Genomic DNA, 56,753 nt, shown 5'->3' with positions numbered 1-56,753 from the left:
ACCTCCACATCCAGCGCGGCGGCCGCCTCCTCGCGGTACAGGCAGAAGGCCGGACCAGCGATCGTCACGCCCTGCCCCGCGACGACCTCCGGCAGCGCCCGGAACGACCGATCGAAGAAGTCCCGCATCTCCTCCGGTGCGACGCGACGGCGAATGGCAGCCGTCGCGCTCTCCGGGACGTCGAGCAACTCGGGAGCGGAGGTTCGGACAGTTCGGTCGTCGGTCATGATTCTCCTCGAACAGGTGTGGGGACACTCCACCACCAACGACGCCATGGCTTGCCGAAACTCATCGGCGCAGCCCGTATTCACCGCGGCACACCGTCACCGTCATCGCACCCGACCGCTGCGGCGTCCGGCCTGCCGACAGCGCAGTGTCAGCAGTGGTGGCACCCCATGCCGCGTCGTCGATGGTGGCAGGATGCGCACACCCGCCCGCGAGTTCGAGTAGTCCACTACTCGTGTCCGACCCGACCTCCAGTACCTACTTTCCCCTCACCGGTGATCGGACGGCAGTGGCCTGACGGTTGGTTCATGAAACTGAACCGGCGAGGAAAGATATTATTCCGGTGCGCTACACTGCGGAAGTGGCAGCAGCGACATCGGCGGCCGGACAGACGGCTTCGCGCGGGCGGATCGACAAGCGGCAGGCGATCCTGGACGCGGCGTTCGCCGTCTTCGCGCGCCGGGGTTACGCGCAGGCGTGCGTGCAGGAGATCGCCGAGGAGGCCGGCGTCGCCAAACCGACGATCTACAACCACCTCAACGACAAGGAGACCTTGTTCCGGCACGCGCTGACGGCCGTCAGCGACGCGGTGCTGGCGGAGAATCTCTCGGTGGTGGACCGGTTGCGCAATCCGGGCCCGGACCTGCGCGCCACCCTGGAAGACACGGCGTACCGGCTGCTCCGGGTCTGCTGCGCCGAACGATCCCGATCGCTGCGATGGCTGGCCTACGGCCAGGTCGCGCAGTTCCCCGACCTGATCGACATCGTCGTCAGCCGCACATCCGACCAACTGGCCGAGGCACTCGCCGATCGACTGGCGCGGCTGTCGCTGTCCGGCCGCCTGCGCGCGTGCGACCCAGCGACCGCAGCGGAACAGTTCCTCGTGCTGATCACCGGCCCGGTGGAGGGCCGCTCGCGGCTCGGCACGCGCAAGGTCTCCACCGCCGAGCTGCGCGCGGTGGCCAAGGCGGCGGTCGACACCTTCCTGCGCGCCTACGAAGCACCGGAAAGCCCCTGAGCACCTATCTTTTCGCCTCGACGAGGTCGCTCTCCACGTCGGCGGACCGCGGGCCGAATTCGTGCACTACTGTCGCCGTTGGCGACCTTCCCGATGCGGACCGGACGCACTTCTCGACGTAAGGTACCGACTCGAAACCCTCTCCCACGGGCGTGGGATCAGCCCCCGGTGTCACATCTACCGACACCGGCTGAATCGCTTACCGCGCAGGTCGAGATGCTGGGCAAATCGGCCGCGCCGCAACCTTTTCCGCTCCCCGGGGCGTCGCCCGGAGTTGTCCGGAGCGCAGACCGGCCGACCGGCAGGGTAACTCTGGGTGAACGGCTCGTGCGACCCGAACGTCCCCCGTATCCTGAATCCGTAGGGAAAGAGGGGTGATGACCGTACGACACAGCTCATCGCCGCCTACCCCAGATCTTTCACCTTCCGCGCCACGGCTCCGATGACCTGGCGAAACACTCTCCCCCGCAACGGTTTCCACGGACCCCGCGACGCAGGCACCCTTCGGAGGTGCCGTTCCGCCGCGTGCAGGCGATCAGCCGGGACCGTCTCTTGCGGGTATTTTGGCAACCCTTCAGCAATCCAGCAGACGATAGGCGTACGGTTGCCAAATAGCCTGTGACTATTGAGCTTTCGATATGAATTGCTACAATCGGACCGTGCACCGTTAGCATCGCTAATCAGCAGCAATATTTTGTCCGGGCGGGCCGAAGACCGCGGCCCACCCCGGAGTCTCTCCGCCGCTGAAGCGGGCGCACGATCCTTGTCGGCAGTTCCAGGGAGTTCGCTATGGACAATCCACACGTTCTGGTCATCGGCGGCGGCCCAGCCGGGTCGACCACCGCCGCCCTGCTCGCCAAATCGGGGGTCCGGGTGACCCTTCTGGAACGAGATAAGTTCCCGCGCTACCACATCGGTGAAAGCCTCTTGGCGTCGGTCCTGTCGACCCTGCGCCTCTCCGGCGCCTACGACGCGGTGGCCGCGCACGGCTTCCAGATCAAGCGGGGCGGCCACTTCCAGTGGCAGAACGACGACTGGCTGCTGGACTGGTCCAAGCTGGTGGACGCGGAAGCCTGGTCGTGGCAGGTGCAACGCGACGTCTTCGACGAATTGCTGCTGCGCAACGCCGCCGAGCAGGGCGCGCAAGTGATCGAGCAGGCCACGGTCACCAACGTCCTGTTCGAGGGCGACCGGCCCACGGCCGTCGAATGGACCGTGGAGGGTGACGACCGGACCCACACCACCGAGTTCGATTTCCTCGTCGACGCCTCGGGCCGGGCGGGCGTGCTGGCCAAACACCAGGTCATCGATCGCCAGCAGCACCCGGCCTTCCGCAACGTGGCCGTCTGGTCGTATTGGGAAGGCGCACAGCTACATCCGGACAGTCCGGAAGGCGCGATCAACGTGGTGTCCACCCCCGAGGGCGGCTGGTTCTGGAACATTCCGCTCTCGAACGGCCGCCACAGTGTCGGCTACGTCGTCTCCGCGCGCAAAGCCGCTCCGAAGCTCCGGGAACAAGGCCGGGAGGCGTACTACCTCGACACCATCGGTGACAGTGCGGCGATGAGCAAGCTGCTCGTCGGCGCCCAGCGGGTCGCGGAGGTCAAGGCGGAGCAGGACTACTCCTACTCCTCCGACCGGTTCTGCGGTCCCGGCTGGGTCGTCGTCGGCGACGCGGCGTGTTTCCTCGATCCGCTGCTGTCCAGCGGCGTGCATCTGGCGACGTACTCGGGTCTGGTCGCCGCGGCGGCGATCGCGACCGTCCTGCGCGGCGAGCTGAGCGAGTCCGACGCCCTGAGCTTCTACGAGCACGCCTACCGCCGGGCCTACACCCGATTCCTGGTCCTGGTTTCGCGGATGTACGAGCAGTACGTCGGCTCGGAGGAATACTTCGCGCACGCGGGCACCCTGACGACCGGGCACAGCGGCGACACCAAGCAGGCGCAGTTCACCGAGATCATGGCGGGTCTCACCGACATGGACGAGTCCTCGGGAATGCAAGAGCGCGCCGCGACCGAGACCATCATCTCCGCGGCCGAACACCTTCATGCGGAGTCGGCGAATCTCGAATACATGGGTCACCTGGACATGTCCGTCGTCTGGGACCACTGGCGGGATCCGTTGGCCGACACCACTACCGGACAGCTGCGGATCACGACCGAACCGGTCCTCGGGCTGACCGGCCGGCCCCGGACGGACGAGGAAGTCGCCGCCGTGGCTCGCCCCGTCCTTCCCCCGACCGCTGCCGGCGCCACCACCTCCTAGCACCGGATCCCCACCGGGCTTTCCCGTGACAGCCACCGCGCGGAGCCGGTCGTGACGATCACGCACACCGGCCCCGAGCCACCGGGCGATTGCCCGCCCGGTGGTTCGGGTTTCCCGAACCACGACGAACTCGGCCGATTCGGCCATCCCCTGACCAGGGCGCTGCTGGCGAGTGACGGATTCACCACGCCCGCACTCGCGGCGGTTCTCGGCACCGACCTGAAGGTCCGGGTGCTGCGCCAGGACGACATCGCGGCCGGTCGGCTGCCCGCCACCGTCACCGACGTCTTGCGCGTGTCCGGCGCCGATCGCCTCATCGTCCGCCGCTCGTGTCTGGTCAACGCCGACTTGGTCACCGCATCCGTCAACTATGTCGTCGCCGTGCGCGCGGGCGCGACCGCTTCCGGGGTGGACGATGTCCGGGTCCCGATCGGATCGGGCCTGATCTCCCGCGGAATGGCCCAGCGGCGGCGCCTGCTGCGGACCGGCGTGCTCAGATGGCCGGACGGTCGCCTGTGCGCGGCGCGGTCCTACGTCATGCTGCTCGGCGATCGACCGGTCTGCTATATCCGGGAATCGTTCAATCCCGACGTCATCCCGCCCGAGTACGCCGCCACGGCCGGTGACGATCCGCCGTGGGCCGACGAACCGGAACCCGCGCACCCGGGATCACTCGACGATCCGGAAGACGACTTCGCGGTGCGCGCGCCCTACAGCGACGAGCGGACGCTCGAAGAATCCGCCCCACCGCTCGACCGCGCGCAGCGATCGCGGCTCTTGCCCGGACCGATCCATCCGGCCGAATGCGTCGCGCTGACAGCGGGTGTGGCGAAGGCAGCGCGCGGAGAGGGTTTCGTACTGCACCTCGGTAGCCGCGACGACACCTTCTCCGGCGGTGAAACCCGGACAGTCGCCGTCCGCCGGGCGCTGATGTATGCCGTCGCCGCGGTCATGGCGCATGCACTGGGCGAAGCGACCGTCACCATCGAAAGAGCGCCCGGACCCTCGCGCACGCCCGCCACGCTGGATGGGTGGCCGGGGAATCACCTGCCGATAACGCTGTGCGCGACCATACTCCGCCGGGCCGCGGACGGGTGCCGTGACCCGGTGCGCCGCGATCTGCTCCGCGCGGTCGGCGGACTGCTGCCCATCGCCGCGATCACCCCGCCGGGGGCGCATGAACTGCACGCTTCGATAGCGCCGCCGCGTATCTCACGCGAGCCGTCCTTGCCGTACGAGGCAGCGCCGACCCGTCAGGAACCGCACGGGGAATGGTGGGACCGGTCGGCGCACATGCTGTGGATCGGCGATCACACCGGCAACTGCGCGCGCGACCGGATGCGGTCGGCCGCGCGGGTCGGCAACCCGGTCGCGGTGGCGCTGGGCCCGACGACCACACCGTATGACGTGGAGATGCTGTGCCGAGCACTGAATCCGCGCAAGCAGCCGGGCAGGCTCACTCTGGTTCCGAGGCTCGGTGTCGCAGGAACCCTCGACACGCTTCCCGCGCTGTTCGCCGCGGCCGCCGCGTGCGAGACCCCGGTCTGCTGGGTATGCGATCCGATGCCAACGACCCCGCGAACACGATTCGGCCAGGCGGCCTTTCGGTTCGACGACGTCCTCGACGGGATCCACGCGTTCTTCCGGACGTGCCGGGCCACCGGAACCGTTCCGGGTGGTCTGCATCTCGAATGCGGGACCGACGTGGTCGAGAGGTGGGCGGACGATCCGGAGGGCAAGCACTTCACGGGCTGTCGGAGTCGCCGCTCCCCGGGTCTGGATCCCGTCCAGACCCTGCACTGTGTTGTCGCCGCGCTCGAGCAGCGGGTCGTCTGATCCCGCTCCGCCGCGCCGGAGTCGTCGGCCCTCGGCCCGGTCAATCCTGCGCCGCGCCCTGGGCTGCCCGGCGCTCCCAGGCGTCCGCTTCCGCGGCTTCGCCGCGCAGGCGTAGGGAGCCGGCGAGCAGCCGCATGGCCTCGAGGTGGCCTGCGGCCGCGGCCCGCCGGTACCAGCCTTCGGCTTCCGCGGTCTCCCCGCGCCGCTCCACGACGATGCCGAGCACGAACATGCAATCGGGATCGTGCGCGGCGGCTGCGCGCCACACCTGCTCGGCGCCGTCCACCTCGCCCCGATCGTGCAGCAGGTATCCGAGCCGATGCGCCGCCTTGGGATGCTCGGCGGCCGCGGCACGCCGGTACCACTTCTCGGCTTCGGCCGTCCTGTTCCGTCGCTGGAGCGCGACCGCGAGCGCGAACATGGCCTCGGGGTCGCCTGCTGTCGCGGATCGGTGGTACCAGACTTCCGCTTCCCGTGATTCGCCGCGGTTTTCGAGCACTGCGGCGAGTGCGAGCATGGCGTCCGGATGCCCGGTTGCGGCGGCGCGGCGAAACCAGGATTCGGCCTCCGCGATCTGGTCGCGGCTCATCAGGAGCACCGCGAGGTTGTGCATCGCGTTCGCGTGCCCGGCCGCGACGGCGCGCCGGTACCAGGATTCGGCTTCCGTGATCTCCCCGCGGACGTGCAGCGAGGCCGCGAGATTGTGGATCGCGAGCAGATGGTCATGGGCAGCGGCCCGGCGCCACTCGGTTTCGGCTTCCCTCGTTTCGCCGCGCCGGTGCAGCAGAACGCCGAGGTCGTAGGCCGCACCGGTATGCCCGGTCGCCGCGGCGCGGCGATACCAGGCCTCGGCTTCGGCCGCCCGGCCGCTCCGGTCTTCGAGCATCGCAAGGTGGTGCATCGCCTCCGTTTGCTGCCGAGCCGCGGCACGGCGCCACCACTCCTCGGCTTCGACGGTCTCTCCTCGGTCGTCGAGCAACGCCCCGAGCACCGACATCGCGTCCGGGTGCCCGGCGACAGCCGCACGGCGGAACCAGACTTCGCCTTCGGCCGTCCGGCCCCGTCGGAACAACACGGCGGCGAGGACGGTCATCGCTTGTGGATAGGAGACCGCAGCACTGCGGTACCACGTCTCGGCTTCATCGGTCGCCCCACGTTTGTCCAGCAGAACCCCGACACGATAGGTGGACGGTGCGTGACCGGCCACGCCCGCGCGACGCCACCAGTGCTCGGCGTCGGCGTGCGCGCCGCGTTCGTGCAGCAGGACTCCGAGGTTGTAGGCGGCTTCGAGATGTCCGGCACAGGCGGCCCGGTACAAGAGGTGCTCGCTGTCGAGTCGCCGGTCACGCACGTAGGCGGTGAAGCCGACGCTGGCCAGCACCGCTGGATCGGCGTCACGATCGGCGTTGCGCCAGAACACATCCGGCAGCGGTCGCGCGTTGCGGAAGTGCTGCCCGTCGTCGGCCGCCACGAGATAGTCGAAGGGCCGGTACGCGCGCGACCGGTCGGGCAGACGGCTGGTGTGCAGCGCCGCGACGTGCCCTTCCCCTGCGAGCGGGGCGCGCGCGGCCGCGATCGCCGCGTGCACGGCGGCGGCGTCGAGGTCCAGTTCGGGACGCTGATCGGCCAATGCCGCCGATGCCAGTTCGGCCAGGACTGTTTCGGGGATCGGGTCGGGACGGCCGACGCGGACCCAGTCGACGGCCACTTGCAGGACGGTGTGCAGCGCGGGATCGCCGTACCGGGCGTCGTCGTATCGCGCCAGGAGCTCCGGTGCGCCCGCGAGGATTTCGGCGAGACCGTAGCGCCCCAGGCGCAGCGACGGATAGGCCGCCGCCGCTGCGGCGTGCTCGTGTGGATCATCGCTGGTCGGTGCGAGCTGTATCGTGGTGGCCTGCTGGAGGACGGCGCCGATTTCCCGGCTGAATTCGCCGGTGCCCTGCCGGAGCCGGTTGCGCGCTTCCGAGCGCAGGGTGGCCGCGACCACGGTCCTGGCCGGACGCGCGGTGAGCCGGGCGAGCAACGCCGGGGTGAGCGGGCGGTCGGCGGTGAGGAACCGATCGAGGTTCTCCAGCCACACCACCACCGTCTCCGCTCCGTCGGTGAACTGCGCGCATCCGGGGATGTCCGCGAGCGCCGCCGGAGCGGGGATCAGCAGCCTGGCCTCGCCCAGGACCCGGCGCGCGGCCTCGAACAGACTGCGGGTCTTACCGGTTTTGGACGGACCCACCACCAGAACCAGTGCGTCTTCCCGGAGTGCGGCGTCCAGTCGAATGTCCACGTCGCCGTGTGTGCGCGGCACGTACGGGTCTTCGCCCGCCGCGCCGAATCGCGTGGCCGTTGCGCCCGCCGCGTACGGGTTCAGGTCAGCGACCATGGGCAGCTCACCCTCGGCGCCGAGCCGTTCCACCAATTGCGACAGCCGCACCGGCGGAGCGTCCACGCTCCCGGCGAAGTACTGGATGGTGATGTCCCGGCCGGCTACCGGATTCGACACGGCAATGGCAGGGAATCCGTGCGCGGCAGCGGGGCTGACTACTGCCGCGCCGCCCGAGGGTGGGGCGGCTCCTGCACACCGGCGCGGACCGCCGTGATCGTGATGGTTCCGTCCGCGTCGACGTCCTCGGCGATCACCGCGCTGCCCGCGGCGATCACGTCACTGATCTCGATCCCGCCGGCGCGAACCCGGCGCAACCGCACCCCCACCGACTCGGCTGCCCCTGGCGCCGCATGCTCCATCTCCGACAGCAGTCGCCGGGCGGCAGCCAGGAGTTCCGCGTCGTCGCCTGCCGCGGCGCCCGCGAGTTCCGACGCGAGCGCCGCACGGGCCGCCCGCGACCGCGGCTCCGCTTCCACCGCGGTCACGTCCACCGCCGCGTAGCCGGACACGAGCAAACCTCGCAGCACCCGATAGGCTTCGCGCACAGACCCTTTCGCGGTCTCGGCGCTTTCCGCGGAGGCTCCCGCCGCCAATGCGGCCGCCACCATCGTCACCGGATCCATCCCCGCCGAACCTCCCTCTCGGTGCGCCCCGTGATTCGATCTCGATTGTGACCGGGCTCCGCGACCGCGGCCATAGATCCGGGGGTCTCGGCACGAAGAGCGGGGAAGCGGAGCGCGGCAAGCCCCTCGCGGGTGAGGCGCCGGCACCGGGCCCCGGAAGCCGCCGGGGTGGAATGTCGCCAACAGCGGGAACTCGATTTCGAAACCGGCGCTATACCATCACCCGGATCCCGCTCGCACAGGTAAGTCCTACCTCCCGCGTCGGCATCCAGGCGGCCCGCGCTTCTCGGGGTCGGCTCATCACGCAGACAGGCCGACGACTGGCGGCATCGAGCTCGTTGTCGGAATTCGACCAGAACAGGCGGTAAGTTAGCAATAGTGGATCGCTCTGATTCAGGACCTCGTGGGTTGTGCGCCTCGCCTATACCAGCGCTGGGGCTTGCCGATACTCCTGGAATTATTGGTCATGCGACGTTCTGGCCGTACGTCAGGATGTGCTGCGAAACTCAGTAATAATTGCGGTTCACTTGTTGCGAGTCGCCAATCCGTGTGATTCGCGATCGAACCGCTACACTTTCGTTATTCTTCGGACGGGTACAGGTGAGGTGCCGCCCGGGTCGGGCGGGGCCGTGTCAGAGGTAGGCATTTTCTAGCCGTGAGCAAGTGGTCTGAGCTACGCGAATCCGCTGTGGGAGTAGTTCGCTCGAGCCGGCGTGACGTCCGTGGCCGAGTGAGTGTCCGGGTGCGGTTGCTGGCGATCGTGTTGATATCGAGCGTCACGCTGCTCACGATCGGTGTGGGCGCGGCGGGTTACCTGGTGCGATCCGCGCGGGCGGCGAAGGAATGGGCGGAGTTGGCCAGCAGCACGACGGTGCCCGCCATCCTCATGGTCCAATCGTTCGAGGAGGAGCGTCGCCTGTCGCTGCTGTACATGGCCGGCGACACCGACGTCGCCCGCGGGCTCGCCGCCGCGCGTCAACGCTCCGACGCGGCGCTCGCGGCGGTGATCGCCAAGGGCGACGCCGCTCGCAAGCTGAACCCCGGCGGGTCCGCCTCCGAGATCGAGGGCTACAACAAGCTGTTCGCGCTGGTGCCGACGCTGCGCGGCGGGGTGGACTCGCGCCAGGCGGCGCCCAACGAGGTGTTCGGCGCCTTCAGCCAGATCATCGGCACGATCATCGCCGCCTCGACGCTCGCCGCCCGGGTGGCGCCGGAAGCCGACATCGCCATGGAACTGAGCTACGGCGTGGAGCCCCTGCGCGCGGCGGAAGCACTGTCGATGGCGGACACGTTGGGCGCGGTGGCGCTGACCGTCGAGGAGCATTCGCCCGCGCAGCTGACCGAATTCAGCCGTTTGACCGGCGAATTCCGCAGCCAGGTCGCCTACTCCGCCCAAGTGTTGAAGGGCGCTCGCCTCGCCCAGCTCCAGGAGATCACCAACGGACCCGCCTACCAGAAGGTGATCGCGATGCAGGACGCGGTGCTGCTGCGGGGGCCGGTGGAGGCGGGCAGCGACTCCGACGAGTCCAGCCGGTCCAGCGACGGCACGGGCAGGACCCAGAGCGGCCGCTCGACCTCGCGAGCCACGCCGTTGCCCATGAACGTCGCTGCTTGGCAGGAGGCTTCCGGCCAGGTCGGTTCGGCCCTGCTGAAGCTGTGGGACGACCAGAGCCACGACGCGCACGCCATCGCCCGCGAGCGCGGCGACCGGACCGCGCGGCAATCCATGCTCGGTGGCGCGGCGGTGCTGCTGGTCGCGACCCTCGCGTTCGTCGCGGCGCTGGTGCTGGCCAATCGCTTCATCGCACGCATGCGGCGATTGCGGCGCGACACCCTGGAACTGGCCGACCAGCGGCTGCCCGATCTCATGCAGCGACTCGGTCGCGGCGAAAGCCTCGACTCCGAAACCGAAGTGTCGCGGCTCGATTTCGGTTCCGACGAATTGGGCCAGGTGGCCGACGCCTTCAACCGCGCCCATGTCGCGGCCGTGTCGGCCGCGGTCGCGGAGGCGAAGACCCGCGCGGGCGTCAATGCGGTGTTCCTCAACATCGCACATCGCAGCCAGGTGGTGGTGCACCGCCAGCTCGCCCTGCTCGACCAGGCCGAACGCCAGGAGGAGAACGCCGACCAGCTCGAGCTGCTGTTCCAGCTCGACCACCTGGCGACCCGGGCCCGGCGCAACGCCGAGAACCTCATCATCCTCGGTGGCGAGAAACCGGGCAGGCGCTGGCGCAAGCCGGTGCCGCTGCTGGACCTGGTCCGCGCCGCCGTCGCGGAAAGTCTCGACTACGCCAGGATTCAGACCGGCCGCCTGCCGGAGGCTCAGGTGTCGAGCAACGCGGTGGCCGACGTGATCCACTTGATGGCCGAGCTGATGGACAACGCGACCGCCTTCTCACCCCCGCAGGCGCGGGTCGAGGTGTCCGGCGTCGTGGTCGGGCGCGGTGTGGCGATCGAGATCATCGATCAGGGACTCGGCATGTCGGAGGCCGACTTCGCCGCGCGGAACGAACTGCTGTCCAACCCGCCGGATTTCAGTGTGGTGACCCTGTCCAGCGACACCAGGCTGGGATTGTTCGTGGTCGCGAAACTGGCCCACCGGCATGGCGTCTCGGTGCGTCTCGGGGAATCGGTCTACGGCGGCGTCCGGGCGGTGGTGCTGATTCCGAGCGCTCTGCTGCAATCGGAGACGCCATCGCGTGAGCACAACGAAGGCGACCATATCGAGCCCGCGAAGCCGGCGGCGCCCGACTACGCACCAGCGCCTCGGCCGACGCCCGCGCCGGGACGATCGGCATGGTTCACCTCCTCGTCCGAGCAGGCCCCGGCGCCGGAACCGCACAGCGACAGCCGTGGATTCGACACCGGCGCCGCACCGCATCCCGGCCCCGCTTCGGATACTCGCCCGGCATTGCCACGCCGCCGCCGTCAGTCTCCCGAAGATCAGACCGAGACGCCGCCCCCCGCGGCTCCGGTGCGGCAACGGTCCGCCGATGAGGCACGCAATCTGATGAGTGCCATCGAAAGCGGGACTCGCCAGGGACGCCGGAAGCGTCCCGATCTCGACTAGTCCGTAACTCTCCCACCCACCTTCGGAAGGCGACGATGACTACTTCCCAGGGAACCGGCATCGGTTGGCTGCTCGACGAGCTGGTCACCGGACTGGTCGGAGCCCGGTCCGCGGTCCTGCTGTCCTCGGACGGGCTGCTGATCGGCCATTCGGCTCAGCTGGACAAGGCCGACGCCGAGCGGTTCTGCGCCATGGCATCGGCTCTGCACAGTCTGTCCCGCAGTGTGGGCCACCATTTCGACGCGGGCGGGGTCTGCCAGACCGTGGTGGAGCTCGACCGCGCGGTGCTGTTCGTCACCACGGCGGGCGCCAACGCGTGCTTGGCGCTGCTGGCGTCGGAGACCGCCGATATGGGTATGGTGGCCTACGAGATGAATCAGACGGTGCAGCGAGTCGGAACACACCTGTCGGTCGACACACGCCCGCAGCCTTCGATACAGCCATGAGTTATCAGCACGATCCCTGGTACGAGGAGGATGCCGGTCCCTTGGTCCGGCTCTTCGCCATCACCCGCGGCCGGGGTCGTGCCGTGCGCCGGGAACTGAACTTGGTCACCTTGGTGGTGGACGGCGCACCCGGGGCCGCGCTGCGGCGCACCGAACCGGAGTACGCCGCCATCGTCGAGTTGTGCCGCACTCCGCAATCGGTGGCCGAGGTGTCCGCACGCCTGCGCCTGCCGCTGACGATGACGAAGGTCCTCATCGGCGACCTGCTCGACGACGGCAGGCTCATCGTCCGCTCGGCCGAGCACCCGGCGGGTCCCGAATCGGATCTCGGCCTCCTGCGCGCGGTGCTCGACGGCATCCGCGCGCTCTGACCGCTCGAACCGCTCAGATCAGCTGCGCGGCAAGTCGTTTGGCGTTCATGTAGGCGATCGCCTCGATCGAGACCATCGGGTTGACGCCCGAGGCGGTGGGGAAACAGGAGGCGTCGGCGACGACGATGTTCGCCGCTTCCCAGGTGGCGCCGTCCGGGTTGGTGGCCGAGGTGTCCGGTGAGCCGCCCATCCGGGCCGAGCCCATGATGTGCAGCGCGCCCAGGGAACACTGCCCCGGGCCGTATCCGGCGGCTCGGCAGGCGGCGGCGAATTCGGCGTGCGAGCCGCGCCGGCCCGGCTCGTAGGAGACGCCGGCCTGGTGCCCGGAGAAGATACGGTGCGCGCCGGCGGCTTCCAGAATGCTCGCCGCTCCCTCGAACCCGGTGTGCAGGTGGGCGGCGTCGTAGTCGGACAACCGATAGTCCACGACCGGCTCGCCGCCGCGGTCGACGGTCACCGTCCCGGAATCACGGTCGCGGGTGATGATGCCGATCGCGTTCGAGTGCGCGAAATCGAGCATGGTGGTTCGATGGTTCGCCGCGCCGCGCCAGCTCATGAACCCGGTGGCGAGCCCGGGATGGATCGGGCCGGTTTCGTAGATCACGCCGTAGCCGTTGCCGTCCAAGTCGCTGTGCTTGCGACAGATCCGGGTCTGCAATCCGCCTTCCCACGGCCGGATCTCTTCCTCGAACACACCGAACACCGCGGCCGCCGGGTGCAGGCGCAGATGGCGGCCGATGTTGTCGTTGCGTAATCCCGAGCGCCGCAACAACGCCGGCGTCTGGATGGCTCCGGCCGCCACGACTACCGCACGGGCGCGCACTTCGATCTGCACACCGTCGGAGGTGACCGCCGAAACACCTCGGGCCCGCCCACCTTGCACGGTGATCCGCCGCACATCGGCGTCCACCACCAGCCGCGCACCCCGCTCGGCCGCGTCGGCGAGCCAGGTCTTGGTCACCGACTGTTTGGCGCCCAGCCTGCACCCGTAACCGCATCGACCGCACTCCACACCGGCATCGCAGGCGTCGGTCACGTTGCGCGGCAACGTGTCCACTTCCCAGCCCAGTGCGTGGGCGCCACGCTCGAGCACGCCGTCGCGGGCCGACAACACCGACCGACGGTCGGTGACGCCGAGCCGCCGCTGCACCACCGCGAGCGCTTCGTCGAACTCGGTCTCGGCGAACTGGACGGCGCCCAGACCGGCCCACTCCGCGCGCACGTCGGTCGGCGTCGGCAAGGACGTGCTCCAGTTCACGACCGTCCCGCCGCCCAGGCACGTGCCCGCGACGAGTGTGATCTGACCTTCGCTGGAGCCGGGCGGCCCCGGCGCGTACAAGTGCTGCAGCCCGCCGAGTTCGCCGGCGCCGAAATCGCGGTCGTCGTAGTAGTTTCCGCGTTCCAGGACGACGACGTCGAGACCCGCTTCGGCCAGGACCGCGGCTGCGACACCGCCTCCGGCGCCGGAACCGACGACCACGACGTCACAGTGGAGTTCGGTGGTCTCGTTACAGCGCAGCGGTGTCAGCGCGGGCGCGGGCGCCGTCTGCAGCGGCCCGGACGGTGCCGGATACCCGATCTCCTTCCACAGCGGATTGGTGCCCGATGGGCCGGGGGTGATGTTGTAGGACAGCAGCGACGCTTGTTTGAGCGCCTGGAAGATCACCCGCACCGACTCGAAGCGAGAGTCTGCCAGCCGCAGCAACGCCCGTTCCCGTTCCGCTTGCGGCAGCCGGGAGAAACGCCGGGGACCACTGCCGGTGAGCAATCCGGCCAGCCGGGAATCCCACAGATTCAGCAACGTGGCGAGTTGTTTCTTCTCGGCCTCGCGAGGATTGCGTCCCAGCAGCTCGAAGACGGTGTCGACGGCTCCGAGCGCGCTCGCCGACGGTAGCGTCAACCCGTCGCCCGGGTTGAAGGTGTCGCAGATACTGGCCATCGCCGCGCGTTGCCTGGCTGTTGGTTCCATGTCGAACAGTCCCCTTCGTTTCGCCAGTGAGTTCTATCACAAGGGATGAACAACCACTAACTAAAGACGCATTTCACCAGTTGGCGGCGACTTGCTCGGAAGAATGCATGGCCACATAGTGCTGCTCCCCCAACCCGCGGGCCGCGCCGCATCCCTCCGGCCGAGCCCGCGTTCATGCCGGAATGACGACGGCCGACGCATGACCGACCGCGAGGAAAGCGTGAACGACCGAGACGAGCGCACCGCCGAGTTCGGCCGTCGGGTCCTCGCCACCACGCGGCCGCGACAACGACCACCGGGTGAACGTCCGCTCGGCGTGCACCGCCAGACGCAGGAGTTCCGCGCGATACGACCCGAGCAGCGGTTGGTCGCAGGCCCCCAGCGCCGCGGCGGTGAGGTGCGCGCAGCGGCCGATCGTCACCACGATCTCGAGCACCTCGTCCGGCACCGCCGTGACGACGTAGGCGTCCGCGAGCGCGGCGGCCGCACGCGTCCGCTCGACGACTCGGCCGAGGGCATCTCCGAGTTCGGTCAGGGGCTCATGATCGCCGGCCCCCGGCTCGGACGCCAGAGCGGCGGACAGGTTGCCGATGACCACGCCGAGCGCGTCCTCGACGCGGCGCAGCCGATCGAGAATCCCGGGTACGTCGACCGGGGAGCACCCGAAATCCGCCAGGACGGTGGCTGCTTCGACCAGCGTCGCGGCTGCCGCACGGAAGTAGATGCCGGTTGTCGCGCTCGCCGGTAGCGTCCCCATGCCCACTCCTCGGGTAGTGACCCTCGATCAGCCGCCATCGCCTGCCGGCGCCGCCCGGACAGCTTCGGCCGGATGGCGTCGACAGGCTTGCGTCGTTCCGAACAGCAATCGTCCCGTACTACAACGCGTGATGATAATAGCTCATAACATATCGCTGCTATCTACTGCTAGACGATTGAGTCGATATGGAACAAGGATTTACTTATTCTTGGTTTCGGCCGACGATGGAGGCGCCAGCAACGACCAGGCACAGGAGCATCCACCGTTTCGGCCGGACGAGGGCGTCTTGCTTCGTCCCGACGCGGTTGCGCGTCTTCCGGCGCCACTCGACGCGACCGCCGATCTTCTCCCAACACTCGCCCGCGCAGGCGCGATGATGGAGCGAAGCCGATCATCGTCGAGAGGACCGACGGATGTACCGTCTGATGCGCTGCCTGGTCGCGGTGGTCATCCTGTTGGGTGCCGCGGGATGCGGGAACTCCGAGCACGAACCGTCGCCTGCCCGAGGCGAGATCGTGTCGACCACGCCCCTCATGGGACTGTCGCCCGAGGACACCGCGACGCTGCTGGGCAACGGCGGAATCCACACTCCCGTCCACAACGGTGTCGACGCCTTTCGCGTCGAATACCGGACGATCACACCGCAAGACGAGCAGACCACCGCCAGCGGCCTGGTGGTCCTGCCACGCACCGGCTCCCGGCGGCTGCGCGTGGTCAGCTACGAACACGGGACCATGACGCTCCGGACCGACGCCCCCTCGGTCGACACCCGCAACCTCTCCGAACGGCTGCGGGCCGTGGCGTTCGCGGCCGCGGGCTACGCGGCGACCGCACCCGACTACCTGGGCCTCGGCAACGGTCCGGGACCGCACCCCTACACGCACGCGGCCTCGGAGGTCAGCGCGTCCGCCGACCTGTTGCGCGCGGCCGGGGCACTGGCGGTCCAGCAAGGCCGCGAGCTGGACACCAACGTGCTGGTGACCGGCTTCTCCCAGGGTGGCCACGCGGCGATGGCCCTCGGCAAGGCGCTGCAGGCCGGAACGATCCCCGGCTTCGGTATCGCCGCCCTGGCCCCCATCAGCGGACCCTACGACCTCCAGCACGTCCAGGCGCCCGCCGCACTCGACGGGCGGGTCGTTCCGGGCGCCGCGGTGCTGTTCCTCGCCTACTGGATCACTTCCATGAACCGGATCCACCCCCTCTACGAGGATCCGGCCGAAGCCTTCCAGCTGCCCTATGCCGACAAGGTCGAAGGACTCTTCGACGGCTTGCACAGTGAGATCACCATCGTGACCGCACTGGCCGCGACCCCCGCGCAACTGCTGACACCCGAGTTCCTCCGGTTGACGGCCGAGCCGAGCGGCGCCGCCGCGAAGGCCGTCGCCGAGAGCGACGGCACCTGCGACTGGACTCCCCGGGTACCCGTCCACCTCTACGCTTCCCGCGGCGACCGCGCCGTCCCCTATCCGAATGCCGAGAGCTGCCTGCGAGCTCTCGGCAGCGCCGACGCCACGCTGAGCGACTTGGGCGACCTCGACCATGGCGAAACCGCCCGGGCCGCGCTGCCGGAGATTCTCGGCTGGTTCCAGCAGCAGTTCCCGCCGAGCTGACCGGCACGGGGCCCGGACGTCGTCCGCGTGGTCAGCGAGAGGGGGCCGACCGGGTTTCCGCCGCGAGGGGCATGTCGCTCTCCGTAACGGCGATCCGGACATCGAGGTGCGCGATCCGGCCGGAAGCGTCGAACTCGGCCTCTCCCGCGAGACCGTCGCCGCCGAATTCCAGCCACCGGTAGTCGTCGAGGAATTCGGTGACCAGGCCGCGCCGCGTCAGATAGCTGTGCACGGCACGCCGGTGATCTGTCAGCGGCAGCGCCCCGAAACCATAGGCCAGCACCCGAGCGAGACCGGACGCGGTGGGCGCGGGCAGCTCGAACGCCGGGTGGTCGATGAGAAACGCGACGCAGGCGCCGTCGATGATCCCGCAGTAGGAGTTCCAGCGACCACAGACGATCTTCGCGGCATCCGCCATCAACCCAGCGACCTGATAGGGCTCCGGGGCCGCGCCCCCGAGAACCACCGGCAGTTCGGCCGAACACAATTCGGCCACGCGGTACCGCAATCCGAACTCGCGCACCGTCTCCGCGGCGCGCAGTAGTGACGGCGAGTATCCCCAGGGATTGACCCACCCCCACAGCCACGTCTCGGCGTCGGCCGTGCCGAGCAGATGAACGTCGGTACACACGAAGGAGCGCTCGTCACCGAGGAATTCCACCCGGCGTCCTTCCAGATCGACCTCCCACACGTGTGCGCCGAGCACGTCTTCGAGGTGCAGCCGGTGTTCGAGCGACAACAAGCCCGCGTCATCGAGAAGTCTCGTCAGTGGCACGGATTGGGACACCGCGCCAGCGTAGTCAACGCGCAGCCACCGCTCCGCTTCCACTCGGAATTCCCGCCTACGACGGCTGTTTGCCGGGTGGCGGCCGCCCTCGGCCCGGTAGGTGATCTCGGCTCGCGAAAGCCCCTGCGGCAGACCTCTGCTCAGCTTCACCCGCTTCGGATCATCCGCACGATACCGCCGAGGCCGCGGTATCCGGTTCCGGCGCAGTCAGGGCTACTCGGCCGCATCGCTATCCGAGCGCGACCAGATGTGCGCCGGGGAGCGAACTATGCACCCTCGTTGCCATCACGCAGGGAACGGATCATGCTCCGCAGGATCCGGAACGCGCTCGACTGTTCGGTCTCGGTCAGGCCGGCCAGCATTCTGACCTCGACGGACCGGACCGCTACGGTCGCCTTCTCGAGGCTCCGTCGCCCGCGAGGCGTGAGCCGCGCGGGAAGGACCTTCCCGACGGGCGCCTCCGCGGGCCTGGTCACGTAGCCGTCTCGTTCCAGGGCCTGGAGGAGCACGTTCATCGTCTGCCGCGTCACGAACGCGCCCCGCGCGAGCTCGGAGTTCGACAGACCCGGTCGTTGAGCCAGCAGCTCGAGACAGGAGTAGTGCGTCACGCTCATCCCGAGCGGCCGCAGCACCTCCTCCATGGCTACGCGAAGGACGCTCGAAGCCTCTTTCAGCAGGTAGCCCAGTGACGTCTCCAGATCGACGCCCGCACCGTCTTGACTCATGTCAGCATTCTGACATAGATTGTTTATGTCAGAAAACTGACACGAACTGAGGAGCATCATCATGCCCGTCACCGGACCCGACTTCCTCTCGCTCCAAGCGCGCGACCTCGCCGCTTCGCAGGCGTTCTACGAGCAATACCTCGGCCTCGTCCGCTCGCAGGCCGGACCTGCGCACGCCGTCGTCTTCGAGACGAAGCCGATCGCGTTCGCACTCCGCGACATCGTTCCCGGCACCGATCTCGCATCCGTCGCTCAGCCCGGCATCGGCGCCGCGATCTGGCTGCACGCCACAGATGTCCAAGCCATTCACGATGCTCTCGTCGCCGACGGGCACACCATCGTCTCCGCCCCGACCGACGGCCCCTTCGGCCGCACATTCACCTTCGCCGACCCCGACGGCTACCAGGTCACTCTCCACGACCGCGTCTGATCGGCCCACCGCACGGGTGAACAGGCTCAGAAGCAACCGAGTCGAAAGAAGGACTACGGTCCAACCGACGTTCGGGCCGAGGCGAACCACAGGGTCGGACCAACTGCGGCGGATACCCGAAACACAAGCCGGGCCGATTCCGATAAGGCCGGCAGTTCCCGAGCTGCGCACTACGCAGAATCTGCGGGACGGAACCAAAGCCGACAACGCAAGGTGCAATGCCATGGCGGCGCGTCACCCTTTCCGTCGACGCGGCGGCATGCACCTGCGCTCGGACATACACCCCTACCTCGGAAAGAGACCATGACATCAACACGGCGACATGCTGCCGCGCTCCTTTCGTGCGCGGCAGTGACGCTCACAGCCGCCGCTTGCGGCGCCGAAACCGCCTCAACGCCAACCACTACGACACCGGTCACGACATCAGTCGTATCCGCCGGCCACACGACACTCCTGCCGCCGACAACCACTGCCGCATCACCGCCGCCGACCCCACTGGCAACGACCCTGATCCCCACTTCACCGCCGGCTGTGGTCGCGCCGGTCCCGCCCGCAGCAGTGGTACCGCCTCCACCGGCGGCGGCCGTACCGGTGCCACCGCGACCGGCAGCCCCCAGCGTCTACTACTCCAACTGCGCCGCCGCCAAGGCAGCGGGTGCCGCGCCGCTACGGCGGGGAGAACCCGGCTACAGATCAGAGCTGGACCGCGATAAGGACGGCGTCGCCTGCGAATAAGGCAACCGGCGCTGTTTATGCCTGCGCGCGCAGAGGAATGCGGCGAGGCATCTTGTAACACCGACTTCCGGTGACCCGACAAACCCGGTATGTCTCTCGATCACAAGCAGCCGCAACGGTTTTCGGCTCGCGCCGGTGTCGTCGCAGCGGTGACCGCCGCCGGGATGGCCGGGTTCGCGGCGCCCGCTACCGCCATACCGCATGACCCGGGTTTTCCGTTCACGCCGACCCTGTCGCGCCTGGTGCCGACGAGCTGCTCGGCGATCATCGACGCGGTCACCGTGCAGCAGGAGAAGGTCGGCACATTCGGCGGGCGGGTGAACATCACCCAGACCGGGGAAGGCTGCTCGGACTGGAAGGTTGCGGTGCGCTTCGAGAATCTCGATACGGGGTACGCGGACGGGCAGCAGCACCGCGTCGTGAACGGTGTCGTCCAAGACACGGTAGACGGCGTGATCGTCGGTTTCGGCACGGCGCCGGGCGTCGGCCGGGTGGAGGCTCGAATCGTCGCGCTGGACTCGAACAACAGGGAGATGGAGCAGATCTCGGGAACGGCCACGTTCACACTGAACTGAGCGCAGCTGAAGTCTCCAGCGCTCGCCGGGCACGGCACGCCCGGCGGCCGGTCCCGGGCGGCGCCCTTCGCGTGGATCACCGTTACCTCCAACCGGTGGCGAGTTGCAGGGCCAGACTGGATATCCCAAGGGTGAGGGCGAGGATCCCGCCGAAGAACAGGGGACGGTGGCCCGCGGTGCGCAGACGCTGCGGCGTGAGGGTGGTTCCGATGGCGGCCAGGACTACGGCGATCAACCAGGCACTGAGGTGGCTCAGGGGCTGCGTCCAGGAAGGGGGAATCACGCCGGTGGCGGCCAGGGCCGACGCGGCGACGAACAGCACGGCGAACAGCGGGATGGTGCGCCACAGCGGAGTGGCGCCGCCGCGGTCACGGCGGACGCCGAGATACAGCCCCACACACATCGGAATGATCGCCAGGCTGCGGACCAGCTTGACGATGACAGCGAAATGCGCTGCGCCGGAGCCGAAGGCCACCCCGGCGGCCAGCACCGAGGATGTGTCGTTGATGGCGGTGCCCGCCCACAGGCCGAACGCCTCTTCGGACATGCCCAGCAGATGCCCCAGTGGCGGGTAGACGAGCACGGCGGCGACATTGAAGACGAAGATGGTGCCCAGAGCGTAGGCGACGCGATCGCGATCGGGCTTCAGCACAGCGGTGGCGGCGGCGATGGCGGAAGCGCCGCAGATCGTGCTGCCCACCGCCACCAGGATGGCCGACTCCCGGTCCAGCGCGAGCAGCCTGCCTGCGACGACCGCTGCCAGCGCGCCGACGACAAGCGTGCCGAGCAGCACGAGTATGGTGCTCCGGCCCACGCTGACGACGGCGCCGAAGGGCAGGCCGAGCCCGAGCACGACGATGGCGGCACCCAATAATCGCTCCTGCGCCGAGGCCAGGCCCGGCACGAAACGCTCGTCCCCTGCTCGGCGCGCGAACACCCCGAATATCGCGCCACCGGTCAACGCGAGCACTGGCGCGCCGAGGGCGGGCCACACCGTGCCCGCGTATGTCGCGGCGGTGGCGATACCGGCCGCCGCCAGAAGACCGGGACCATGCCGGCGAACAATCGTCATCTTCGAGACGATCGCGGCAAACCACCCGTTCCGGTAGCTGTCGTGATGGCAGCACCTCATAAGCCACACTGATGGGGCGCCCGATCCCTGGCCGCCCCGACCGCTCATAATCTGCCCATGACGTTGCCGCCGGGGACACCTGATCTGGAGGTGCTCGCCCTGCTCGTCTCCGTGGCGGAGCTGGGCAGCCTCGGCGCGGCCGGGCGCAGGCACGGCATCAGTCAGCCGGCGGCGAGTATGCGGATCAGCGCCTTGGAACGGCGGCTGCGACTACGACTGCTGGATCGCGGCCCGACCGGATCGGCGCTCACCGACGCCGGGCGCTCGGTCGTGGAGTATGCGCGAGCTGTGCTCGACGCGGCGCGGGCCTTCGGCGCGGGCGTGGCCGCCCTGCACGCCGCCCAGGTTCCGCACCTGCGGATCGCGGCGTCGAAAACCCTTGCCGATCATAGGATCCCGCAGTGGCTCGGCGTCCTGCGCGAATCGTATCCCGAGGTGGCGGTGTCCCTCGAAGTGGACAACACCAGGCAGGTCGCGGAATCGGTCCGGAGCGGTCGAGCGGACGTCGGTTTCGTCGAGGGACCGCATCCGCCGCCCGGCATGGGCAGTCGGGTGCTCGGCGCGGACGCACTGGTCGTGGTCGTCGCGCCCGGCCATCCGTGGGCCCGGCGCCGCCGGCCGGTGACGTTGCGTGAACTCGCCACCACTCCCCTGTTGTGGCGTGAGCCGGGTTCCGGCACCCGCGACACGGTCTGGGAGATCCTGAGCGCGGCATGCCAGCCTGCCCGTCCCGCCGCCGAACTGGGCTCGGCCGCGACCATCGTCGCGTCGGCCCGGGCCGGGGTCGCACCCGCGGTGCTGAGCCGGTTGGTCGCGGCGTCCGACCTGGGCAACGGAACCCTCACCGAAGTGCGAGTGGACGACACCGTGGTGCTCACGCGAAACTTCCGCGCCATCTGGCGCCGTCAGATGCCTCCGTCGGGACCGGCGGAAGTTCTGGTCCGGTGCGCATCGGGCGGCGACCGTGCTGGGCGCAATGGGTGATCGCTCGTCTCGCGACACATTGCGCGGGCTGCGGGACCGCGAGGAAATCGTGACCCGGTAGGGCCTGGCTGCACCGACTACTGGCACCGGTCGCTGCCGACGGCGATGCGGTGCGCCTGCGCACCTCACCGACGAGCGCTGGCGGCAGCCGACGCCCCGAGCGCTTTGCCGGTGAGGATCCGACGTACGTTCTCGATGCGCTCCCCGCGCATGGCCTCGCCCAGGGAACCATCGACACATCGCACCCGAGTGGTAACTCCTCGCGTAATCGCGGATCAGTGACCGACCACACGCAGAGGGCGGAACTCGATTCGGTCGTTCCCGATGGTCAGCGTCCTGGCGGAGCCGCCCAGGCCGACTGCGCTGCGGTGCCGGTCGCGGCGATGACCGACAGTCATCCGTGCGGCAGCGGCAGTCATCGATTACGTCATCCGACAGACGCGCCGGGATACGGGCGCTGCCTAGCGTCGATGGCGACCGGATGCGGTCAGGGGCCGGAACCTTCCGAGGGAGTTGCGATGGACATCAACAGACGACGATTGTTCGGCGGAGCGCTGGCGGTGGGCGCCGCAGGGGTGGCCGCCGGCTCGCTCGCCGCCTGCTCGGCCGCGGAGTCGACGCCCGCCGCCGCACCGGCGGGCGCGGCCCTGCGCGCCGGGGCGGGAGCGCATACAACCCTCGGCCCGGTCGAGCAGATCGAAGCGGGGCTGCTGAACGTCGGTTACGTCGAGTACGGCCCCGCCACCGGCACACCGGTGCTGCTGCTGCACGGCTGGCCGTACGACGCCTTCAGCTACGCCGACGTCGGGCCGCTGCTCGCGACGGCCGGTTACCGAGTGATCGTGCCCTACCTGCGCGGTTACGGGCCGACAACGTTCCGGTCCGAGCGGACCGTCCGCAACGGCCAGCAGTCGGCGATCGCCCGCGACGTCGTCGATCTCATGGACGCGCTGGGAATCGACGCGGCGATCCTCGGCGGATTCGACTGGGGCTCGCGCACCGCCGACATCGTTGCCGCGCTGTGGCCGCAACGCTGCCGCGCCCTGGTCTCGGTGAGCGGATACCTGGTCACCTCGCTGACCGGCAACCAGCAGCCGCTGTCCCCGCAGGCCGAACTCGGCTGGTGGTATCAGTACTACTTCGCCACCGAGCGCGGCCGCCTCGGCTACGCCCGCAACCGGCACGACTTCAACAAGTTGATCTGGCGCAACGCCTCGCCGCAGTGGAACTTCGACGACGCCACCTACGACCGCAGCGCGGCGGCGTTCGACAACCCCGACCACGTCGACATCGTCATCCACAACTACCGCTGGCGCCTGGGGCTGGCGCCCGGCGAACCCCAGTACGACGGCTACGAGCAGCAACTCGCGGCCGCTCCGCCCATCGCCGTGCCCACCATCACGCTGGCCAGCGACTTCGACGGCGCGGGTAAGGACGGCGCGGCCTACCGCGGCAGGTTCACCGGCCGATACCAGCATCGGGTGCTCGACGGCATCGGGCACAACGTGCCACAGGAGGCCCCGAAACCCTTCGCCCAGGCGATCATCGACGCCGACCACCTGTGAGCCCGGCGCGTCGAACACCCGTGTTGTTGCTGCACGGGGCGTGGTTGCACGCGTCGTCGTGGCAAGGGTGGACCCGGTCTCTCACGAGCCGGGGGTACGCGGTGAGCGCTCCCCGGTGGCCGGGTGAGCCGGACACCGTAGCCGCGACCCGCGCCGATCCTTCCGGGTGGCGCGGTCTCGGGCTGGCGGCACTGACCGCCCACTACGCGCGCGTCGCGCGCTCGTTCGACACGCCCCCGGTGCTCATCGGCCACTGTGTCGGCGGCCTGATCGCCCAGCATCTGCTCGGCGCGAACCTGGCTCGGGCGGCCGTAGCACTGGCGCCGCTGCCGCCCGGCGATCTCACCGGGCCGGTCGTCGCGTGGCCGGCCGTACCGGAATCCCCCGGCGAGCCGGGCCGCTTGTCCCGCAGCGCATTCCGGGAGATCTACGCCAACGCGGTCGATGCGGGCGAGGCCACCGCGCTCTACGGCCGGCACGTCGTACCCATGCCCCAGCGGCTGCTCGGTGACATCGCCGCACGAAGCGCAGCCGGGCAGCCGGGCCTGCCGGTGGACACCGGCAACCGGGACCGCGGACCGTTGCTGTTGGTCTCCGGGCAGGAGGATCGCCTGGCGCCCGACTCGATGACGCGGGCGATGTACAAGCGCTACGGCGACTCCGTAGCGGTTAGCGAGCTCGCGCAGTTCGCCGACCGCGGGCATTCCCTGGTGATCGACAGCGGGTGGCATGGGATCGCCGAGCATGTCCTCGGCTGGCTGACCGACCACGGGATCCCGGCCGAAGCGGGCGGCGCTCAGTTCTGAGGGCTACCCGCCGCTTGCCCCTGCGGCGAAGGGGTCTCACGGGTGAGCGCGTCGCGGAGGGCGGCGCGGGTCGTGATGCCCAGTTTCGGGAAGATCCGGTACAGGTGCGAGCCGACGGTCCGCGGCGACAGGTGCAGCTGTGCGCCGATCTCCTTGTTGGTCAGTCCTGCTGCCGCCAGATCGGCGATCCGGCGCTCCTGCCAGGTCAGCGTGGCGGGCTCCGCGGCTGCCCCGGCCCCGCTGACGCCGAGCGGACGCAGTTCGGCCCGCGCGCGTTCGGCCCACGCCACAGCGCCGAGCCGATCGAACGACGCCGCGGCCGCCGACAGATGGTGCCTGGCCGCCGTCCTGCTGTTGGCGTGCCGGAGCCGAAGCCCGTGCGCCGACCGGATCCGTGCCAGCTCGAAGGGGAAACGCGATGCCGAGGGATGGTTTTCGGCACGAGCCACCATATCGGCGGCGCGCGCGTCGTCGTCGGCGGTCATCGCCGTGGCGCCGAAGGTGAGAATCGCCAGGCGCGGAGAGATCGCGGGCAGGCCGGCGTCCCACGCGGCGGCAGCGTGGGCGCGCGCCTCCTCGGCGCGCCCGGTGTGCACGGCGGCTTCGACCAGGTCCAGCAGGCTGCGCGAAGCCTGATAGGCGTACGGCGCGAACTCGCCCGGGGGTGTGATGCCGATGGCGTGCAGATAGGCCGCCTCGAAATCGCCTGCGGTGAGCGCCGCGGTCGTGCCCGCGGCATCGGCGGCCTGGGTGAGGAATCCGAGGCCGCGCGGCCGCGCCCAGGAATCGACCACCGCCTGCAGCTCGCGGGCCTCGTCGAGGCGCCCGCGCAACGCCGCCAGCTGGGCGAGGTAGCCGCGGCTCTGGTGGGCGAACAGGTCGTAGCCCAGGTCGACGGCCCGCCGCAGCGACCGCAGTCCGGTGCGCTCGGCTTCCTCCCATTCGCCGGTCAGCGTTTGATCGAGCATGATCAGGTGCAGCATGACGATGCCGCTGGCCACCGCGCCGGTCTCCAGTTCGCGGTCCACGATCCGCTGCAGATGCGGGCGGTAATCCACGGCGATGTCCAAATGGTAGGACGAGACCGCCAACCGGGTGACGTCCCACGGTTCCAGCTCCGCCAGCCGCGCCGCGGCCGACTCCACGCGCGGCGCCACGCCGGCGCCGTGGCGCACCACATCGCTCCACGAGTCGCGGTAGATCCGCGAACGCGGCGGCAGCAGTTCGCCCATTCCGGCGAGCAGGTCACGGGTGCTGGTCCACATCCCGGCGTCGCCGGCGTACTGACTGATCGCCAGCAGCAGGTTGACCAGCCGGACCAGTACCTCCGGCTGCTCGCGCGCGCCCCGGGCGGACAACTCTTCGATCGCGGCCGATACGCGGCGGTGCGAGGTGCGTACATCACCGTCCTGATACAGCGCCGAGTACACCGAGGCCAGCACCGCGGCCGGCGACTCGTTCCCGCCCGGGGCCGGATCCGACTGCACGATCCGCTGCGCCTGCCCCAGCCGGGCCGCGTGCCCGGCGACGAAAGCAGCGTCGCCGAGGCGGCGCGAACGGTCCTCGTGGCACTCGCTGAGCTGAGCCGCGCGGGTCAGCCATGCCACCGCCGCCATCGCCCCGCCGCGACGGGTCGCCGATTCGGCCGCCGCCTCCAGCGCCGCCGCTACCTGCTCGTCGGGATCGATGGTGGCCGCCGCCAGATGCTTGGCCCGGCGCTCGACGTCGTCACGGTGCACTCGCGCCAGCGCGGCGTGCGCGGCCCGCCGCTGGTTGGGCGTGGCCAGCTGGACCACCGCCGAACGCACGAGCGGATGCCGGAAAATGAAATCACCTGTGCGCAAATCGATTTCGAGTAGCCCACTGCGCACCGCCTCCTCGGCGTCGCGCATCCGGTAGCGGCTCGCCGGCCCCACGGTCGCGCCGGCGCGCGCACCCACGCCGTCGAGCGCGCCCTTCAGCAGCTCCGCGCGCACGGTCTCCGGGAGCGCCGTGATCCGCCCGCTGTACAAGCGCTGCAACCGTTTCGGCAGCGGGACCGCGAGCTCATCGATGACGTCGTCCGAGGTGTCCGCTGCGCCCACGATGTACGCGGGCAGCTCCAGCAGCGCCAGTGCGTTGCCGCGCGCGTGCTCGAGGGTGAGGCGGCGAGTACGCGCGTTCAGTCCCGGGTGGCGCTGATCCAGCAGGCGGGCCGCGGCCTGTTCGGACAACGGCGGGATCGCGGTCTCGGGCAGGGCGGCGGTATCCAGCCGAGAGGGGATGTCGGCACGCAGTGCGATCAGCATCTTCACCGCGCTGCCGGTGAGCCTGCGTCCGACGAAACCGCACACCTCGGCGCTGGCGGTGTCCAGCCACTGGCCGTCGTCGAGAACCAGCAGCAGCGGCCGCTCCCGCGCGGCCGCGGCGAGCAGGTTGAGCACGGCGATACCCAGCGTCATGACCGAGGGCGGGTCCCCGGCTCGCTGCCCGAAGACGGCGTCGAACGCGGCGCGCGAACCCTCGTCGAGGTCGCGCGCGTGTGTCAGCAGCGGATACAGGAACTGATGCAGTCCCGCGTAGGGCAATTCGGATTCGGCTTCGACGCCGGTCACGCGCAGGACCGCATGCTCGGCACGCTCCGCCAGTTCGGCGGCGTGGGCGAGCAGAGCACTCTTTCCGACACCGGTTTCGCCACGCAGGATCAGGGACCTGCCACCCGGGGCTGTCACGAACGAGGAAAGCTGCGCCCGCTCGTCGTCGCGGCCCACCATCGCCGCGGCACATGACTCCATGTCGGTCGCTCCTCTCGCGCGTGCGGCAAGACTAACCGGTCGGTTCCGGAGCGACGACGCCTTGCCGCAGCGGCAATACCGACGTCATTCGACCGCTCGCGCGCCCGGCACGAGCCGCCGAGAAGCCGCAGAAGATACGTCACCGCTACGTCATCCGACGGATTCGGTGCCGCGCCCTCGGCGGCGATGCTCGACAGGCAGCCGGAACCGCACCCCGCGGGCCGGCGGCGCGGCCCGCCCGCCGGGCCATCGGACGTCGCGTCCCGCCCCGTCCGGACTTCGCACCAATGCCCAGGAGCAACCTCATGACCACGGTCCGTTTCCATTTGCAGTCCACCCTCTCTCCGGCCGAGGTCGTGCGGGTGCTGACCGACTTCGGCCCGGGCCGCACCGATGCGTGGCCGACCATCGACGCCGAGCACTTCGTCGTGCACGACCGCGGCGAGACCTGGGCCGAGGTCACCGAGGGCACCGCGGCCGCCTGGGAGCGCGCACGCTACGAGTGGGAGCCGGGGGGCGACACCGTCAGGATCAGCACGCTGGACTCCAAGCTCTTCGGCGCGGGCGGCGGCTGGGTTTTCCGGGCGGTGCCAGACAACGAAGGCTCCCGCGTCGAGGTCGAATTGCTCCGCACGCCGCGCACTCTCAAGGGCCGGGCCCTGGCCGTGCTGCTGCCCCTGGTCGGCCCTTCCGCACTGCGCAAATCCTTCGCCGGCCCGCTGCATGCCGCCTGACCTCTCCCTGACTCATCCACCGAAGCGAGACCATCATGAAAGACACCCGACGCAGCGGCGTCCGTATCCCCCGGCTCGCTCGCGCGGCGACCGCGCTGGCGGCCGTCGTCGCCGGGGGCGCGTTGGTCGTGGCTTGCACCTCGAGCACCACCACCCACGCCGGCCCCACGCCGGACGCGACACGACCGACCATCGTCCTCGAACACGGAGCCTTCGCCGACGGTTCGAGCTGGAACGAGGTCATCGAGCGCCTCGGCCACGACCGGTATCGCGTTGTCGCCGCGGCGAATCCACTGCGCGGACCCGCAGCCGACGCCGCCGCCTTGAAAGCACTGCTCGGCACCATCGACGGACCCGTCATCCTGGTCGGGCACTCCTACGGCGGCTCGGTGATCAGCGCGGCGGCGGCAGGCGATCCCCACGTCGAAGCACTCGTCTATGTGGCGGCATTCCTGCCCGCCCCCGGGGAGACCGCGCTCGATCTCACCGGCCGCTACCCCGGCTCGACCCTGCCCGCTGCCCTGGGCCGCATTCCGTCCACCGGGGCCGGCGGCACGGCGGGTGAGGACCTCTACATCCGGCAGGACGCGTTCCACGACCAGTTCGCCGCCGACGTCTCCGCCGATCGCGCGGCCCTCATGGCAGCCACCCAACGCCCCATCGCGCAATCCGCGCTCGCGGAGCCCGCCACGGCGGCGGCCTGGACCGACAAGCCCACCTGGGACGTGATCACCACCGAGGACCGCAACATTCCCGTCGCGGCCCAGCGGTTCATGGCCGAACGCGCCCACGCGCACGTCACCGAGGTGGCCGCCTCGCATTCGGTGGCCGTCTCCCATCCCGACGTCGTCGCCGACGTCATCGAACAGGCCGCCCAGGGCGCGCACCGATAACCCCGAGAACAGGACAAACCGATCGTGGACATGAAATTGGAAGTCGTCGTGCTGCCCGTCGCCGACGTCGACCGCGCGAAGGACTTCTACACCGGACTCGGGTTCCGTCTCGACGCCGACTTCACGGTGGACGAGGGATACCGGGTCGTCCAAGTGACGCCGCCGGGTTCGGAAGCCTCGATCATCTTCGGCACCGGTGTGGCGAACGCAGCCCCCGGCACGCTGCACGGGCTGCACCTGATTGTCACCGATATCGAGCGGGCGATCGCCGAGCTGCGCGAACGCGGCGTCGAGGTCGAGGGGCCGTTCCGCGACGCCACCGGGGTGTTCCACCACGCGGGCACCGCGCAGCGCGTCGCCGGGGCGCACCCGCGACGTGCCAGCTACGGCTCCTTCGCGGCGTTCCACGACCCCGACGGCAACAGCTGGTTCCTGCAAGAAGTCACTCAGCGGGCACCCGGCCGCTGACGACCGAGACGAAAGCACTGTCATGACAGACGAGAACTCTCGGACCTACGACGTCGTGGTCCTCGGGGCCGGCCCGGTCGGCGAGAATGTGGCCGACCGAACCAGCGCCGCCGGACTGCGCACCGTTATCGTGGAAGCCGAGCTGGTCGGCGGCGAATGCTCCTACTGGGCTTGCGAACCCAGCAAAGCGCTGCTGCGCCCCGCTCTGCTGCACGCCGAATCCCGCCGGGTACCGGGCGTCGCCGCGGCGCTCACCCGGCCCCTCGACGCCGCGGCCGTCCTGGAACACCGCGATCGCATGTCCGCCGACTGGAACGACCGCGACCAGGTCGACTGGCTCGGCTCGGCGGGCATCGCCCTCGAGCGCGGGCACGGGCGGATCACCGGCGAACGACAGGTGACGGTCGAGACCCCGGACGGCGCGACACTGAATCTCACCGCCCGGCACGCGGTGGCCGTGTGCACCGGCACCCGACCGGCGCTGCCGTCGCTGCCGGGGCTGGACACGGTGCGCGCGTGGACGAGCCGGGAGGCCACCAGCGCCCGCGCGGTGCCCGGCCGACTGGTCGTTCTCGGTGCGGGCGTGGTCGCCGCCGAGATGGCCACGGCCTGGCAGGCGCTCGGCGCGCAGGTCACGCTCGTCGCGCGTGAGTCCCGGCTGCTGACCCGCGTCGAGCCCTTCGCCGCGGAACTGGTCGCCGACCGGCTGCGGGCCGCGGGCGCCGATCTCCGCTTCGCCACCACCATCGCCCGGGCCGAACGGGCGGGCGGACCGGACGACGGTGTGCACGTCACTCTCGGCGACGGCAGCCGAATCGTCGCCGACGAACTGCTCCTCGCGACGGGACGCGCACCCCGCACCGACGACATCGGACTCGAAACCATCGGACTCACCCCTGGGCAGTGGCTCGACACCGACGACACCTTCAACAATGGTTTACCGGTTCGGCACTGGACGCGATCAGCGCGCAGACTCTGGCCGTGGCACGCGCACACTTCCGGTTATCAGCTGGAACTCGCTTGCTGGGCTTGCTCGACGATCCAGGCCGCGATCTGGGTGCGTGAGGTGAAGCCGAGTTTGGTCAGGATGTGTTCGACGTGGCCCTGGACGGTGCGTTGCGAAACCACCAATTTGTTGGCGATCTGCTTGTTGCTGAGTCCCTGGGCGACAAGGTCGGCGACCTGCCGCTCCCGCTTGGTCAGTCTCACAGCGGGGCCCGACGCGACGCTCGCGTCGGCAGGCTGTTCCCCGAGCGCGTACGCGACGGCGGCGTCGGCTCCCATCGCTTGGCCTTGCCGGAGGGCGGCGTCGAATGCGCGAGCACCGAGGGCGCTGCGCGTCATTCGCTCACATTCTTTGTGAAAGCGCGACATGCTCAGCAAGACCGCGCGCACGCTGCCGCCCACCAGCCAGTTTCCCTGGGCGGCTCCCAGCAGCACAGCGGCGCGTTCCGCGTCGCCCTGGTCGGCGACAGTCCAGGCCAGCGCCTCGATCCCGAATGCGATGAGCACCGGACTATTCGGCCGCCGATTGACTCGTAATGCTTCTTTCAGCAACCGCTGGGCACGGTCTCGCTCGCCCTGCTGCCATGCGGCGACACCCAAGCCGCGCAACGCGGTCGAACGATAGAGCAGTTCACCTCGGGCTTCGGTGATGGAAAGCACGCGCCGGTAGCGCTCGGCCGCAAGAGTCATGTCGCCGCGCAGTTCGTACGACCAGGCGAGGATGGCCAGCGCACTGACGTAGAGTTCGCCCGTCTGGTTCGAGCTGAGCATCTCGACAGCTCGTTCGAGGGTCGAGGAGGCGTCGGCCGCTTCGCCGCTGGCGAGTGCGACGATGCCGGCGGCGTAGGCGAGCTGTCCCTCGATGGCGGGGGTGGAGTCCTGGACGGCGAGCGCTCGCCCCTCCGCCAGAAACGCGGCCGCGGCCTGGAAATCCCCCTGCGGCGCGGCGACTTCGCAGGCCGCGCGCAGGGCACCGATGCGGCCGGGTACCGATTGCGCGCCGGGGTGGGCGAGGACGCGGTCGATCCAGAATCGGCCTTCCCCATACAGGCCGCGAAAGCTCCAGAACTCGTGCAGGGCCGAGCAGATGCGCAACCCTGCTTCAGCCGCTGCCCGGCTGTTGTCGGTCAGGCAGGTTTCGAGCGCTTCGCGCAGGTTGGGTTGTTCACGTTCGAGCCGCGCGATCCAGTCGGGCTGCCGAGGGCTGATCCACTCGGCTTCGGCGGTCAGCGCCATCCGTTGATACCAGTCGCGGTGCCTGCGGCGCAGCTCGGCGTCCTCGCCGGATTCCCGCAGTTTTTCCCGGCCGTAGTCTCGCAAGGTCTCGAGCATCCGGATACGCACGACGGAATGCGATTCCTCCCGGATCAGGATCGATTTGTCCACGAGGGCCGACAACACATCCAGCGGACTGTGCGCGGCGTCGAGTGCCATCAAGTCGGTACCGCAGACTTCTTCGGCCGCGTCGAGTTCGAAACTGCCGGCGAACACCGACAGCCGCGCCCACAGCCGCTGTTCGGCGCGGGTGCACAACTCGTAGCTCCAGGCGATGCACCACCGCAGCGTTTGCTGCCGCGCGGGGGCGGTGCGGCTGCCGCGGGTGAGCAGCGTGTACCGGTCGGTGAGCCGGGCCAGGATCTGCTCGGGCGACATGGTGCGCATCCGGGCCGCGGCCAGCTCGATCGCCAGCGGCAACCCGTCCACTTGGGCGCAGATTCCGGCGACGGCGGCCTTGTTGTCCTCGTCGAGCTCGAAGTCCGGCACGGCGGCCGCGGCGCGGTCGGCGAACAACGTCACCGCGTCGAAGCGCGGCAACCCCGCCAGGGTCGGCTCCCGTTCCGGGTCCGGCACCCGCAACGGCGCCACCCGCAGCACCGTCTCTCCGGCGATATTCAACGGTTCCCGGCTGGTGGCCAGGACCCGCACGTCCGGGCAAGTCCGCAGCAATGTCTCCGTCAGCTCGGCTACGGCCCCCACCATGTGCTCGCAGTTGTCGATCACGACCAGCGTCTCGCGCGAGCTCAGGAAGTCGATCAGAACGTCGAGCAGCGGCGTGGCCGCCTGGCTCCGTACGCCGAGGGCGGCCGCGACCACGTCGACCAGCAGAGCCGGATCCGACATCTCGGCCAGCTCGACCAGCCACACCCCGTCGGCGAAATCACGGCGCAACTGTGTCGCTGCGCGCAGCGCCAGTCGTGTCTTGCCGACACCGCCGGTGCCGGTCAACGTCACCAGCCGTGAGGCCGACAGCAGTTTCTTCAGCTGCGACACTTCGGCGCGCCTGCCGACGAAACTGGTCAACTCCAGCGGCAGCTCGCCGCTCTGGCTTCGCGCGGCCGTCGACGTACGCCGCTCCCGCGACGACAGCTTCTCGTCCCGGTGCTCCGATTCGCCCAGCAACGCCATCTCACCGACCGAGAATCCGTGGCATTGCTGCACCTGCCGGATCGCTTCTCCCAGCGCCGCGGCCGAGGGCCGCGCGTGGCGGTCGCGGTTCATCGCGGCTTCCACCAGCGACGACACGTCCTCGGGGATGCCTTCCTCCCGTAGGTCCGGGACCGGCTGGGAGGAGATCCGGACGAACTGCGCCACGACGTTCTCCCCGCTGCGCCGCTCGAACGCGGCATACCCGGTCAGCGCACAGAACAGCGTGGCGCCGAGCCCGTAGACATCCGCGGCCGGGGTCGGATCGACGCCTTCCAGCACTTCCGGTGCGGTGAACGCGGGCGACCCGGTCACCACGCCCGCGGCTGTCTGGAACCCGCCGGCGATGTGCGCGATACCGAAATCGGTCAACGCAGGCTCCCCGTACTCGGTGAGCAAGATGTTTCCCGGTTTCACGTCCCGATGCACGATACCGAGGCGATGCGCGCTGGCCAGTGCACCGGCGATCTTCACCCCGATCGACAACACCCGCTCCACAGGGAGCGGACCGTGCTGCCGTATCCACACGTCCAGCGAATTCAGCGGGTGATACGGCATCACCAGATAAGGCTGCCCGCTGCCGGTCGCGCCGGTCTCCAGCACGGTGACGATGTTCGGATGCGCCGTCAACCTGCCCATCGCCCGCTGCTCCCGCGTGAACCGGGCCTGATTGTCGGCGCCGAGTTCCGCGGACAGCACCTTCACGGCAACCGTCCGATCCAGCGCGACCTGCCGACAGCGATACACCACGCCGAAACCGCCTCGACCGATCTTCACCGCGTTCTCGAAGCCGGCCGCAGCCAACTCCGCCGTGGGAGCAGTTGTCACCTCACGGCGTGTCCGCAGCGGATCTTCATCGGTCATCGCTCGCGCGAGATCCCACCAGCATGTCTCCGGAGAGCAGGCAACATGCGTACACCTTTCACCCGTGCCCAGCGTATCGCCGAAAGATCGATGACGGCCGACACCGTCCAAACGGTTACCTACCGGCCATCGCCGACCAGCCCGGCCCGCCGCGACTCGAGGGCACGGTCCCGGCCAGGCCCGGGCGCGCGACCCGTTCCGCGGGTGAGACGAGCGTGCTAGGTCTTCCGCACGCCGTCCAGCGCCCTGCGGGCTTGGTTCTCGGCGATCGTGGCGAGTTCTTCCCGGTTCACCGGGGGTTCGCCCTTCGCGCGCAGGACGGCGACTTCCACGCGCACCGAGACATTGCTGTCCTGCACTCCCAGGATGTAGGTCATTGCGTTGCCGGTGTCCGTGGTCGCGGTATGCCAGTAGCCCTCGGTGCCGATTCCGGTGACCTCGCCGGAGGCCCGCCTCGCCCCGGTGGAGCCGGTGTCGGTTTGTTGCCAACCGTCGTAGGCCGGGGCGGTGTCGGCGCCGGTGAACTGGGCCTGCAGGCTGATGCCGGCTTCGTCGACGGTGGCGTCGTCGGGGATCGTGGAGGGGCTGGTGTAGCGGATGGCGCAGTACAGGTTGCCGCCGTCGTAGTCGTTCGGCGGGAACTCCCGATGCTGGGGCGCTTCCCTCGGGGTGGACGACCACCTGTGCAGCGGCGTGGGATCGACGAGATCGCACGCGTTGGTGATGCCACTGATCGAATAGTTCCCCGGCGCCGGGTCTCGCCGGGATGACGTGGACGGAGCCGCACTGGACGTGGCCGAGGTGATGAGCGGGGTTGGGGAAGTGGCGGACTCGTCGCTGCGGACGCCGACGACGACACCGATCACTACACCGACACCCAGCGCTACCACCAGCGCGAGAACACCGGCAGCGATCAGACCCGTTCTGCCGCGGCCGGTCTGCGGTGGGTACGGTGGCCGCGCGTATCCCGGATGAGCTGAGCCGTACCCGGAAGCGGGCCGACCGACGGTGCTGCCGGGCGGAGGCGGGTACCTGCCCGAGTCCGGGCCGACCCACCCACCTACGGGTGAAACAGGTGGCGCCCCAGCGGGATCGGCGCTTTCCGGCGTCGGCCGATCGTCAGGTTCGTGCTGGGAATCGGTCATCCCCGTAGCCTCTCCGGTTCCGCAACGGGCTCCCGTCGACCGTCAACTCCGAGCCGATCGTAATCCAGCCACCGTCGGCCGGCGGCGCGGTCACCAACCTGTGCCCTCGAGTCGCCGGTCGTTACTTCTCCCGCAAACCCTCCAGCGTCCTACGCACCTGGGACCTGGTGATCGGATCGAGTTCGTCCTGTCGCACCGCGGGAGAACCCTTCTCGCGCGTGAGGGAGATACTCACCCGCACCGAGACGTTGCCGTCCTGCACACAGACGACGTAGACGATGTTCGCGACGAGGTTTCCTCTGGTTTCGGAGTACCAGTAGCCCTGCTCGCCGATTCCGGTGACCACACCGGAAGCCGACTCCGGTGCGGGTGTGGCGACGTCGGCGTGTTTCCAATGGTCGTAGAAGGGTGGGGCCGTGCCGTTGGTGAACTGGGCCTCGACGCGCATCGCGGCTTTGTTCATGGGGAACTCGCCGCCGGTCGCGGAGGTGTACCTGGCATCGCACTTCAGGCCGCCGCTGTCGTGGGCGGTCGGCCGCCTTTCCTCGTGCTCGGGAGCACCTTTCGGTGTGGGCGACCACTTGGTCAACGGCGTGGGATCCACAAGATCACAGGCGTTGGTGATCGCATTCATCGAATAGGTCCTCGGCTCCATCTGGGCGGCAGCCGAGGCGCCGGGAGACTCGTCGCCCCTGTCGCGGACGACGACGATGCCGATCGCCACACCGAGCCCCAGCGCCACCACCAGCCCGAGTACACCGGCGATGATCAGCCCCGTCCTGCTCCCGCTGGTCGATGGCGGCGGATACGACGGCGCAGGCCCGTACCCCTGACCGGGTGGCAGGTGCGGCACGGCCCAGCCGTCCACCGGCGGATCCGTCTGCCGCGCATCGGGTTCGACGCCGCCCGGCCCAGCAGGCCGACCGCCAGGTCCGCGCTGGGAATCGGTCATCCCTGCAGCCCCTTCGATCCCGCAACGGGCTCCCCCGTCGACCGTCCACTCCGATCGTATTCCCGCCACCGCCATCACGGGCAACAGCGGGTCGGCATGCTTCCGGCACGCAGGTCTGCAGGCGGCCGAATCAGGACGAGCCCAGGTCCTGCCGAAAGTAGGCCGCGCTCTGAGCTTGCGAGCTTGGACGCGGAAAGAAGGGAGACATGCCCATGGGGAAGGTCGCCGCCGGACTGGGCCCTACACGGGTTTCAGCGGTGGCGAGGGCGGAAAGACGACCGGCAGTGCCGTCAGTGCCCGATGGAACGGGCCCGGACGCCAGACGAGTTCTTCGGCCGGCACCGCCAGCTCCAGTTCCGGCAGCGCCTTCTTCCTATCCAGCGCGCGCCGTGCCAGGATGTGCGCGAGCGAATCCGGCGAGTCCCGCGGCGAAGGAGTCGAACATCGGCTCGAAAACGCGTCGCATCACGAGCGATTCGATCGGGTGCAGCACCGGCGCCGGGTCGAGGTGTACCTGCCAGATCATGCGGCAGCGGTCGGGTCCGAGCGGCTCGAAGGTGATGTCTTCGATCATCCTGCGCGCCAGCGGGATCGACATGGCATCGGCGGAGAACGTGAAACGGGCGGCGGGCTCCCAGGCCAGGAATCGTTCGCGTACGGTGATCCAGCGCAAGTGGATGTCGCGGATCGTTCCCACGTCATGCGAAGCATTTCCGTACCAGGTGGTGGCCCGGTAGCCGTCGGCCCACTCCCGTTGGCCTTCCCCGGTGGCGAGAATGTCGAAGGTTCGCCGCGCCGATGCGTCCACGACACGTTCGCTGTGTAGGTGGCGGCGCATCGAAGAGATGTCGGGCAGGCTGCTGGGACGCAGGGCGTACATGGTCATTTCGCGGCGACCAATCCACGGGTGAGGCGAATGGTGGTGCGGCGCGGTAGGTACCGCGGCAGACGCGTGGACACCGCGTTCGCCAGCCCGGACACCACGCTCGGCCGGGGCCTGCGGCGATCCAGTTCACGGAGAGCCGTCGCCACCACCTGCTCCGATGTCTGTCGTCGCCCGACGCTGGCGGCTTCGCCCGCCACCTCGAAGAACTCGGTATCGGTGGCGCCCGGGCACACGGCGAGCGCGGTGACACCACTGCCTTCGAGTTCGCCCCACAGCGCTTCGGTGAACGAGAGCACGAACGCCTTCGTCGCGCCGTAGACGGCCATGAACGGGATCGGCTGGAACGCCGCGGTGGAGGCGATGTTGATCACCGCTCCGCGGCCGCGCCGGATCATGTCCGGCAACGCCGCCCGGGTCAGTTCCGCGACGGCGGTGATGTTGACCGCGATCTCCTCGCGCACACGCGCGGGGTCGTGGTCGGCGAGTGGGCCGTGGGTCGCGAAACCGGCGTTGTTGACCAGCACGTCGATCGGGTTCTCGTCCGCGCTCAGCAGGACGGCGAGTCGCTCGACATCCGCCGGGATCGAAAGGTCCGCGGTGAGGACCCGAGCCCGGATGCCGAAGGTGTGTTCGAGGTCGGTCGCCAGCTCGCGCAACCGATGCTCGCGCCTGGCGACCAGGATCAGGTCGCACCGTCTTTCTGCCAAGGCCGTCGCGAATGCCGCGCCGATTCCGCTACTCGCACCGGTCACGACCGCCGTCGCGCCATCCCAGTTCTTCATGTCGCCTCCTGAAGGTGAACAGCTGTTCAGCTAGCTATACTTAACAGCTGTTCAGTGATCTATGTCAAGGGAGCCTCGATGACCGACACACGCCAGCGACGAGCGCGAGGAGAGGGCGAGCGACTGCGCGCGGAGTTGGTTGCCGCCGCGATCGAGCTGCTGCTGGAACCGCAGTCGTTGCCGACGCCGTCGCTGCGGGCCATCGCCCGGGCCTGCGGTGTCGCGCCCAGCGCGGTCTACATGCACTTCCCGTCTCAGGATGCGCTGAACTATGCCGTGACCGAGGAACTGTTCGGCCGGCTACGGCACGCGCTCGACGCTGCGGACATGCCCGATGGCACCCGCGCCGACCGGCTTCGTTCGTTGATCGATGCCTATCTGACGTGGGCCGAGAATCATCCCGGCGCCTACCAGTTGCTGTTCGAACGACCCGATCCCCCGATCGGTCCCGGTACCGGGCCGGGACTGGATCTGCTGGATCGTCTGGCCGATCTGTTACCGGCCGCCGAGAAATCCCCCGATCTCGCGCTGCGCGCCTGGTGCGCTCTGCACGGTGTGGTCTCGCTACGGATCCACAAACCTACGGCCCCTTGGACGTCGGAACCACGCGCCGACGCATGGGCAGTCGTCGCAGCCCTCGCCGGCCTACCGTGACCATCGGTGGCGGCGCAGAATCGTTCTCCGCGGTCACTTCGCCGACCACCCGTCCCGCGATTCGGTGCGCTGATCTTGATGCGAATCATTCGTTCCAGGGCAGCAGCAGTCTGGTGAAGACTTGACGGAGCCGAGCCGGCGGCAAGGGGGCGGCGCCGATCATGACTTGGCGTTGGATCAGTCCATCGACAACGACGGTGACCGTCTCGGCGGTCAGAGCGGACTGGGGTACCTCGAGCGTCTCGAGCAGCCCTTCGGTGAACCGCACGAAGGCGCGGCGTTGCTGGTCGAACAGATCCCGCAGCTGCGGATGGAACTGGGCTTCGCCCAGCAGCAGGTGTCTGGCCAGAGTCCGCCGACGTGCCGGCCCAGTGGTCATCGCTTCGATGAAAGAGGCCATGAACTCGGCCAATTGCGGGATCGAGGTGGGGTCGAGTGCCGACATATCCGCGAAATGGGCGACAGCGAGCTCGTAGTCTCGGGAGAACAGTTCCTCCACAGCCAAGGCGACGAGCTTGCCCCGGGTGGGCGCGTGATAATTGACCGCGCCCGGCCGCATCCCGGCGGCGGCGTCGACCGCCCGGTGGGTAAGACCGCGCAGGCCGTAGTCGGCGAGCACATCGATCGCCGCCGAGGCGATGCTGCGGCGCCGCTGGGTCACGTCCGGACGCGGAGGCTCGCTCATGACCGCATCGTAGAGCGCGAGACCTGCACCGCCATCGCGGCCGGTTGCCGAAAACTGGTGGCAGAGATGTACCGGAACCGCTGGCGGGGCGCGACCGAGCGCGCGCAACCTGAGAGCAGACGGCTGTGGCCCGGCGCCGCCGCGAGGTCGTATGGGCCCACTGGCCAGTGCGCGGTATTCGGGTCCTGTGCTGTGTCACAGAACTCGGTCCGATAGCCACCGGCGCAGAACAGCCCCTTCTAATCTCAACGCATGTTGAGAACTCGGCGGATGTCACGGCGCGCAATGCTGTCGATGATCCCGAATGTGGGGGCAATAGTGATGATCGAAGAATCGACCGGCACCGGGCACGCCGCTCCTGCGGGACAGACGCGTTATCGGGGCTATTCCTCCGAGGACCGGCTCCTGCCCTATGCGCGGTTCTTCGCCGACCGCACGCTGCCGGTTCCCGCCGAGGTCGCCGTGGCCTATGCCGGGCCGGCGACCGATCCGCGGCTGATTCCGGAGTTCGACGGCCTGCCCGGCGATCTGAGCCCGAGCGGATATTCTGCGGTGGAGACGGGATACGGGTACACGAGAGCGGGTGCGATGTGGGCGGCCGTGCGGACAGTGATGCCCGGAGTCACTGCGGCGATGTGGGATTGGTGGTTCGGCTGGCACATCGCCGAGTCGGCGCGTTACAAGCTCTGGCATCCCGACGCACACCTGTATGTAGAGGCCGCGCAGATCCGGACCACAGCCGGGCTCGGCGACCGTGACAGGTACATAGGCAATACCGCCTATGTCGATGAATACATCGGCGCCAAGCTACAGCAATTGGCGATCAGCTTCCATGCCCCGGCGTTGCTGGGCCTCGAGGTGCCCGATGATCACACGATCATTCTCGGCCGGGTGGGCAGCAGCGTGGCTCCCCTGGATGTGGGGTGGCTGGCTCACCAGGTCCGGCCGGCGCCCGGCGGTTGTGAGATGCGCAGTCGGTTCTATCTGAATCTGTACGGCCCGCGAGTGCCCGACGCGGGGCAGGCCGCGCGGGCAGTAGCACGCGGAGCTGCTCTCGATCCCGCCGATCTGGTGCTCGGCCTGGACTGGGCCCGCGAACTTCTCTTGCACTGCGGGCAAGAAATGAATCACCTCGCCGCATTCCTTCCCGAGCTTTACCGTGAATTCGCGAGTCAGGTCTGAACCCAGCGGGGGTAGTCGACAGTCCGGGCTTCGCACCAATCGAACAAGCGCTCATCGAGACGGTCGCGATCGTGGCTGTCGGCCAAGCCTTCGGCTGGATCGCTGCCCCTTCACCATCGAGGAATCGGCTGCCGCGGCCCAGGGCGGGATGGCGTTGGCGATTCCACACCCCCTTCACCCGGTACCTACCGCCCAGCAACCATCCAGCGATTGCAAGCAATGAGGTAATCTGACGCACTATGAACCCACTTACGTGGCGCATTTCTGCCGAATGGGTGCTCTAAGCTGGAATCGACGGCCTATGCCCTGGCAGTAGGGAGCGGATGAACATCGCCAAAGCGCCTCAGCCGGAATACCGGCGGGCCTGCTTCGCCGATCTCGACGACATCGCGGCCATCGAGGCCGAGGTGTTCGCCGAGCCGTACCTGTATCTGATGCTGCGCCAGCTGTTCGACCTGCACGGATCCGAATGGCTGGTCGCGGAGCTGGACGGGACGGTGATCGGTTACGCGCTCACCCTGGAGAAGAAGGGCCGGGCACTGCTGTTCACGTTCGCGGTGGCCAAAAGGCACCAGGGCGGAGGGTATGGGCGCGGCCTGCTGAGCCGCACGCTGCAGACGTGCCGGAAGGTGGGCGCCGAAGTGGTGTACCTGACCGTGCGCCCGGACAACCAGCACGCGAGCAACCTGTTCAAACGAGCGGGATTCGAATTCGTCGAGCACGACGACCGGTATTTCGGCCCGGGTGAGCCGCGCGACGTTTTCGAATACCGGCTGAAGGGCCGCCCGCTAGACTCGTGACATGGGGGAGATTTCGCCCTTCGTCGCATCCGTCTCGACCCGGATCACCAGGCGCGCGGACGAATACACCGCCGAGATCGATCGGGGCGGCCGTTCCGAGCATGCAGAGCTCGAGCAGTTCACGGCGCATGTCGAGGCGATCCTGGCCGACTACGACCCGCCCAGCACACGGCGGCATTCCGACTCCCTGGTATTCCGGCACCTCTACGCCGCCGCTCGGCAACCGGCGCCCGATGAAGCGGGCTGGCGGGTGCCGAGCGCGATCCCGGCGGCACTGCTGGCGGCCGAGATCGAATTCCGTGGCCCGCTGCGGCTGAGCAGCCGCCAGAACACCATGCTGGCCGAGGAGTACGAGCAGTTGGGCGCGCAACTCTCGGCGGCGGGGTTGCCCGCTCATGCGGCGCTGGCCTACCGGAGAGGCGCAGCGCTGTACCGGATGAACGAGGACGACGAGGCTCAGGACCGCTGCGGTCTGCGCTTGGCCCGGGCCAGCACCCTCGCGCTGCCGCCGGGCCGGCGCCGCTGGACGGGACAACTGTCGTACGTGCTGTGCGGCCACGGTTACCGGCCGTCGTGGCTGCTCGGCTGGGTGGCCGTGCAGCTGCTGCTGTTCACGACCGCCGCTCTGGTCTTGAACGGCGATCCCTCGCCTGCCGCCACCGTCTACACGTGCGTGACCGCTTTCATCAATCCGCTGGGGCCGGGTGACACCGAGAATCTGCGGCCGGCCGCCCGGCCGCTGTTCGCGGTGGAGGCGTGGATCGGCACGGTGTCGATGTCGGTGTTCTTCGCGCTGCTGGTGCGCAAGTGGTTCCGGATGTAGCCTCGGCCGCTACCACTCGGTGTCGAAAGCCTTGTGCTGCAACGCATGCAGGGTCGCGACCGCGATGCGGTCCCGCAGTCGCGCGACCAGGGCGTTCCACTGGCGGGACAAGCCGGGATCGACCTGCAGATCACGCCACAACGCCCGCATCGACGCCGGGGTGTGGGCGCCCGGCATCCACAGCCCGGAGAGGTCTTCCAGCACCGGAGCCAAGAGATCGGTCCGTTCCCGGCTGTGCGACGGGAAGCGGTCGGCTTGGGCCAGCGCGTCGGCGACCACGGTCAGCAGCCAGTCGTGCGCGGCCAGGTCCTCGCAGAATCGTTGCGCCGCCTCCAGATCCGACTCGTCGCGGACGATCATCCGGACCGTGCGGAGGGCGGAGTCGTCCAGGTACAGCGCGGCAGCGGGCCCCGCGCTGCCCCCGATCCGGGCGGTCCAGCGCAGCCGGGTGGTCCCCGCCCGCACCGGCGGCTTCTGATCCAACCGGGTGTCGGCACGCAGACGAGCCAGCAGGCGTTCGCTGATCGAAGCCAAGTCCAGCGTGTCGTCGCCGACCGGTCCGGTGAGATATCCCTCTGCCAAAGCGTCGGCGGCGGTGGCTCTTTCGGGAATGCGGCTGATCACCTCCGTCACTCCTTTCCGGCTGAGGTAGTGCGACCAGGTCTGTCTACGCCGCCCGGCGGCGCGCACGACCCCGGTGTGCGCGGTGGACTGCAGCACGCGTCCCCCGGACAGGACCGCACTGGTCGCCACGGTTCCGACGATGTGCGCGGTCTGCTCCCCCAGGGACAGATCGCAGTCGACGCCGACCGCGGTGGTCGGCGACACCGCCAGCGTGCCCGGCCGCTCCCGCCACCGCACCGTGCAGCCGGGCATCAGCGCCAGCAAATCGCAGGCCTCCGGACCGGTCAACGCCGTCGCCGACGGCAGCAGGCAGGTGCGCACTTCACCGAGGACGACCAGAGGCGTGGTCGCGGCCATGTCACGCCCCGTCGAGCAGCAGGTGGGACAGCCGTTCGCTGACCTCGCGCGGCACCGGCACCGGCGGAACCTCCTCCGCGCCGCGGGCGATGATCTGCCCGAGCACGTCGTCGTCCAGATCGAGGTGGTCGAGCACCAGCCGTACGGCGTGCTCGATGCCGATGTACCGCTTGGGCAGCATCGACAGGGTCTTGTAGGCGGCGAAGGGCGCGGCGGACGGATTGAGCTGCACCACCGGCGGAATGTCGTTCCAGCGGCGCGGCATGAGGTCCTCGCGGCGCCATGGCTGCGGATCGACCACGGCCGCACCGTGATAGCGCAGCATGCCCAGCCGCAGCAGATGCCAGACGGCGGCCAGGAAGGGGCACGACCACCGGGTCACGGTCACCCCGTCGACGACGTGCCTGCTCCACAATTCCACGTCGAGGAAGATCGAGTGCTCCCGGCGGCCGAACTCCTCCGGCGGCTGATAACTGCGCTGGCGCATCGCTTGGCCGCGCTCCTGCTCCGAGGACCGGCGACCGTTGCACAACCACCCCGACTCCGCGGTCGGCGGCCTGCGGCCGGTGCTGGGCGGCGCGGGCTCGGCCACGATGCGCGCGGCGACGAGTTCCGCCACCGGGATCGGCTCTCCGAACGGCACACCGTCGACGAACCTGGAGGCCCGCCAGCAACCGGACTCACGCGCCAGATAATCGATGACCAGCCCGGACTCGTCCGCGGCGTCCAGCAGTTTGGCGAGGATGGCGGAGGGGTCGGTATCGGGCTGGAAGTAGTCGTCGATCAGGTAGCAGGTGCTCACCCGGGCGTTCGGACCGTACTGCACCTTGGCCGACTCGATGAAGGCCGCGACCAGCGGGACGATGCGGCGGAACTCCGCGCCGACCCGTTCGATATCGGAGGTGATGTCGTTGGGATAGAAATGCCCGACCTCGATCGACAAGTGCGACAACGGGACAGAAGCGATTCGGGGCTCTTCGGTCGCCTCGCTGTAACCCTGTGTATCCCGCATCTACAGCCTTTCCCAGGTGGCGATGTCGATCAGTCGGCGAGCCAGTTCGGCATAGGCCAGGGCGGTCCCCTCGTTGGCGATCTGGGCGTTGACGTCGGCGTCGAGAATGAGCTGTTCGCGCCGCTGCAACACCGGCTCGATCGGGGTGGAGCCGAGAACCGCCGTCGTGCCCAGCCGTTTGGCGGTCGCCAGGCGCCGCAACGCGGTGTCCTGCTCCTGCAGCCACGCCGCCTGCGCCGGGCGCTGGGCGACTCCGTCCCAGTTGGCGTCGGGCACGGCGGTACGCACGTAACGCACCGAGCCGAGCAGCTCCTCCGGGTCGTGGCCGCATTCGGCGCCGGCCTTCAGCAGTCCGTGCGAGCCGTACACCAAGCCGGCGGCGGCCAGGATGTGCTGGCGAGTCCAGCGGTGGAAGATCAACCAGCGAGCGGTGCGCTCGCGCAGCTGCGGCAGGACTGTGGCCTGCAGCGCGATCTGCAGCGCCGCGGAGCGGCCCGCGCTGAGATCCACGATCACCACGCGGAACTCCTGATCCAGCGCCACCAGCAGTTCGGCGCAGCGCTGCACCACCGCGTCGTCGTCGGTGAGGAACTCGGCGCCGCCCTCGTCGCCGGGCAGCAACACCAGCCGACCCGAGTTGGGGCCGATGCGGCGCAGTTCCGGCCGATCGGTCGCCACGCCCACATCGACGCGAGCCACGGTTCCGCTCTCGCCGAGCAGATAGGAATGCACGCCGCCGCGCGGCACGCCGCGTTCGGTCGAGCTGATCTCGAACAGCGCGCCCGCGGTGGGTGAGCCGAGGTCGAAGTCGGCGTAGGCGACGTTGAGACCGGAACGGCACAGCCGGTAGGCGATGTTGCAACTGGTCACCGACCGCCCGGTGCCGCCCTTGTCGGAGGTGGAGAACACCAGCACAATGCCACCCCTACCGTGTCGCGTCCCGGCGGGCGTACGCCAGTTCGTCGAGCTGGACCAATGCCTGCGTGGCCAGGCTGTACGCGGTGCCGGGACGCTCGCGCAGCACCCGCCGCGCCCGGTCGAGCGATTGCCGGATCCGGTTGACCGCGGCTTGTTTCGGCGAGAGATCCTCGCCTTCGACCTCCAGTTCCTCTTGATTGAGCAGATGCTCCGCCTCGCTGAGCAGATCCACCGCGCGGGCGACCATCGCCTGCGGAGCCAGCGGGGGTTGCTCGAACGTGCTGTACGCGATGACCAGGCACTCCATCATTCGCTCCGTGACGAACCAGGACGGCCCGTCCGGCAACGCGTCCGTCGCGCCGACCACCCGGCCGATGTCGTCCCACAGCCCGACCACGGGGCCGTTCCGCAGCACTCGCTGGTCGAGGTGGTCCATCGCGGCTTCGGCGAGCGCCATCAGCTGGTCGCGGGTGTCCACGTCGGTGCGCAGGCGCGCCGCCTGCAGGCAGCGTTTGAGCAGCAGGGTCGCGAAATCCGGGACGTACCAGATCAACGGGGATCCTTCGGCGATCTCCTCGCTGCCCGCCAAGCCCAGCCGCACGCCCGGATAGTGCAGCGGCGCGGCCGGATCGCCGACGGTGAACCGGCTGGTGATGCGCCCGCGGCGGCCCAACTGGTCGAGCACGGCCACCGTGCGCGCCAGATCCTCGGTGCTGTCCCGGTAGACCAGGTCCTGGATGAGCATCGCGGTGATCACGAGACTGAAGTACTCCGATTCCTCGCCGTCGGCGGTGCGCCACGGGATGTCCTCCAGCGGCCAGCGGCCGCTGCCGAAGCGGGCGACTCTCGACCAGTAGTTGCGAGTCAGCTCGAGGCGCAGCTGCAGCGCGTCGGCGAGGACGCGCTGCTCGTCGGTGAGCAGATCGAGTTCCCGGATACGTTGCGAGGACAGATCGAGGATGCCGTCCAGGGCGACGGCGGTGAAGTACAGGTAGGGACGGGATTCGGCGTGCCCGGCCGCACCGGCGACCCGGCCGGGCACGAGGTCGATGGGTTCGGCGCTGCGCACGATCCCCCAGCTCCAGCCGCATTCGAACAGCCGCCCGTCGTCGGCGATATCGATCTCGGTCGTCTGGCTCAGCCTGACCTCGTTGGCCGCCTGCACCCGCAGGCGTTCCAGCTCCGTGGACAACCGTTCGATGATCTCATCCGGCGACGTGCGGGTCTGATTGAGCATGTAGACGATCGATTGCCCGAACTCGGTGTGCGGCTCCGGCGTATGGATGACGAAACTGCGCACCAGGCCCGCCATCGCGGCGGTGAGCCGCGCGCTGACCTGGTCGATCACCGCCGGGATACGCTCGCGCAGTTGCCGTGCCTCGCGCCGGACCTCGCCGCTGACGAATCGCAGGAATCCGCGCAGGAACCGCAGCGCCGCGATGCACAGACTCAGCGACATCGAGTAGGAATCGACCACCTCCACCGCCGATTGCGCGGCGCTGAGCGTGCTGCCGTCGGCGCAGCGCAGGTAGGAGCCGCTGGCGAAGATCGGTTCGCCGTCGGGTCCGGTGTAGCGGCGCAGGTAGTCCTCCACCAGGTCGACCAGGACACCGCCGATGCGGGTCTCCTCGCCGAACGGGGCGAGCGCGGCCTTGACGTCGGGACTCATGTCGTTCGGCTGGTCCAGCGCGAATGCCTCGATCTCGGTCGCCGGGTACAGCAGGCACAGCAGCTGTTCGGCGTCGCTGATGGAATTGGCGCCGTCACGTCCGCCCCAGACCCACTTCCCATCCGGGTAGGAACAGGCGAGCACCGCTCGCCACAGCTCGAGCAGCTGCTGCCTCGGTCGAATCCTCATCTGCTGTCGGACCTCGCCCCCGCGTTCGACCGGCCGCGCCGGACGTCGTTACTTAGAGTGTGCCCCGCGCGGGTTCACTTAGCCAAGCACAGCTTGCGACGCTGCCGGTTGCTGCGAGATGTCCAGCGGGGCAGACGCTTCCGATACTCGGAGACGAAAGTGCCCCGGCGGCGAGGGGATCGCGCGGCTCGATCGCCGCGCGCCGTTCGGGATTTCTTCGAAATCGTTGCCCACCCCGTCGCCGGAACGACAAGGCGCAGCACGATACCGGCGCCATTCTCCGCGGGCCCGCGGCGTCACCACCGCGAGCCCGCTCCCTGCTCGGCCCGCACAACACCGAACTGCTCACCGCCCTCGGCCTGAGCGAGCCGGAGATCCGCGCGCTCGAGGCCGACGGCGTCGTCGGCGGGTTCCCTGCCGTGACGGCGAAAACCGAGCGCACCCCGAATCGAACGCGCCCGGTTTCTGTCCGCGACGGCTGCGTCAGTCCCGCGAGGAGAAGTGTCGCGGGGACCGATCTGCCACACCGTGATCGGAGGAGAGCGATACGAATGCGGCAGGCGCCCGATCCACTGCCGCGTGCTCTCCCCCGCCGTGCCCGGCTGTGGTCAGCCGGCACTGACCGTCGGTGCACGACCGCTGTAGCCGGCCGCGCGAGACGGTCTGCATCAGTCCGATCAGCCAGCAGGTCGGGCACCCGCGCAAGGCGAGGAAACCGACCGGTGCGAGCAGCAAGCCGAACGCCCCCAGGACCGGCATCAATGCGATGGCGCCGATCAGCGCGCCGAATCCGATGACGCCGCGGGCCAGGTGCCGGGGCACCGAGACGCTGGCGAAGCTCCGCTCGTCAGTCATGTCGTTCGCTCCTCTCCGGAGTCGGCTGCGGTGTCCCCCGCAGCTCCTGCTGGACCGCCGCGCGGGCGCGGTGCAGCCGTGACTTCATCGCCGCGACGCTCAGCCCGAGCATGTGCGCGACCATCCGGCCGCTGTATCCCTGGACGTCGCGCATGATCAGCACCCGCCGCTGGTCGGCGGGCAGGGCGGCGATCACCGCCGCCACCCGGCCCGCTTCGAGCCGCTGCACGGCCTCGTCCTCCGCGGACGCGACGGCGGAATCCGGTATGGATTCGAAGTGCCGGGTCATCGTTCGCCACTGCCGCAGGCACTCGTTGCGGACGATGCGGAACATCCACGACGCCAGCGCGCCGGAGGCCCGCAACGTCCCGATCTTGCGATACAGGATGATCAGCGCCTCCTGCGCGGCGTCCTCCGCGTCTTCGGCGGACGCGCACAGGGTGTGGGCGAACCGGCGAACATGCGGGTAGGAACCCGATACCAGTGCGGTGATGGCCACGACGTCGCCTTCTCGTGCGGCGGTGACCAGTTGCTCGTCCGGCCAGACGCGGTCAGTCACGGGAACGGCTCCAGCGGCGGAACAGGGTGACGCTACACCAGCCGACCAGCAGGGCGACGACGGCGATGGCGGCAACGATCACGACAACCTCCTCGATCCGTGCCGACCCGGTTGCCGGCACATCTATGAGAGGGCCGGAGGTCGCCAAAGGATTCACACCGCATCTCAGCACACCGTGCCGAGCTCGAAGCACCGCTCCCCGAACCGGTCGCCGGCTCGGCAGCCGCGGAGATATTCGGATGCTCCGCCCGATTCTCCGGTCGTAGCGTCGAGCGATGGCCGAGACCTGCGAACGGCGAGCATTTCCCGGGGCGGTGTCGCGCGCGGCTCGGGCACAGCCCGGTGGGCGATGGCGTGGGTGCGCTCCGCCCCGCCCGGCGGAGCGATCGGGCACCGCCGAGCGTACCGGAATCATTCTCGACTACACTGCAACGTTCGTGCATCGAAATATCTGCCTGCCCGCTCCCCGCCGGGCGGCGAGCGAGCGGTCGATATCACCCACCCGAGCCCGCCCGAGGTCGGCCACGTCATGCCGCAGGGGGCGTCAATACCTTGTCGATCAGGTACACGGTGGCGTTCGCGGTCTGGAGTCCACCGCAGACCACACCGGCATCGCCCACTTCGAGGTTGTCACCGCTGCCGGTCACGGTGACCGTGGAGCCCTCGACGGTCTTGTGGTCCCCCGCGATCTCACCCGGCCCCACTCGGCCTGGCACCACGTGATAAGTGAGGAGCTTGGTGAGCGCGGCCGAATCGGTCTTCAACGTTTCGATCGTCGCGGGATCGACCTCGGCGAAGGCGGCGTCGACCGGCGCGAAGACGGTGAACTGCGCTCCGTCGAGGGTGCCGACCAGGTTCACCTGCGGATTGAGCTGACCGGATACAGCGGCGACGAGCGTGGTGAGCATCGGGTTGTTCGACGCGGCGACCGACACGGGTTCGGTCGCCATGCCGGTCACCGAACCGGGCCCGGTCGGCACTTGCTCGGCGTACGCGGCGCAGCCAGGGCCGACGGGAGTCGACGCGGGCGTTGCCGCCGACGGGGACGATGCCGCCGCCGATGTCGTCTTGATCGCCGCAGTGGTGGTCGAGGTCGCGGAGGACTCGTCACTGTCGTCCGAGCAGGCCGATGCTCCCAGGACGGCGGCGGTGATGGCCGTAGCCAGCAGAACTGATCGTTTCGTGTGTCGCATGGTCGTTTCCTTCGATGTGACCTCGGCGGTCGTGGTTTGTCATTACGCGCGAGTGCCGAACCGCACGTGGCAGGCCGGAACGGCCACCACCGCGTCCACGCGCCCCCCGGAAGGAGGGCCGCACGATCGGACGCCCACTCCAGGAAGTCTTGCACCAATCGCCGCGGAATGCATCGTTTATGCGTCGATTGCAGCCTGAAATTTCACTGAGAGTTTGACGTTTCCCAGCCGCGCACGGTCGAGGTGGGCGACAGTCTCGCGTTCGCCAAGTCGACTTCCCCCTCGGGGAACCGCGCGAGGATCTCCTCCAGCGCGATCCGGCCCTCCAGGCGTGCCAGCGCCGAGCCGAGGCAATACTGCGTGTCCACACTGAACGACATGTGCCGACGGGTGTCGCGGTGGATGTCGAAGACGTCGCCGTCCGGCGGGAACTGCCGGTGGTCGCGGATTCGCCGTCGCCGCCGCAACCACCACACGAAACGAGCGGGCCCGTTATCCGAGAGTTCTCGGATAACGGGCCCGCTTTTATTGCGGCAGAGAAGGATTCAGTCGATGCTGCAGCCGGAGACAGGCTTTCCGGCAAGGCGATCCAAGAGATAGGTGATCGCGTTGTCGGGACCGAAGCCGTCGATCATCTCGGGTCCGAAATGGTTCGGGATGGTGGCGCCGGGCAGGATCGGCGGCAGGTCGTTGGTGCGGAAGGTGACCGTAGCGCCTTTCGCACACCAGTCTTCGGCGAGCCTGCGCGCCTGGCCGTAGGGCACGGTGTCGTCGTTCAGGCCGCTGGTGATCAGCACCGGCGTCGCCGGAGTGCGGTTGCCGATGCGCATTTCGGCCAGGACGGGAGCGGCCTCGGGAATGGCGGCCAGATGCTCGGTCAGCGAGCGGCCGTCGTTGGTCATCGCGCCGGTTTTCATGAAGGCGTGCCGGGTGATGATGTCGCCGATGCATTCGTCGCTGAGGGTCTCCAGCATCGCGCGCCCGGCGGGGCTGGTCACACGGTCGACCGCCTTCTGCAGTTCGGGATACCGGGCGAGCAGACCGTTGATCGCGAATCCGATGGCGCCGCTGATGAGCGAGCCGTCGATGCGTTCCAGGATCGCGGCCAGGTCCGCGACCGGCCCACCGGCCCAGGTCCCTTTCAAGGCGAGCTCGGGCGCGTACTCCGGTTGCAGCTCCGCCGCTGCCGCGGTGGCGCCGCCGCCTTGGGAGTAACCCCACAGCACCAGCGGGGTGTCCGGACCGACTCCGGCGAGGTTGTTCGCGGCGCGGGCGCCGTCGAGGACGGCATGCGCCGATTCGATCCGGTTGGCATAGGTGTGAATTCCCGGTGTGCCCAGTCCGATGTAGTCGGTCACCAGCACTCGCGCCCCCAGCCCGCTCCACACCGCGGAGGCAGGCAGTTCCTGATTGGCCGACAGCCCCGGCGAGGGGTCGTTGAACACCGTGACTCCGGTGGAGAACGCAACCGACATCGCGCAGCGGTCGCCCTGGCCGGAGGTGCCCGGACCGATGACCACCGTCGGGCGCGGCCCGGGCCCCTGCCAGGGACCGGTGGCATCGATGAACGTTCCGGACACCGCGACCGGTGACCCGTCCTGCAGTCGTGAGGCGTACATGACGTGCTGCGCCTTGCCCGGCCATCCCTTGTCGGTCGGCGGTGTCGCGAACAGGGTCATCGGCTGGGTCTTGATGATCGCGCCCGGTTCCGCCGGAATCTGCGCCGGCGGGACGTAGAAGTCGCCGACCGGGGCGGCCGCGGCCTCTCGCGTGTCCAGGCCCACCCCGGTCACCACGGCGGCGCACACCACGGCCACCGCCGCCGCCACCGGCGCGGCCCAGCGCCGCCACCCCACCCGAGAACGCCCATGCTGTCGTTGCATCGATTAACTCTCCGTGAACTCCACCCGGCGTCGTCGCCGGAGTGATCTCGGTCGCGATAGCTGTTCAGCATGAGACACCTCACAGCCGCTGACCTACCGTAGAGTAACACGATTACTCCACTATGAATCCATCTGGTGTCAGATATCTGCTCGCTACTGTTTCACTGCCCTGCGCAGGCACGGTCACCGTTGGCGCTGCGCGGCGGGCCTGTGCAGATTCAGCCCATCCGGCTCGTCCCACGCCTTCTCCAGTTGGCCGTGCGAGGTCGAAGATCAACGCCCTCCCCCGGATCTTCGAGATCAATATTCTCCTTTTCGAGAATGATCCACTCGCAGTGACCTCGAGCCGAACTCGATTTCGACGCCCCCTTGCGAAGCTCCTCCAGGAGCGAGGTAATCGATGAGAGCGGGGGTGCGTTATCCCGCCCTGTCGCCGGGCCGATCGCTCCGGCGGCGCGAGCATCCGTCACCAGCCGAACGGCCGGGCAGGGGCCCGGCACGACGACAGCGAGGTTCGTCATGAACAAGAAGTTGTATGCCGGGGTGGCCGCACTGACAGCAGCCCCCGCCATCGCCGCCGCTTCCGGCGCGGCCACCGCCGAAACCGCGCCCGCTCCCGTCACGGAGCAACGACACGAGGCCATGGCCGGGTTCTCCGCCCCGCCGTGCTTACCCCTGATCCTTCCGCCCGCCGTCAACGTCAACGCGTTCTTGATCTGTCTCGCGTGACATCCGCGCCGCGGCGGCGCCGAATCGGTGTCAGCCGGTAGGCGGGGTATCCGTACTCGCGCGACGTGCGCGGGCGCGCCGTTTGCCTTCATGCATGGCCTGCACCCTGGCAACCGGAATCGTATGCCCCTCCTCGACAAGGTCTCGGGGAAGTTCCTGTGGGGCAGGCATTTCCGTCGACCAGGGATCGTCGTCACCGATCAGGCCCGGCACCGTACGCAGCGTGAAATCGGCCGGCGTCACGTCGTCGAGGTCCGACCAGCGCAGCGGGAAGGACACGGTAACGCCCGGCCGGATACGCGGGCTGTAGGCCGCGGCCACGGTGGCGCCGCCCGCACGGGTGGCATCCAGAAAAACTCTGCCGCCGCGATCTTCCCTGATGAACGCTGTCGTGCCGATCGAAGGATCGATCCGCTCGGCTCGCGCCGCCACGGCCCGCGTCGCCGCGGCCGCGTCCTCGACATCGATTCCCGGGACCACCGGCACGAACACATGTAATCCCTTGGAACCGCTCGTCTTCACCGCACCGGACAACCCGTCCGCAGCCAGCGCTTCCCGGATCAGCCGGGCACCTGCCACGGCATCGGCAAAGGCCTGCCCCGGTGAGGGATCGAGATCAAGCACCAGATGCGTGGGTTCCGGTGCGGAATCCGCGAGGAACAAGGTCGGGTGGTATTCGACCGCCCGTTGATTACCGAACCAGATCAGGGTCCGCAGGTCGTCACAGAGCGCGTAGGTGATCTCCCGCCGCGAACTCTCCGCCCAGACCTTCGTCCGCGCCACCCACTCCGGCGTGTACTTCGGGAGGTTTTTCTGCGTGAACGGCTCCTGTCCCGGCCGCACCCGTACCACCGAGAGCGGCCGTCCACGCAGCACATCCAGCAACCGTTCCCCGGCGAACTCCAGATAGTCCACCAGGTCCCGTTTGCTCGCCTCGGCCTCGTCGAACAACGGCTGATCGAGATTGGACAGTTCGACCCCGTGACGCAGCTCGCCTCCCGCCATCGCTCCACCCTCCCCCACCACCGGGCACCGGTCAATCGCGTGGCCCCTGTTCGATGGCAGCGCCTGGCATTCGCCCGGTACGCCTCGGTCAGTTCCGCGGCGGTGACCGGCCGGGCGGCCACCGATAGCTCAGTGCGGCAGCCCCATTGGGTCGAGGTGTTCGTCGCCCAAAGGCACTGCCGGCTGGTCATCGCCATAGTGACCGTGAACGTCGAAATTGGCTGATACCAACATCTTCCGCGGGGTGGTGGTGTCAAAGTGTCATGATCGACGGTGTTTATAGGTGACCGATGTACCCAGTCAGGAGTGCTTGCGTGCCACGTGAAATCGATTCCGCTGTCTTCCCGCATCTGGAGGCGGACCTCGACCGCGTCCGTGACGTTCTCGGACCCGTGCAGTTCGAGGGCAGGCCAGAGCTGACCGCCCTCACCGACGAAGGACCCGGCACCTCACGCCGCCTGGTTCGCCCCACCCTGACCCTGCTGTCGTATTACCTGCTCACCGATCCCGCGATCCCGGCCGACGAGCGGGCCGTGCGCGCCGCCGCCGCCGTGGAGTTGCTGCATCTGGGCTCGCTGTACCACGACGACGTCATCGATCACGCCTACCAGCGTCGCGGGCGTCCCAACGCCAACGCGGTGTGGGGTTCGCACATGGCCGTATTGGGTGGAGACTCGGTGACGACCGCGGGCGGGCGCATCCTGATCGAACTCGGGCAGCGGGAAGGGCTCGCAGGGGCGATCGTCAGTGAGCAGATGGTCGCGGGCATGGTGCTCGAGGCCGCCGACCAGTATGTGGCCTCCCGCAGCGAGAAGTCCTACCTGGAGTCGATCGACGGCAAAACCGCGGCGCTGCTGTCGCTGGCCTGCCGGGTCGGCGCGATGCAGGCCGGCCGCTCCGAGGAGGATGAAGAAGCGTTGGCCGGGTTCGGCCGCCGGTTCGGGCTGGCCTACCAGCTGTATGACGACATCCTCGATCTGACCTCGACCGCCGAAGAAATGGGCAAACCCGTCAACGCGGATCTGCCCGAGGGCATCTACACCCTGCCCGTGATCCGCGCCGCTGCCCGCGACGGCGACCTTGCCCGCCTGCTGCGCAGCAGAATGACGCGTGAGCAAGCCGCCCGTGCTCGTGGGCTCGTCCTGGCCTCCGGGGCCGTGGACGAAGCACAGGCGGTCGCCGAGGATTTCATGGACCAGGCCGCCGGTCGACTCGCCGACCTGCCCGTCGACCCGAGCGCCCGCCACGCGATGACCGCCTATGTCCGGTCCCTCCTTGATAGGCGCACTCCCGGTGCCGCGGTCCCACGGCAGTCGATGCGGCCACCCCAGACCCACCGCGAGGTGGTCTCTCCGCAGGCCATGTCGTGGTTGGAGAGCTGGTTGGTGGACACCGGCCTTGTCCGCTCGGCGGCCGAGGTCGACTACCACCGGTGGACAGGAGCGCTCCGGATTCCGGCACAGATCGTGGCCCCTGCAGCGGATCCGGCACGTGAACAGACCTTCGTCGGCATGGTTGTGCTGTCCTTTGTGTGGGATGACCTGTTCGAGGATCCGCAGTTGATCGACCCGCAAGCCGTCACCGCGTTGCGGCGTGGTCTGGTGGCGATGCTGCGTCAGGATCCGCAGGCGCCCAGGCGGGGTGCGATCGCGACGGCGTGGGCGAGTTTGTGGCCGCGCCTACGCGCGGGCCGCAGCAGCCGCTGGCAGCAGCGGTTCCTCGACAGCCTCGAGGAGTGGTTCGAAGCGGCCGAACGCGAAGCGCACCATCGCATCGACGGCTACATCCCCCCTACGGCCGACTATCTGCCGCTGCGGAGGTCGACCAGCGGGTTCGAAACCGGCATCGCCTGCATGGAGGTGTACCAGGACCGGGAACTGCCGTCGAGGCTGCGCAACCACCCCGTGCTCCGCCGTCTCGAGGAACTCGCCTTCTGGGTGACCTTCGCTGAGAACGACCTGGCGGGGCTGGAGCGGGACGAGGCCGACCGCGTCCCCTACAACCTGGTCCGGGCCATCCGTCACGAAACCGGCTGCAGCCGTGCCGAAGCCGTCGAGCAGGTGCAGCGCCAAGTGACCGAACATCGCGCCCAGCTCGAGACGATGATCCGCTACGTCCCCGCGCTGCTGCGCGTGCTTCCCGGCCTGCCGGGCCAGGGAAGAAAGCACGCGTCGATGTACGAGGTCGTCGCACAAGTGACGCTGTGGGTGAATCAGAGCGATCGGCACACGCAAACCTCAGCTTCCGCAGCGCCGGACCTGGAATGCTTGCGCCGTGAGCTCTACTACTACCCGGCCGCCAACTCGGCGCCTACCGGGCCGTAGGACCCGTGTTGCCGAGGCGAGCAGACCTCCCGCACGATCCATCAGATGGTGGGTCGTGCGGGACACCGCTCACTGCTTCGCCGGCTGACCGGGCTCGCCGATCGGCATCGTGGCTTTCAGAGCCGAACGGGTGCGCAGATGGAAAGCGACCAGCCCGACCAGAACGCTCGCGGTGAACCAAACCAGTTGCACGGCCAGAACCGGCAATGGGGTGGTGCCGGAGAACCCGGCCGAGGTCGAAGCCTGCATCGCCCCATAGGACGGCAGCCAGTCCACGACATCGCTTTCCGCGCCGATACTGGCGACGGGGTTCTGCACCACGACGCCACCGCCCAGTCGAACACGCTTGGCCCCTTTCGAGGTTGCCTGTCCATCAGCCAACGCCCGTCAATGCGACCAGCACTGGATCCCAGGTGCCGTCGGCGGCGTAAGGACGGTGACGTTCCCATACCGTCTGCCATGGACCGAATGCCTCGGGCAGGTCCGGCCACGACATCCCGGCCCGCAACCGGAACGAATTCTCCTCCACTACCGGGCGGTTGTCGGAGCAGTTACGGCCCACTCCGCCATCAGATTCCGGCAACAGCAGCTCGGGCAGTTCCGCTGGTCGTCCGTCAGAACCGGATATCGATCACCGACAGTCGCTGCCACGGCGGACATGATGACCGACCCGACAACCTACCGAGCGTGAACCGGAAATACCGATCGAGAGGCATGACCTGGACCGGGCACACGAGGAACTGGTCTCGCGGGAGCGACGCATCTTCACGAGCCGCTCTCGTCTCCATCACCGGCATCCAAAACGGACCAAAACGGATCGCAGGCACATTGCCCAGCAATCAGTCGTGGGGCGTTAATGGAAGAGCGGGCCGCAAATCGAGTCGTGCACCGATCCGGTGCAGAGCAACCAGCACCACAGCGATTAGGAGGCTCCGCCATGCCTACGATCACTTCCATCGCTCCCACGTCAGGGCCGACGACCGGGGGCACCAGCGTCACGATTACCGGCACCGGATTCACCGGTCCCACAACGGTCAGATTCGGCGCCACGGCAACCACATTCACCATGAACTCGCCCACCCAGATCACGGCCGTCGCGCCCGCCGGGTCGGCAGGTACCGTCCAGGTCACCGTCACCACCGCAGCCGGGACCAGCAACGGGGTCTCCTATACCTATCTGCCTGTTCCCTCCCTGAGCAGTGTCAGTCCCAGCCAAGGGTCGTCCTCGGGTGGAACGGCGGTCACCCTCACCGGTTCGGGCCTGACCGGAGTCACCGCGGTCAATTTCGGTAGCACACCGGCCACTTCGTTCACGGTCAACTCCGACACCCAGATCACCGCCGTGTCCCCGGCCGGGACCGGCATCGCGTCGATCACCGTGACCGGGCCGGGCGGTACCAGCAACCCGGTCACCTTCGTCTACGTCATCGTCCCGACCATCACGTCCATCTCGCCGACCGCGGGACCCGCGGCGGGCGGCAATAGTGTCGTGATAACCGGCACCAACTTCACCGGCCCGCTGACGGTACGGTTCGGTAGCACCGCAGCCATTTTCACCGTCAACTCGCCGACCCAGATCACGGCCACCGCCCCCGCCGGGTCGCCCGGTACTGTCCAGGTCACCGTCACCGGCTCGGGTGGAACCAGCAATGGCGTCTCCTATACCTATGCCGGAATTCCCAGCCTCACGTCGCTCAACCCGAGTTCGGGGCCGGTCACCGGCGGCACAACGGTCGTGCTCACCGGCACGGGGCTGTCCACCACCAGCGCGGTCACTTTCGGTGGCACGCCGGCGACCTCGTTCACGGTCAATTCCAACACGCAGGTCACGGCGGTCGCACCCGCGGGAACGGGGACGGTACCGGTCACCGTCACCACTGGTGGTGGCACCAGCAACGGACTCCCCTACACCTATGTCGCCGTGCCCACTCTGAGCTCGGTAGTTCCGAATTCCGGACCAGCGGCGGGCGGAACGACGGTCGTGCTCACCGGAACAGGATTGACCGGAGCCACCGCGGTCACCTTCGGTGCCACACCGGCAACCTCGTTCACCGTC

General features: G+C 68.8%; 50 protein-coding genes and 3 pseudogenes (1 of these 53 running past the window's edge). 25 read left to right on the top strand and 28 right to left on the bottom strand.

The window, feature by feature from the left end; genetic code table 11:
• Positions 1 to 227, bottom strand: partial view of a GyrI-like domain-containing protein gene (locus NNI01S_RS12115; RefSeq protein WP_063020172.1) — the 5' portion only. The gene continues 259 nt to the left of window position 1, outside the view; the window shows 227 of its 486 coding nt (coding positions 1–227); it begins with the start codon at positions 225 to 227; its stop codon lies beyond the left edge, outside the window.
• Between the two features lie 359 nt (positions 228 to 586).
• On the opposite strand from NNI01S_RS12115, the gene NNI01S_RS12110 reads away from it, so the two are divergent.
• The 3 genes from NNI01S_RS12110 to NNI01S_RS12100 all read left to right on the top strand — a co-directional run bounded on the left by NNI01S_RS12110 (position 587) and on the right by NNI01S_RS12100 (position 5,344).
• The gene (locus tag NNI01S_RS12110) at positions 587 to 1,243 is read left to right on the top strand and encodes a TetR/AcrR family transcriptional regulator (protein ID WP_063020204.1); all 657 of its coding nucleotides are present in this window, start codon (positions 587 to 589) and stop codon (positions 1,241 to 1,243) included.
• A gap of 789 nt (positions 1,244 to 2,032) precedes the next feature.
• On the top strand, positions 2,033 to 3,508 hold the full coding sequence (locus NNI01S_RS12105; RefSeq protein WP_063020171.1) for an NAD(P)/FAD-dependent oxidoreductase: 1,476 nt from the start codon (positions 2,033 to 2,035) through the stop codon (positions 3,506 to 3,508).
• A 51-nt stretch (positions 3,509 to 3,559) separates the two neighbouring features.
• The gene (locus NNI01S_RS12100) at positions 3,560 to 5,344 is read left to right on the top strand and encodes a 3-deoxy-7-phosphoheptulonate synthase (RefSeq protein WP_063020170.1); all 1,785 of its coding nucleotides are present in this window, start codon (positions 3,560 to 3,562) and stop codon (positions 5,342 to 5,344) included.
• Between the two features lie 40 nt (positions 5,345 to 5,384).
• On the opposite strand, the gene NNI01S_RS12095 is transcribed toward NNI01S_RS12100, so the two are convergent.
• Together NNI01S_RS12095 and NNI01S_RS12090 are read right to left on the bottom strand one after the other, a co-directional pair.
• A complete protein-coding gene (locus NNI01S_RS12095; RefSeq protein WP_063020169.1) occupies positions 5,385 to 7,841 on the bottom strand; it encodes a tetratricopeptide repeat protein in 2,457 nt (818 codons plus the stop codon).
• 38 nt (positions 7,842 to 7,879) lie between these two features.
• Positions 7,880 to 8,347: a Het-E N-terminal domain-containing protein gene (locus NNI01S_RS12090; RefSeq protein ID WP_063020168.1), complete on the bottom strand. Its 468-nt coding sequence runs from the start codon at positions 8,345 to 8,347 to the stop codon at positions 7,880 to 7,882.
• A gap of 730 nt (positions 8,348 to 9,077) precedes the next feature.
• Here NNI01S_RS12090 and NNI01S_RS12085 point away from each other — a divergent pair.
• Genes NNI01S_RS12085 through NNI01S_RS12075 form a run of 3 tightly spaced genes read left to right on the top strand, consistent with a single transcriptional unit; the run spans position 9,078 to position 12,234 of the window.
• On the top strand, positions 9,078 to 11,417 hold the full coding sequence (locus NNI01S_RS12085) for a nitrate- and nitrite sensing domain-containing protein (RefSeq protein WP_245676083.1): 2,340 nt from the start codon (positions 9,078 to 9,080) through the stop codon (positions 11,415 to 11,417).
• Between the two features lie 35 nt (positions 11,418 to 11,452).
• Complete coding sequence (locus NNI01S_RS12080) at positions 11,453 to 11,863, top strand: roadblock/LC7 domain-containing protein (RefSeq protein WP_063020166.1); 411 nt, start codon at positions 11,453 to 11,455, stop codon at positions 11,861 to 11,863.
• Positions 11,860 to 12,234, top strand: a complete 375-nt coding sequence (locus NNI01S_RS12075; RefSeq protein WP_063020165.1) for a DUF742 domain-containing protein — start codon at positions 11,860 to 11,862, stop codon at positions 12,232 to 12,234. Before NNI01S_RS12080 ends, NNI01S_RS12075 begins: the two co-directional genes overlap by 4 nt.
• 13 nt (positions 12,235 to 12,247) lie before the next feature.
• On the opposite strand, the gene NNI01S_RS12070 is transcribed toward NNI01S_RS12075, so the two are convergent.
• Complete coding sequence (locus NNI01S_RS12070) at positions 12,248 to 14,203, bottom strand: GMC family oxidoreductase (protein WP_063020164.1); 1,956 nt, start codon at positions 14,201 to 14,203, stop codon at positions 12,248 to 12,250.
• Between the two features lie 172 nt (positions 14,204 to 14,375).
• The gene (locus tag NNI01S_RS12065) at positions 14,376 to 14,960 is read right to left on the bottom strand and encodes a hypothetical protein (protein ID WP_063020163.1); all 585 of its coding nucleotides are present in this window, start codon (positions 14,958 to 14,960) and stop codon (positions 14,376 to 14,378) included.
• Between the two features lie 413 nt (positions 14,961 to 15,373).
• On the opposite strand from NNI01S_RS12065, the gene NNI01S_RS12060 reads away from it, so the two are divergent.
• On the top strand, positions 15,374 to 16,570 hold the full coding sequence (locus tag NNI01S_RS12060; RefSeq protein WP_063020162.1) for an alpha/beta fold hydrolase: 1,197 nt from the start codon (positions 15,374 to 15,376) through the stop codon (positions 16,568 to 16,570).
• Between the two features lie 31 nt (positions 16,571 to 16,601).
• Here the strand turns inward: NNI01S_RS12060 and NNI01S_RS12055 are convergent, their stop codons facing one another.
• Both NNI01S_RS12055 and NNI01S_RS12050 read right to left on the bottom strand, forming a co-directional pair.
• Positions 16,602 to 17,357, bottom strand: a complete 756-nt coding sequence (locus NNI01S_RS12055) for a DUF6882 domain-containing protein (protein WP_063917436.1) — start codon at positions 17,355 to 17,357, stop codon at positions 16,602 to 16,604.
• A gap of 266 nt (positions 17,358 to 17,623) precedes the next feature.
• Positions 17,624 to 18,082, bottom strand: a complete 459-nt coding sequence (locus NNI01S_RS12050; RefSeq protein WP_063020203.1) for a MarR family winged helix-turn-helix transcriptional regulator — start codon at positions 18,080 to 18,082, stop codon at positions 17,624 to 17,626.
• Between the two features lie 61 nt (positions 18,083 to 18,143).
• Between NNI01S_RS12050 and NNI01S_RS12045 the strand changes: the two genes are divergently transcribed.
• The 3 genes from NNI01S_RS12045 to NNI01S_RS12040 all read left to right on the top strand — a co-directional run bounded on the left by NNI01S_RS12045 (position 18,144) and on the right by NNI01S_RS12040 (position 19,822).
• A complete protein-coding gene (locus NNI01S_RS12045; protein ID WP_063020160.1) occupies positions 18,144 to 18,512 on the top strand; it encodes a VOC family protein in 369 nt (122 codons plus the stop codon).
• Positions 18,513 to 18,815: 303 nt separating this feature from the next.
• Complete coding sequence (locus tag NNI01S_RS33390; protein ID WP_084488735.1) at positions 18,816 to 19,247, top strand: excalibur calcium-binding domain-containing protein; 432 nt, start codon at positions 18,816 to 18,818, stop codon at positions 19,245 to 19,247.
• A gap of 89 nt (positions 19,248 to 19,336) precedes the next feature.
• Positions 19,337 to 19,822: a hypothetical protein gene (locus NNI01S_RS12040; protein ID WP_245676082.1), complete on the top strand. Its 486-nt coding sequence runs from the start codon at positions 19,337 to 19,339 to the stop codon at positions 19,820 to 19,822.
• An 82-nt stretch (positions 19,823 to 19,904) separates the two neighbouring features.
• Here the strand turns inward: NNI01S_RS12040 and NNI01S_RS12035 are convergent, their stop codons facing one another.
• Positions 19,905 to 20,894 carry a YeiH family protein gene (locus tag NNI01S_RS12035; protein ID WP_063020159.1) on the bottom strand — a complete coding sequence of 330 codons (990 nt, stop codon included), beginning with the start codon at positions 20,892 to 20,894 and terminating at the stop codon, positions 19,905 to 19,907.
• Positions 20,895 to 21,011: 117 nt separating this feature from the next.
• Between NNI01S_RS12035 and NNI01S_RS12030 the strand changes: the two genes are divergently transcribed.
• From NNI01S_RS12030 to NNI01S_RS12020, 3 genes are all read left to right on the top strand, one after another.
• A complete protein-coding gene (locus NNI01S_RS12030) occupies positions 21,012 to 21,938 on the top strand; it encodes a LysR substrate-binding domain-containing protein (protein ID WP_063020158.1) in 927 nt (308 codons plus the stop codon).
• Between the two features lie 518 nt (positions 21,939 to 22,456).
• Positions 22,457 to 23,503 carry an alpha/beta fold hydrolase gene (locus tag NNI01S_RS12025; RefSeq protein WP_063020157.1) on the top strand — a complete coding sequence of 349 codons (1,047 nt, stop codon included), beginning with the start codon at positions 22,457 to 22,459 and terminating at the stop codon, positions 23,501 to 23,503.
• Complete coding sequence (locus tag NNI01S_RS12020; RefSeq protein WP_063020156.1) at positions 23,500 to 24,309, top strand: alpha/beta hydrolase; 810 nt, start codon at positions 23,500 to 23,502, stop codon at positions 24,307 to 24,309. Before NNI01S_RS12025 ends, NNI01S_RS12020 begins: the two co-directional genes overlap by 4 nt.
• Here the strand turns inward: NNI01S_RS12020 and NNI01S_RS12015 are convergent.
• Positions 24,300 to 27,083: a helix-turn-helix transcriptional regulator gene (locus NNI01S_RS12015; RefSeq protein ID WP_063020155.1), complete on the bottom strand. Its 2,784-nt coding sequence runs from the start codon at positions 27,081 to 27,083 to the stop codon at positions 24,300 to 24,302. The two genes, NNI01S_RS12020 and NNI01S_RS12015, sit on opposite strands and share 10 nt — an antisense overlap.
• A 305-nt stretch (positions 27,084 to 27,388) precedes the next feature.
• On the opposite strand from NNI01S_RS12015, the gene NNI01S_RS12010 reads away from it, so the two are divergent.
• From NNI01S_RS12010 to NNI01S_RS33385, 4 genes and pseudogenes are all read left to right on the top strand, one after another.
• Positions 27,389 to 27,817, top strand: a complete 429-nt coding sequence (locus NNI01S_RS12010) for a hypothetical protein (protein ID WP_063020154.1) — start codon at positions 27,389 to 27,391, stop codon at positions 27,815 to 27,817.
• Positions 27,818 to 27,852: 35 nt separating this feature from the next.
• Entirely contained in the window at positions 27,853 to 28,710 is an 858-nt protein-coding gene (locus tag NNI01S_RS12005; protein ID WP_063020153.1) for an alpha/beta fold hydrolase, read from the top strand.
• Positions 28,711 to 28,740: 30 nt separating this feature from the next.
• Positions 28,741 to 29,178 (top strand): VOC family protein, encoded by a 438-nt coding sequence (locus tag NNI01S_RS12000; RefSeq protein WP_218019184.1) that lies wholly within the window; start codon positions 28,741 to 28,743, stop codon positions 29,176 to 29,178.
• Positions 29,179 to 29,200: 22 nt separating this feature from the next.
• Positions 29,201 to 30,091 (top strand): annotated as a pseudogene (locus NNI01S_RS33385) (FAD-dependent oxidoreductase); the annotation flags it as partial.
• A gap of 92 nt (positions 30,092 to 30,183) precedes the next feature.
• Here the strand turns inward: NNI01S_RS33385 and NNI01S_RS11990 are convergent.
• The 6 genes and pseudogenes from NNI01S_RS11990 to NNI01S_RS11970 all read right to left on the bottom strand — a co-directional run bounded on the left by NNI01S_RS11990 (position 30,184) and on the right by NNI01S_RS11970 (position 37,236).
• Positions 30,184 to 33,471 carry a protein kinase domain-containing protein gene (locus NNI01S_RS11990; RefSeq protein ID WP_063020150.1) on the bottom strand — a complete coding sequence of 1,096 codons (3,288 nt, stop codon included), beginning with the start codon at positions 33,469 to 33,471 and terminating at the stop codon, positions 30,184 to 30,186.
• Between the two features lie 218 nt (positions 33,472 to 33,689).
• Entirely contained in the window at positions 33,690 to 34,361 is a 672-nt protein-coding gene (locus NNI01S_RS11985) for a hypothetical protein (RefSeq protein WP_157114713.1), read from the bottom strand.
• Between the two features lie 376 nt (positions 34,362 to 34,737).
• Positions 34,738 to 35,568, bottom strand: a complete 831-nt coding sequence (locus tag NNI01S_RS11980; RefSeq protein WP_063020148.1) for a hypothetical protein — start codon at positions 35,566 to 35,568, stop codon at positions 34,738 to 34,740.
• Between the two features lie 240 nt (positions 35,569 to 35,808).
• Positions 35,809 to 35,940, bottom strand: a pseudogene (locus NNI01S_RS35955) (cytochrome P450); the annotation flags it as partial.
• A gap of 1 nt (position 35,941) precedes the next feature.
• Positions 35,942 to 36,454, bottom strand: a complete 513-nt coding sequence (locus NNI01S_RS11975; RefSeq protein WP_084488734.1) for an SRPBCC family protein — start codon at positions 36,452 to 36,454, stop codon at positions 35,942 to 35,944.
• Positions 36,451 to 37,236 (bottom strand): SDR family NAD(P)-dependent oxidoreductase, encoded by a 786-nt coding sequence (locus NNI01S_RS11970; protein ID WP_063020146.1) that lies wholly within the window; start codon positions 37,234 to 37,236, stop codon positions 36,451 to 36,453. The genes NNI01S_RS11975 and NNI01S_RS11970 overlap by 4 nt, the downstream gene beginning before the upstream one ends.
• A gap of 78 nt (positions 37,237 to 37,314) precedes the next feature.
• Between NNI01S_RS11970 and NNI01S_RS11965 the strand changes: the two genes are divergently transcribed.
• Positions 37,315 to 37,890, top strand: a complete 576-nt coding sequence (locus tag NNI01S_RS11965) for a TetR/AcrR family transcriptional regulator (protein WP_157114712.1) — start codon at positions 37,315 to 37,317, stop codon at positions 37,888 to 37,890.
• 85 nt (positions 37,891 to 37,975) lie between these two features.
• Here the strand turns inward: NNI01S_RS11965 and NNI01S_RS11960 are convergent, their stop codons facing one another.
• Positions 37,976 to 38,575, bottom strand: coding sequence for a TetR/AcrR family transcriptional regulator (locus tag NNI01S_RS11960; RefSeq protein ID WP_063020144.1), 600 nt, complete (start codon positions 38,573 to 38,575; stop codon positions 37,976 to 37,978).
• A 321-nt stretch (positions 38,576 to 38,896) separates the two neighbouring features.
• On the opposite strand from NNI01S_RS11960, the gene NNI01S_RS11955 reads away from it, so the two are divergent.
• The 3 genes from NNI01S_RS11955 to NNI01S_RS11945 all read left to right on the top strand — a co-directional run bounded on the left by NNI01S_RS11955 (position 38,897) and on the right by NNI01S_RS11945 (position 41,380).
• Entirely contained in the window at positions 38,897 to 39,757 is an 861-nt protein-coding gene (locus tag NNI01S_RS11955; protein ID WP_063917434.1) for a DAPG hydrolase family protein, read from the top strand.
• Positions 39,758 to 40,080: 323 nt separating this feature from the next.
• Positions 40,081 to 40,557, top strand: coding sequence for a GNAT family N-acetyltransferase (locus tag NNI01S_RS11950; protein WP_063020142.1), 477 nt, complete (start codon positions 40,081 to 40,083; stop codon positions 40,555 to 40,557).
• A 1-nt stretch (position 40,558) separates the two neighbouring features.
• Positions 40,559 to 41,380 carry a hypothetical protein gene (locus NNI01S_RS11945; RefSeq protein ID WP_063020141.1) on the top strand — a complete coding sequence of 274 codons (822 nt, stop codon included), beginning with the start codon at positions 40,559 to 40,561 and terminating at the stop codon, positions 41,378 to 41,380.
• A gap of 9 nt (positions 41,381 to 41,389) precedes the next feature.
• On the opposite strand, the gene NNI01S_RS11940 is transcribed toward NNI01S_RS11945, so the two are convergent.
• The 9 genes and pseudogenes from NNI01S_RS11940 to NNI01S_RS11900 all read right to left on the bottom strand — a co-directional run bounded on the left by NNI01S_RS11940 (position 41,390) and on the right by NNI01S_RS11900 (position 50,639).
• Entirely contained in the window at positions 41,390 to 42,361 is a 972-nt protein-coding gene (locus NNI01S_RS11940) for an SCO2521 family protein (protein WP_063020140.1), read from the bottom strand.
• A 1-nt stretch (position 42,362) separates the two neighbouring features.
• Positions 42,363 to 43,373 (bottom strand): SCO2522 family protein, encoded by a 1,011-nt coding sequence (locus NNI01S_RS11935; protein ID WP_063020139.1) that lies wholly within the window; start codon positions 43,371 to 43,373, stop codon positions 42,363 to 42,365.
• Complete coding sequence (locus tag NNI01S_RS11930; protein WP_245676081.1) at positions 43,374 to 44,282, bottom strand: SCO2523 family variant P-loop protein; 909 nt, start codon at positions 44,280 to 44,282, stop codon at positions 43,374 to 43,376.
• 16 nt (positions 44,283 to 44,298) lie between these two features.
• Complete coding sequence (locus NNI01S_RS11925) at positions 44,299 to 46,149, bottom strand: SCO2524 family protein (protein ID WP_063020137.1); 1,851 nt, start codon at positions 46,147 to 46,149, stop codon at positions 44,299 to 44,301.
• A gap of 483 nt (positions 46,150 to 46,632) precedes the next feature.
• Entirely contained in the window at positions 46,633 to 47,004 is a 372-nt protein-coding gene (locus tag NNI01S_RS11920) for a hypothetical protein (RefSeq protein WP_063917432.1), read from the bottom strand.
• Complete coding sequence (locus tag NNI01S_RS11915; protein ID WP_063020136.1) at positions 46,997 to 47,563, bottom strand: RNA polymerase sigma factor; 567 nt, start codon at positions 47,561 to 47,563, stop codon at positions 46,997 to 46,999. Before NNI01S_RS11915 ends, NNI01S_RS11920 begins: the two co-directional genes overlap by 8 nt.
• A gap of 527 nt (positions 47,564 to 48,090) precedes the next feature.
• Entirely contained in the window at positions 48,091 to 48,756 is a 666-nt protein-coding gene (locus tag NNI01S_RS11910) for a fasciclin domain-containing protein (protein ID WP_063020135.1), read from the bottom strand.
• Positions 48,757 to 48,959: 203 nt separating this feature from the next.
• Positions 48,960 to 49,202 (bottom strand): annotated as a pseudogene (locus NNI01S_RS11905) (cytochrome P450); the annotation flags it as partial.
• Positions 49,203 to 49,301: 99 nt separating this feature from the next.
• On the bottom strand, positions 49,302 to 50,639 hold the full coding sequence (locus NNI01S_RS11900) for a lipase family protein (RefSeq protein ID WP_063020133.1): 1,338 nt from the start codon (positions 50,637 to 50,639) through the stop codon (positions 49,302 to 49,304).
• A gap of 519 nt (positions 50,640 to 51,158) precedes the next feature.
• On the opposite strand from NNI01S_RS11900, the gene NNI01S_RS11895 reads away from it, so the two are divergent.
• Entirely contained in the window at positions 51,159 to 51,368 is a 210-nt protein-coding gene (locus NNI01S_RS11895; protein ID WP_063020132.1) for a hypothetical protein, read from the top strand.
• A 30-nt stretch (positions 51,369 to 51,398) separates the two neighbouring features.
• Here the strand turns inward: NNI01S_RS11895 and NNI01S_RS11890 are convergent, their stop codons facing one another.
• On the bottom strand, positions 51,399 to 52,373 hold the full coding sequence (locus tag NNI01S_RS11890; protein ID WP_063020131.1) for a DNA polymerase domain-containing protein: 975 nt from the start codon (positions 52,371 to 52,373) through the stop codon (positions 51,399 to 51,401).
• Here NNI01S_RS11890 and NNI01S_RS35265 point away from each other — a divergent pair.
• Both NNI01S_RS35265 and NNI01S_RS11880 read left to right on the top strand, forming a co-directional pair.
• Positions 52,350 to 52,598 (top strand): hypothetical protein, encoded by a 249-nt coding sequence (locus tag NNI01S_RS35265; RefSeq protein WP_169812955.1) that lies wholly within the window; start codon positions 52,350 to 52,352, stop codon positions 52,596 to 52,598. The two genes, NNI01S_RS11890 and NNI01S_RS35265, sit on opposite strands and share 24 nt — an antisense overlap.
• Before the next feature lie 89 nt (positions 52,599 to 52,687).
• Positions 52,688 to 54,697, top strand: coding sequence for a polyprenyl synthetase family protein (locus NNI01S_RS11880; RefSeq protein ID WP_063020129.1), 2,010 nt, complete (start codon positions 52,688 to 52,690; stop codon positions 54,695 to 54,697).
• Positions 54,698 to 54,766: 69 nt separating this feature from the next.
• Here NNI01S_RS11880 and NNI01S_RS11875 read toward each other — a convergent pair whose 3' ends face one another.
• Complete coding sequence (locus NNI01S_RS11875; RefSeq protein WP_157114710.1) at positions 54,767 to 55,078, bottom strand: hypothetical protein; 312 nt, start codon at positions 55,076 to 55,078, stop codon at positions 54,767 to 54,769.
• A complete protein-coding gene (locus tag NNI01S_RS36500) occupies positions 55,071 to 55,280 on the bottom strand; it encodes a transposase (RefSeq protein ID WP_369689661.1) in 210 nt (69 codons plus the stop codon). Before NNI01S_RS36500 ends, NNI01S_RS11875 begins: the two co-directional genes overlap by 8 nt.
• 354 nt (positions 55,281 to 55,634) lie before the next feature.
• On the opposite strand from NNI01S_RS36500, the gene NNI01S_RS11870 reads away from it, so the two are divergent.
• A partial coding sequence (locus NNI01S_RS11870; RefSeq protein ID WP_174554396.1) for an IPT/TIG domain-containing protein occupies positions 55,635 to 56,753 on the top strand: 1,119 nt, incomplete at its 3' end.

Origin of the sequence: Nocardia niwae NBRC 108934 = DSM 45340 (assembly GCF_001613465.1) — a bacterium.
Taxonomy (GTDB): domain Bacteria; phylum Actinomycetota; class Actinomycetes; order Mycobacteriales; family Mycobacteriaceae; genus Nocardia; species Nocardia niwae.
The sequence above is the reverse complement of the archived record's forward strand: the minus strand, read 5'-3'. Positions and strand labels throughout refer to the sequence as shown.

Excerpts from the sequence above, each read along its gene's own strand:
- NNI01S_RS12105 (WP_063020171.1), top strand. The coding sequence starts at position 2,033 with ATGGACAATCCACACGTTCTGGTCATCGGCGGCGGCCCAGCCGGGTCG.
- NNI01S_RS12090 (WP_063020168.1), bottom strand. The coding sequence starts at position 8,347 with ATGGATCCGGTGACGATGGTGGCGGCCGCATTGGCGGCGGGAGCCTCC.
- NNI01S_RS12080 (WP_063020166.1), top strand. The coding sequence starts at position 11,453 with ATGACTACTTCCCAGGGAACCGGCATCGGTTGGCTGCTCGACGAGCTG.
- NNI01S_RS12075 (WP_063020165.1), top strand. The coding sequence starts at position 11,860 with ATGAGTTATCAGCACGATCCCTGGTACGAGGAGGATGCCGGTCCCTTG.
- NNI01S_RS12070 (WP_063020164.1), bottom strand. The coding sequence starts at position 14,203 with ATGGAACCAACAGCCAGGCAACGCGCGGCGATGGCCAGTATCTGCGAC.
- NNI01S_RS12065 (WP_063020163.1), bottom strand. The coding sequence starts at position 14,960 with ATGGGGACGCTACCGGCGAGCGCGACAACCGGCATCTACTTCCGTGCG.
- NNI01S_RS12060 (WP_063020162.1), top strand. The coding sequence starts at position 15,374 with ATGTACCGTCTGATGCGCTGCCTGGTCGCGGTGGTCATCCTGTTGGGT.
- NNI01S_RS12050 (WP_063020203.1), bottom strand. The coding sequence starts at position 18,082 with ATGAGTCAAGACGGTGCGGGCGTCGATCTGGAGACGTCACTGGGCTAC.
- NNI01S_RS12045 (WP_063020160.1), top strand. The coding sequence starts at position 18,144 with ATGCCCGTCACCGGACCCGACTTCCTCTCGCTCCAAGCGCGCGACCTC.
- NNI01S_RS33390 (WP_084488735.1), top strand. The coding sequence starts at position 18,816 with ATGACATCAACACGGCGACATGCTGCCGCGCTCCTTTCGTGCGCGGCA.
- NNI01S_RS12040 (WP_245676082.1), top strand. The coding sequence starts at position 19,337 with ATGTCTCTCGATCACAAGCAGCCGCAACGGTTTTCGGCTCGCGCCGGT.
- NNI01S_RS12035 (WP_063020159.1), bottom strand. The coding sequence starts at position 20,894 with ATGACGATTGTTCGCCGGCATGGTCCCGGTCTTCTGGCGGCGGCCGGT.
- NNI01S_RS12030 (WP_063020158.1), top strand. The coding sequence starts at position 21,012 with ATGACGTTGCCGCCGGGGACACCTGATCTGGAGGTGCTCGCCCTGCTC.
- NNI01S_RS12025 (WP_063020157.1), top strand. The coding sequence starts at position 22,457 with ATGGACATCAACAGACGACGATTGTTCGGCGGAGCGCTGGCGGTGGGC.
- NNI01S_RS12015 (WP_063020155.1), bottom strand. The coding sequence starts at position 27,083 with ATGGAGTCATGTGCCGCGGCGATGGTGGGCCGCGACGACGAGCGGGCG.
- NNI01S_RS12010 (WP_063020154.1), top strand. The coding sequence starts at position 27,389 with ATGACCACGGTCCGTTTCCATTTGCAGTCCACCCTCTCTCCGGCCGAG.
- NNI01S_RS12005 (WP_063020153.1), top strand. The coding sequence starts at position 27,853 with ATGAAAGACACCCGACGCAGCGGCGTCCGTATCCCCCGGCTCGCTCGC.
- NNI01S_RS12000 (WP_218019184.1), top strand. The coding sequence starts at position 28,741 with ATGAAATTGGAAGTCGTCGTGCTGCCCGTCGCCGACGTCGACCGCGCG.
- NNI01S_RS11990 (WP_063020150.1), bottom strand. The coding sequence starts at position 33,471 with ATGACCGATGAAGATCCGCTGCGGACACGCCGTGAGGTGACAACTGCT.
- NNI01S_RS11980 (WP_063020148.1), bottom strand. The coding sequence starts at position 35,568 with ATGACCGATTCCCAGCGCGGACCTGGCGGTCGGCCTGCTGGGCCGGGC.
- NNI01S_RS11975 (WP_084488734.1), bottom strand. The coding sequence starts at position 36,454 with ATGACCATGTACGCCCTGCGTCCCAGCAGCCTGCCCGACATCTCTTCG.
- NNI01S_RS11970 (WP_063020146.1), bottom strand. The coding sequence starts at position 37,236 with ATGAAGAACTGGGATGGCGCGACGGCGGTCGTGACCGGTGCGAGTAGC.
- NNI01S_RS11965 (WP_157114712.1), top strand. The coding sequence starts at position 37,315 with ATGACCGACACACGCCAGCGACGAGCGCGAGGAGAGGGCGAGCGACTG.
- NNI01S_RS11960 (WP_063020144.1), bottom strand. The coding sequence starts at position 38,575 with ATGAGCGAGCCTCCGCGTCCGGACGTGACCCAGCGGCGCCGCAGCATC.
- NNI01S_RS11955 (WP_063917434.1), top strand. The coding sequence starts at position 38,897 with ATGATCGAAGAATCGACCGGCACCGGGCACGCCGCTCCTGCGGGACAG.
- NNI01S_RS11950 (WP_063020142.1), top strand. The coding sequence starts at position 40,081 with ATGAACATCGCCAAAGCGCCTCAGCCGGAATACCGGCGGGCCTGCTTC.
- NNI01S_RS11945 (WP_063020141.1), top strand. The coding sequence starts at position 40,559 with ATGGGGGAGATTTCGCCCTTCGTCGCATCCGTCTCGACCCGGATCACC.
- NNI01S_RS11940 (WP_063020140.1), bottom strand. The coding sequence starts at position 42,361 with ATGGCCGCGACCACGCCTCTGGTCGTCCTCGGTGAAGTGCGCACCTGC.
- NNI01S_RS11935 (WP_063020139.1), bottom strand. The coding sequence starts at position 43,373 with ATGCGGGATACACAGGGTTACAGCGAGGCGACCGAAGAGCCCCGAATC.
- NNI01S_RS11925 (WP_063020137.1), bottom strand. The coding sequence starts at position 46,149 with ATGAGGATTCGACCGAGGCAGCAGCTGCTCGAGCTGTGGCGAGCGGTG.
- NNI01S_RS11920 (WP_063917432.1), bottom strand. The coding sequence starts at position 47,004 with ATGACTGACGAGCGGAGCTTCGCCAGCGTCTCGGTGCCCCGGCACCTG.
- NNI01S_RS11910 (WP_063020135.1), bottom strand. The coding sequence starts at position 48,756 with ATGCGACACACGAAACGATCAGTTCTGCTGGCTACGGCCATCACCGCC.
- NNI01S_RS11900 (WP_063020133.1), bottom strand. The coding sequence starts at position 50,639 with ATGCAACGACAGCATGGGCGTTCTCGGGTGGGGTGGCGGCGCTGGGCC.
- NNI01S_RS11895 (WP_063020132.1), top strand. The coding sequence starts at position 51,159 with ATGAACAAGAAGTTGTATGCCGGGGTGGCCGCACTGACAGCAGCCCCC.
- NNI01S_RS11890 (WP_063020131.1), bottom strand. The coding sequence starts at position 52,373 with ATGGCGGGAGGCGAGCTGCGTCACGGGGTCGAACTGTCCAATCTCGAT.